Annotated in this window: 41 protein-coding genes; 18 read left to right on the top strand and 23 right to left on the bottom strand. The window is 74.9% G+C overall.

Going from position 1 to position 51,116, the window contains the following annotated elements; all coding sequences use genetic code 11:
* Nucleotides 1-115: 115 nt before the first annotated feature.
* A complete protein-coding gene (prpR, locus tag MLV88_RS05550; protein ID WP_242354975.1) occupies nt 116-2,050 on the bottom strand; it encodes a propionate catabolism operon regulatory protein PrpR in 1,935 nt (644 codons plus the stop codon).
* Between the two features lie 315 nt (nt 2,051-2,365).
* On the opposite strand from prpR, the gene MLV88_RS05545 reads away from it, so the two are divergent.
* Genes MLV88_RS05545 through MLV88_RS05525 form a run of 5 tightly spaced genes read left to right on the top strand, consistent with a single transcriptional unit; the run spans nt 2,366 to nt 9,597 of the window.
* Nucleotides 2,366-4,753, top strand: coding sequence for a 3-hydroxyacyl-CoA dehydrogenase/enoyl-CoA hydratase family protein (locus tag MLV88_RS05545; protein ID WP_242335108.1), 2,388 nt, complete (start codon nt 2,366-2,368; stop codon nt 4,751-4,753).
* A 22-nt stretch (nt 4,754-4,775) separates the two neighbouring features.
* Nucleotides 4,776-5,948, top strand: coding sequence for an acetyl-CoA C-acyltransferase (locus MLV88_RS05540; RefSeq protein ID WP_242335109.1), 1,173 nt, complete (start codon nt 4,776-4,778; stop codon nt 5,946-5,948).
* Nucleotides 5,949-5,985: 37 nt separating this feature from the next.
* Nucleotides 5,986-7,764: an acyl-CoA dehydrogenase family protein gene (locus tag MLV88_RS05535; RefSeq protein ID WP_242335110.1), complete on the top strand. Its 1,779-nt coding sequence runs from the start codon at nt 5,986-5,988 to the stop codon at nt 7,762-7,764.
* 53 nt (nt 7,765-7,817) lie between these two features.
* Nucleotides 7,818-8,621: an electron transfer flavoprotein subunit beta/FixA family protein gene (locus MLV88_RS05530; protein ID WP_242335111.1), complete on the top strand. Its 804-nt coding sequence runs from the start codon at nt 7,818-7,820 to the stop codon at nt 8,619-8,621.
* A gap of 16 nt (nt 8,622-8,637) precedes the next feature.
* Nucleotides 8,638-9,597, top strand: coding sequence for an electron transfer flavoprotein subunit alpha/FixB family protein (locus tag MLV88_RS05525; protein ID WP_242335113.1), 960 nt, complete (start codon nt 8,638-8,640; stop codon nt 9,595-9,597).
* Nucleotides 9,598-9,627: 30 nt separating this feature from the next.
* On the opposite strand, the gene MLV88_RS05520 is transcribed toward MLV88_RS05525, so the two are convergent.
* Entirely contained in the window at nt 9,628-9,933 is a 306-nt protein-coding gene (locus MLV88_RS05520) for a hypothetical protein (protein WP_243337004.1), read from the bottom strand.
* A gap of 519 nt (nt 9,934-10,452) precedes the next feature.
* Here MLV88_RS05520 and MLV88_RS05515 point away from each other — a divergent pair.
* From MLV88_RS05515 to MLV88_RS05505, 3 genes are all read left to right on the top strand, one after another.
* Entirely contained in the window at nt 10,453-12,150 is a 1,698-nt protein-coding gene (locus MLV88_RS05515) for a methyl-accepting chemotaxis protein (protein WP_242335117.1), read from the top strand.
* 179 nt (nt 12,151-12,329) lie between these two features.
* Nucleotides 12,330-13,544: a saccharopine dehydrogenase family protein gene (locus MLV88_RS05510; RefSeq protein ID WP_242335119.1), complete on the top strand. Its 1,215-nt coding sequence runs from the start codon at nt 12,330-12,332 to the stop codon at nt 13,542-13,544.
* An 86-nt stretch (nt 13,545-13,630) separates the two neighbouring features.
* Nucleotides 13,631-14,098, top strand: a complete 468-nt coding sequence (locus MLV88_RS05505) for a hypothetical protein (protein WP_242335120.1) — start codon at nt 13,631-13,633, stop codon at nt 14,096-14,098.
* An 80-nt stretch (nt 14,099-14,178) separates the two neighbouring features.
* Here MLV88_RS05505 and MLV88_RS05500 read toward each other — a convergent pair whose 3' ends face one another.
* The 3 genes from MLV88_RS05500 to MLV88_RS05490 all read right to left on the bottom strand — a co-directional run bounded on the left by MLV88_RS05500 (nt 14,179) and on the right by MLV88_RS05490 (nt 16,003).
* The gene (locus tag MLV88_RS05500; protein WP_242335122.1) at nt 14,179-14,745 is read right to left on the bottom strand and encodes a hypothetical protein; all 567 of its coding nucleotides are present in this window, start codon (nt 14,743-14,745) and stop codon (nt 14,179-14,181) included.
* A 331-nt stretch (nt 14,746-15,076) separates the two neighbouring features.
* On the bottom strand, nt 15,077-15,700 hold the full coding sequence (locus MLV88_RS05495) for a PH domain-containing protein (protein ID WP_242335124.1): 624 nt from the start codon (nt 15,698-15,700) through the stop codon (nt 15,077-15,079).
* A gap of 108 nt (nt 15,701-15,808) precedes the next feature.
* Complete coding sequence (locus MLV88_RS05490; protein ID WP_242335126.1) at nt 15,809-16,003, bottom strand: hypothetical protein; 195 nt, start codon at nt 16,001-16,003, stop codon at nt 15,809-15,811.
* 368 nt (nt 16,004-16,371) lie between these two features.
* On the opposite strand from MLV88_RS05490, the gene MLV88_RS05485 reads away from it, so the two are divergent.
* On the top strand, nt 16,372-19,002 hold the full coding sequence (locus MLV88_RS05485; protein ID WP_242335128.1) for a DUF748 domain-containing protein: 2,631 nt from the start codon (nt 16,372-16,374) through the stop codon (nt 19,000-19,002).
* A gap of 43 nt (nt 19,003-19,045) precedes the next feature.
* On the opposite strand, the gene MLV88_RS05480 is transcribed toward MLV88_RS05485, so the two are convergent.
* Nucleotides 19,046-19,597 carry a hypothetical protein gene (locus tag MLV88_RS05480; RefSeq protein ID WP_242335130.1) on the bottom strand — a complete coding sequence of 184 codons (552 nt, stop codon included), beginning with the start codon at nt 19,595-19,597 and terminating at the stop codon, nt 19,046-19,048.
* Nucleotides 19,598-19,647: 50 nt separating this feature from the next.
* Between MLV88_RS05480 and MLV88_RS05475 the strand changes: the two genes are divergently transcribed.
* The gene (locus MLV88_RS05475; RefSeq protein ID WP_242335132.1) at nt 19,648-20,832 is read left to right on the top strand and encodes a dipeptidase; all 1,185 of its coding nucleotides are present in this window, start codon (nt 19,648-19,650) and stop codon (nt 20,830-20,832) included.
* 54 nt (nt 20,833-20,886) lie between these two features.
* On the opposite strand, the gene MLV88_RS05470 is transcribed toward MLV88_RS05475, so the two are convergent.
* Complete coding sequence (locus MLV88_RS05470) at nt 20,887-21,378, bottom strand: hypothetical protein (RefSeq protein ID WP_242335134.1); 492 nt, start codon at nt 21,376-21,378, stop codon at nt 20,887-20,889.
* Nucleotides 21,379-21,501: 123 nt separating this feature from the next.
* Between MLV88_RS05470 and MLV88_RS05465 the strand changes: the two genes are divergently transcribed.
* Nucleotides 21,502-22,452 (top strand): LysR family transcriptional regulator, encoded by a 951-nt coding sequence (locus MLV88_RS05465; RefSeq protein WP_308197185.1) that lies wholly within the window; start codon nt 21,502-21,504, stop codon nt 22,450-22,452.
* A gap of 6 nt (nt 22,453-22,458) precedes the next feature.
* Here MLV88_RS05465 and MLV88_RS05460 read toward each other — a convergent pair whose 3' ends face one another.
* Nucleotides 22,459-23,559, bottom strand: a complete 1,101-nt coding sequence (locus MLV88_RS05460; RefSeq protein ID WP_242335137.1) for a TolB family protein — start codon at nt 23,557-23,559, stop codon at nt 22,459-22,461.
* Nucleotides 23,556-25,370, bottom strand: a complete 1,815-nt coding sequence (locus tag MLV88_RS05455) for a M20/M25/M40 family metallo-hydrolase (RefSeq protein WP_242370832.1) — start codon at nt 25,368-25,370, stop codon at nt 23,556-23,558. Before MLV88_RS05455 ends, MLV88_RS05460 begins: the two co-directional genes overlap by 4 nt.
* Before the next feature lie 133 nt (nt 25,371-25,503).
* Between MLV88_RS05455 and MLV88_RS05450 the strand changes: the two genes are divergently transcribed.
* On the top strand, nt 25,504-26,325 hold the full coding sequence (locus MLV88_RS05450) for an SAM-dependent methyltransferase (RefSeq protein WP_242335143.1): 822 nt from the start codon (nt 25,504-25,506) through the stop codon (nt 26,323-26,325).
* Nucleotides 26,326-26,333: 8 nt separating this feature from the next.
* On the opposite strand, the gene MLV88_RS05445 is transcribed toward MLV88_RS05450, so the two are convergent.
* Nucleotides 26,334-26,810 (bottom strand): phosphate-starvation-inducible PsiE family protein, encoded by a 477-nt coding sequence (locus MLV88_RS05445; protein ID WP_242354984.1) that lies wholly within the window; start codon nt 26,808-26,810, stop codon nt 26,334-26,336.
* A gap of 319 nt (nt 26,811-27,129) precedes the next feature.
* Between MLV88_RS05445 and MLV88_RS05440 the strand changes: the two genes are divergently transcribed.
* Nucleotides 27,130-28,464, top strand: coding sequence for a WS/DGAT domain-containing protein (locus tag MLV88_RS05440; RefSeq protein ID WP_242370831.1), 1,335 nt, complete (start codon nt 27,130-27,132; stop codon nt 28,462-28,464).
* 22 nt (nt 28,465-28,486) lie between these two features.
* Here the strand turns inward: MLV88_RS05440 and MLV88_RS05435 are convergent, their stop codons facing one another.
* A complete protein-coding gene (locus tag MLV88_RS05435) occupies nt 28,487-29,263 on the bottom strand; it encodes an OmpA/MotB family protein (protein ID WP_242335152.1) in 777 nt (258 codons plus the stop codon).
* 259 nt (nt 29,264-29,522) lie between these two features.
* Here MLV88_RS05435 and MLV88_RS05430 point away from each other — a divergent pair, with 259 nt between their 5' ends.
* Nucleotides 29,523-31,457 carry a PAS domain-containing hybrid sensor histidine kinase/response regulator gene (locus tag MLV88_RS05430; protein ID WP_242370829.1) on the top strand — a complete coding sequence of 645 codons (1,935 nt, stop codon included), beginning with the start codon at nt 29,523-29,525 and terminating at the stop codon, nt 31,455-31,457.
* A 39-nt stretch (nt 31,458-31,496) separates the two neighbouring features.
* Here the strand turns inward: MLV88_RS05430 and MLV88_RS05425 are convergent, their stop codons facing one another.
* Nucleotides 31,497-33,728, bottom strand: a complete 2,232-nt coding sequence (locus tag MLV88_RS05425) for a hypothetical protein (protein ID WP_242335158.1) — start codon at nt 33,726-33,728, stop codon at nt 31,497-31,499.
* Between the two features lie 223 nt (nt 33,729-33,951).
* Here MLV88_RS05425 and MLV88_RS05420 point away from each other — a divergent pair, with 223 nt between their 5' ends.
* Together MLV88_RS05420 and MLV88_RS05415 are read left to right on the top strand one after the other, a co-directional pair.
* On the top strand, nt 33,952-34,518 hold the full coding sequence (locus tag MLV88_RS05420) for a cupin domain-containing protein (RefSeq protein ID WP_242335161.1): 567 nt from the start codon (nt 33,952-33,954) through the stop codon (nt 34,516-34,518).
* 326 nt (nt 34,519-34,844) lie between these two features.
* The gene (locus MLV88_RS05415) at nt 34,845-36,026 is read left to right on the top strand and encodes a TIGR03118 family protein (RefSeq protein ID WP_242370827.1); all 1,182 of its coding nucleotides are present in this window, start codon (nt 34,845-34,847) and stop codon (nt 36,024-36,026) included.
* A gap of 42 nt (nt 36,027-36,068) precedes the next feature.
* On the opposite strand, the gene MLV88_RS05410 is transcribed toward MLV88_RS05415, so the two are convergent.
* From MLV88_RS05410 to MLV88_RS05400, 3 genes are read right to left on the bottom strand one after another with little or no spacing between them, the layout of a single operon-like run.
* Nucleotides 36,069-36,713, bottom strand: coding sequence for a TlpA family protein disulfide reductase (locus MLV88_RS05410; RefSeq protein ID WP_242370825.1), 645 nt, complete (start codon nt 36,711-36,713; stop codon nt 36,069-36,071).
* A complete protein-coding gene (locus MLV88_RS05405) occupies nt 36,703-37,392 on the bottom strand; it encodes an OmpA family protein (RefSeq protein WP_242335169.1) in 690 nt (229 codons plus the stop codon). The genes MLV88_RS05410 and MLV88_RS05405 overlap by 11 nt, the downstream gene beginning before the upstream one ends.
* Nucleotides 37,389-39,002, bottom strand: a complete 1,614-nt coding sequence (locus tag MLV88_RS05400) for a vitamin K epoxide reductase/DsbA family protein (RefSeq protein WP_243337001.1) — start codon at nt 39,000-39,002, stop codon at nt 37,389-37,391. Before MLV88_RS05400 ends, MLV88_RS05405 begins: the two co-directional genes overlap by 4 nt.
* Before the next feature lie 233 nt (nt 39,003-39,235).
* Here MLV88_RS05400 and MLV88_RS05395 point away from each other — a divergent pair, with 233 nt between their 5' ends.
* On the top strand, nt 39,236-41,110 hold the full coding sequence (locus MLV88_RS05395; protein WP_242335175.1) for a hypothetical protein: 1,875 nt from the start codon (nt 39,236-39,238) through the stop codon (nt 41,108-41,110).
* A 90-nt stretch (nt 41,111-41,200) separates the two neighbouring features.
* On the opposite strand, the gene MLV88_RS05390 is transcribed toward MLV88_RS05395, so the two are convergent.
* The 6 genes from MLV88_RS05390 to MLV88_RS05365 form a co-directional block, all read right to left on the bottom strand.
* Nucleotides 41,201-42,436, bottom strand: coding sequence for a DNA glycosylase AlkZ-like family protein (locus MLV88_RS05390; RefSeq protein WP_242354921.1), 1,236 nt, complete (start codon nt 42,434-42,436; stop codon nt 41,201-41,203).
* A gap of 10 nt (nt 42,437-42,446) precedes the next feature.
* Entirely contained in the window at nt 42,447-42,800 is a 354-nt protein-coding gene (locus tag MLV88_RS05385; protein WP_242354923.1) for a DUF2277 domain-containing protein, read from the bottom strand.
* Nucleotides 42,801-42,879: 79 nt separating this feature from the next.
* Complete coding sequence (locus MLV88_RS05380) at nt 42,880-43,539, bottom strand: hypothetical protein (protein WP_242335184.1); 660 nt, start codon at nt 43,537-43,539, stop codon at nt 42,880-42,882.
* A 126-nt stretch (nt 43,540-43,665) separates the two neighbouring features.
* A complete protein-coding gene (locus MLV88_RS05375) occupies nt 43,666-44,682 on the bottom strand; it encodes a hypothetical protein (RefSeq protein ID WP_242371002.1) in 1,017 nt (338 codons plus the stop codon).
* Entirely contained in the window at nt 44,679-45,350 is a 672-nt protein-coding gene (locus tag MLV88_RS05370) for a hypothetical protein (protein ID WP_242371000.1), read from the bottom strand. Before MLV88_RS05370 ends, MLV88_RS05375 begins: the two co-directional genes overlap by 4 nt.
* On the bottom strand, nt 45,347-46,210 hold the full coding sequence (locus MLV88_RS05365; protein ID WP_242370998.1) for a phosphate/phosphite/phosphonate ABC transporter substrate-binding protein: 864 nt from the start codon (nt 46,208-46,210) through the stop codon (nt 45,347-45,349). The genes MLV88_RS05370 and MLV88_RS05365 overlap by 4 nt, the downstream gene beginning before the upstream one ends.
* 139 nt (nt 46,211-46,349) lie before the next feature.
* Between MLV88_RS05365 and MLV88_RS05360 the strand changes: the two genes are divergently transcribed.
* On the top strand, nt 46,350-48,665 hold the full coding sequence (locus MLV88_RS05360) for an efflux RND transporter permease subunit (RefSeq protein ID WP_242370996.1): 2,316 nt from the start codon (nt 46,350-46,352) through the stop codon (nt 48,663-48,665).
* Here the strand turns inward: MLV88_RS05360 and MLV88_RS05355 are convergent.
* Both MLV88_RS05355 and MLV88_RS05350 read right to left on the bottom strand, forming a co-directional pair.
* Entirely contained in the window at nt 48,626-49,771 is a 1,146-nt protein-coding gene (locus tag MLV88_RS05355; RefSeq protein WP_242354933.1) for a glycosyltransferase, read from the bottom strand. The two genes, MLV88_RS05360 and MLV88_RS05355, sit on opposite strands and share 40 nt — an antisense overlap.
* A gap of 338 nt (nt 49,772-50,109) precedes the next feature.
* A complete protein-coding gene (locus MLV88_RS05350; protein WP_308197546.1) occupies nt 50,110-50,958 on the bottom strand; it encodes a transposase in 849 nt (282 codons plus the stop codon).
* Nucleotides 50,959-51,116: the final 158 nt, after the last annotated feature.

Here is a 51,116-nt window from a genome sequence, read left to right as displayed (position 1 = left end):
CCCCCCCCCCGCGGCGCGGGCCCGCGGGCGCCCCCCGTGGCGGCTTCGCCGCTTCCGCGGCGCCGCCCCGGCGGGCTCGCTACGCTCGCCTGTTCGCGAATCGTTTAGGTGATGGTCACGCCCGCCCGAGCTTCCGGTAGAGCGTCGTCCTGCCGATGCCGAGCCGGCGGGCGGCCTCGGTCTGGTTGCCGCCGCACTCGGCGAGCACGCGCTCGACGTGCGCCCGCTCCAGCGCGTCGCGCGCCGCGCGCAGATCCGCGCTGGAGGCCGCGGGGGCGGGGACGGGGTGCTCGAAGACCTCGGGCATCGCGGCGCGCAGCTCCTCCTCGGGGATCCGGGTCCGGGGGCCGCGATCGACGAACAGCGCGGCGACGCGCTCTAGCACGTTCTCGAGCTCGCGCACGTTGCCGGGCCAGCCGTAGCCCGCGAGGCGCGGCAGGACGAGCGCCAGCGCGCGGCGGTGCGCGTCGGGTTCCCCGTGCCGGAGCAGCGCGCGCTTGAGGAGGTCGGAGGCGATCTCCTGCACGTCGTCGCCGCGCTCGCGCAGCGGCGGGATGTGCAGGGGGAGGATGGCGAGGCGGTAGAAGAGGTCCTCGCGGAACTCCCCGCGCCCGACCGCGCCGCGCAGGTCCCGGTGCGTCGCCGCGATCACGCGGACGTCCACGGGCGTCGGGTCGTTCGAGCCGAGGCGCAGCACCTGCCGCTCCTGCAGGACGCGCAGGAGCCGGGTCTGGAGCGTGGTCGGCACGTCGCCGATCTCGTCGAGGAAGATCGTCCCGGTGTGCGCCGCCTCGAAGAGCCCCGGCCTCCCGCCGCGGCGGGCGCCCGTGAAGGCGCCCTCCTCGTGCCCGAACAGCTCGGCCTCGAGCAGCGTCTCCGGGAACGCCGCGCAGTTCACCGCCACGAACGGCCGGTCGCGCCGCCGGCTCGCGCGGTGGATGCCCTGCGCGACCATCTCCTTGCCGGTGCCGCTCTCGCCGGTGATGAGCACGGTCGCGTCGCTGCGCGCGTAGCGCTCGGCGAGCGCGCGCACGCGCGCGATGGCGGGCGAGGTCCCGAGGATGCCGGCGAGGTCGAAGCGGGCGACGAAGCGGGGCGGGCGGTGCTCGGAGCGCAGGCCGCGCTCGAGCCGCTGGATGGCGGCGGAGTCCTGACAGGTGAGGAGCGCGCCGCGCTGCACGCCCGCCTCGCGCAGGGGCAGCCGGCTCACCACCAGCGTGCGGCCGCCGAGCCGCTGGACGACGTCGAGCTCCGGGGTGCCGGTCTCGAGCACGCGCGCGAGCGACAGCTCCGGCGCGATCGCCGACAGGCGGCGGCCGGTGACCTCCGCGCTCGTCACCCCGAGGACCCGCTGCAGCGCCGGGTTGAGCGACTGGATCCGCTCGTCCCCGTCCACCGCGAGGACCCCCAGGTCGAGGTGGCGGAGGACGCGCTCGACCTCGAGCCGCTTGGCCTCCGCGGCCCGGGCGATGCGGGCGACCTCCGCGGCGTGGCGGATCGCCTCCGAGAGCGAGTCCTGCCCGTAGAGCAGCACCGCCGGCAGGCCCTGGCGCTCGGCGAAGTCGCACACCGGCCCGGGGCCGACGATCACCCCGAACCCCTGCGCGGCGAGGTCCGCCACGTGCGCCTTCACGTCCTCCGGCGTGACGTAGGGCCGCTGCTCGATGACGAGGTCGCTCATGAGGCCGGCGCTCTGCTCGATCCCCGCGACGACGCGCCGGAAGTTCACGACGCCGATGCGGTTCGAGAGCTTGCGGGCCTGCACGAGCGCCTGGAGCGCGTCCACCGTGGAGGCCATCACCACCACCACCGGCACGTCCGCGTGGTCCCGCAGGTACGCGCCGTTGGCGCCGGCCGCGACGAACGCGTCCACCTCCTCGCCCGCCTCGACGAGCGACCGCGCCACCTGCAGCGCCTCCTCGAAGCCCTTGTCGAAGACGCGGACCTCCGCCACGTTCGCGAGGAGCGGAGCGACGCTCTCGAAGACGTGGCGCAGGCGGCTCGTGCTGAACGCCCAGACGATGGGGCGGCGGTCCGCGTCGGCGGCCATCGGGCTCCTCCTCGGGTTCGCGACGCTCCCGGCCCAGCGCCGGCGGTGTACCGGGTTCGGAGCATACCTGTTCCGCGTGCGGTGCACCGAGGCGCCGCCCCGTCGGGGGCCTGATGGCCGCGCCCGCAAGGCGATCGTCCGCGAACCCGCAGGGTTGTACCCAGGTGCGCCCGATGGCCGCGTGCGGGTGCGCTGGATGCAATGGAGCCGATCGCGTCCGAGCCGCTCCCGCCCCGGGGGCGGCTCGGGATGAACCGAAGGTGTAGCGCGATGCGCGGACGCGCACGCGAAGACCCGCCACCAGGGAGAGCGACCATGGAACGGATCGAGAAGGTGGCGGTGCTCGGGTCGGGGGTGATGGGGGCGACGATCGCCGCCCAGCTCGCGAACGCCGGGCTCCGCGTGCTCCTGCTGGACATCGTCCCGAGGGAGCCGACCGCGGAGGAGCGCGCGGCGGGGCTCGGGCTCTCGGACCGGCCGGTGCGCGACCGGCTCGCCGCGGCCGCGCGGGCCGGGCTCGAGAAGCTCTCGCCCGCGCCGCTCTACCTGCCCGCGTACGCGGCGCGCATCGAGGTGGGCAACCTCGAGGACGACCTGCCGCGCCTCCGCGACTGCGACTGGGTGATCGAGGTCGTCCTCGAGAACCTGGAGGTGAAGCGGGCCCTCCTCGCGCGCCTCGCCCCGCACCTCAGGCCCGACGTGGTGCTCTCGACGAACACGAGCGGGCTCTCGGTGAACGCGCTCGCGGAGGCGCTCCCCGAGCCGCTCCGGCCGCGCCTGCTCGTCACCCACTTCTTCAACCCCCCGCGCTACATGCGGCTCGTCGAGCTCGTCTCCTCGCGCTACACCGACCCGGCGGTCGTCGCGCGGATGGCGGAGCTCATCCGCGTGCGGCTCGGGAAGGGCATCGTCACCGCCAAGGACACGCCGAACTTCGTCGCCAACCGGATCGGCGTGTTCTCGCTGTGCAACGCCATCCACCACATGGTGGAGCTCGGCCTCACCGTGGAGGAGGTCGACGCGGTCGCCGGGCCGGCCACCGCGCGCCCGAAGAGCGCGGCCTTCCGCACCGCCGACCTCGTCGGCCTCGACACCCTCGCCCACGTCGCGCGGAACTCGTACGAGCTGTTGCCGGGGGACGAGCGCCGCGCCTCCTTCCTCCTGCCCGAGTTCGTCGAGGGGATGATCCAGCGCGGGCTGCTCGGCAATAAGACGAAGGGCGGCTTCTTCAAGAAGACGAAGGGGCAGGAGGGGAGCCAGGTCCTCTTCTTCGACCACCGCTCGGGCGAGTACGTCCCGGCGAGGAAGCCGCGGTTCCCGTCGGTGGAGGCGGCGAAGGGGATCGACGACCCGGGGAAGCGCCTCCGCGCCGTGCTCGCCGGCAACGATCCGGCCGCGACGTTCGCGTGGCGGAGCCTGCGCGACACCCTCCTCTACGCCTTCGCCCGGATCCCGGAGATCGCGGACGACGTGGTGAACGTCGACGCCGCGATGCGCTGGGGCTTCGGCTGGGAGCTCGGGCCCTTCGAGATGATGGACGCGATCGGCGTCGCCGAGCTCGTGCGGCGCGCCGAGGCGGACGGCGTGAAGGTCCCGGCCGCCCTGTACGGCGTGCCGTCCTTCTACTCGGAGGAGGGCGGGAAGCGGCGGTTCGTCGACCTCGCCCACGGCGGCGGCTGGCTGGAGGTGCCGCGGCCGGCGGACCACCTCGACCTCACCGTGCTCGCGAAGGCGGGCGCGGTCGTGGAGCGGAACGCGGGCGCGTCGGTCCTGGATCTCGGTGACGGCGTCTTCTGCCTCGAGTTCCACACCAAGATGAACGCCATCGGCAACGACGTGCTCGCCATGGTCCACGAGGCGCTGCGGCGCGCCGAGACGGAGGGCCAGGGGCTCGTCATCGCGAACCAGGGCCAGGCGTTCTCGGCCGGCGCGAACCTGATGCTCGTGGCGATGGCCATCGCGGAGGGCGCCTACGACGAGATCGCGCTCACCGTGCGGGCGTTCCAGCGGGCCATGATGGCGGTGAAGTACGCGCGGGTGCCGGTGGTGGCCGCGCCGCACGGGCTCGCGCTCGGCGGCGGCTGCGAGGTCTGCCTGCACGCCACCGCGATGAACCCCCTCGCCGAGACGTACATGGGGCTCGTGGAGATCGGCGTCGGGCTCCTGCCCGCCGGCGGCGGCACGAAGGAGCTCGCGCTCCGCGCCATCCGGCTCGCGGAGCAGTACGAGACGGACGTCTCTCCCTTCCTGTTCAAGCACTTCACCACCATCGCCACCGCGAAGGTGAGCGCCTCCGCCGACGAGCTCCGCGGCATGGGGCTCCTCCGGCCGGGCGACGGCGTCACGCTCTCGCCGGACCGGCTGGTGCACGACGCGAAGGCGCGCGTCCTCGCGCTCGCCGCGAACCACCGCCCGGGCGAGCCGGCGACGGACCTGAGGGCGCCGGGCCGGAGCGTCGCCGCGAGCCTCGCCACCCAGCTCTGGAACATGCGGATGGGCGGCTTCATCACCGAGTACGAGGAGAAGCTCGGGAAGACGATCGCCGGCGTCATCACCGGGGGCGACGTCCCCGCCGGCACCGCCGTCACCGAGCAGTGGCTGCTCGACCTCGAGCGGGAGGCCTTCCTGCGCCTCTGCGGCGAGCGGAAGACCCTCGAGCGGATCCAGCACATGCTGAAGAAGGGCAAGCCGCTCCGCAACTGAACGACGGCAAGAGGTGATCGCCATGAGTGGAGCCTACGTCCTCGCCGCAGTCCGCACCCCCGGCTGCAAGGCCAAGAAGGGAAAGCTCCGGGACGTCCGCCCGGACGACCTCGCCGCGACGGCGATCCGCGCGCTCCTCGAGCGCGCGCGGGTCGAGCCGCACGCCGTCGAGGACGTCATCATGGGCTGCGCCTTCCCGGAGGGCGAGCAAGGCATGAACCTGGGCCGCGTCGCGGCGCTGCGCGCGGGCCTGCCGGTGGAGGTCCCCGGCCAGACGGTGAACCGCTTCTGCGCCTCGGGCCTCCAGGCGATCGCGACCGCCGCCGAGCGGATCCTGGCCGGCCACGCCGACGCCATCGTCGCGGGCGGCGCGGAGAGCATGAGCCTCGTCCCGATGGGCGGCGCGAAGTTCAGCGCGAACCCCGGGCTCGCCGCGGACTGGCCGGAGTCCTACGCCGCGATGGGTGTCACCGCCGAGCTCGTCGCCTCGCGCTACCGCGTCTCGCGCGAGGACCAGGACGCGCTCGCGGCGGAGAGCCACGCGCGCGCCGCGGCCGCCCAGGCGAAGGGGCTGTTCGCGGGCGAGCTCGCCCCGGTGGACGTCGAGCGGGTGGCGCTCGTGGGCGGCAAGCTGGAGCGCCGGCAGGAGCGGGTGGACGCGGACGACGGCGTCCGCGCCGACACGACGCGAGAGGGGCTCGCGCGGCTCAAGCCCGCGTTCAAGGTGGACGGGAGCGTCACGGCCGGGAACGCCTCGCAGATGACCGACGGCGCGGCCGCGGTCCTGGTGGTGTCGGAGGCGTTCCTCGCCCGCACGAAGCTCACGCCGCTCGGCCGGTTCGTCTCGTACGCGGTGAAGGGCGTGCCGCCGGAGATCATGGGCGTCGGCCCGATCGAGGCCATCCCGGCCGCGCTCGCGCGGGCGGGCGTCCGCCAGGCGGACGTCGGGCAGGTGGAGCTCAACGAGGCCTTCGCGGTGCAGGCCCTCACCTGCGTGCGCGCGCTCGGCCTCGACCCGGCGCGCGTGAACCCGACGGGCGGCGCCATCGCCCTCGGCCACCCGCTCGGCTGCACCGGCGCCAAGCTCACCGCGACGCTGCTGCACGGGCTCGCGCGGACGGGAGAGCGCTACGGGATCGTGTCGATGTGCATCGGCGGCGGGATGGGCGCGGCGGCGGTCTTCGAGCGCGCCTAGCGACGCGCGGCTTCGTACAGGGCATCCGGAGGTGACCATGGCGGCGAGACTCTTCAAGGGCGCGGAGTACCTCATCACCGAGGCGACGAAGGACGACGTCTTCACGCCGGAGGACTTCACGGAGGAGCAGCGGCAGATCGCGCACACCGCGGACCAGTTCGTCCGCGACGACGTGACGCCCGTGCTCGACCGGCTCGAGCACCAGGAGCCGGGGCTCTCCGCCGCGCTCATGCGCAAGGCGGGCGAGGCGGGCCTGCTCATGATCGACGCGCCGGAGGCGTACGGCGGGCTCGCGCTCGACAAGGCGACGAGCATGCTCGCCGCGGAGCGCATGGGCGCGGCCGGCGCGTTCTCCGTGTCCTACGCGGCGCACAGCGGCATCGGCACGCTGCCCCTCGTGTACTACGGGACCGAGGCGCAGAAGGACCGGTACCTCTCCAAGCTCGTGACGGGCGAGTGGAGCGCGGCGTACTGCCTGACGGAGCCGGAGGCGGGGAGCGACGCGCTCGGCGGGAAGACCACCGCGACGCTCACGCCCGACGGCAAGCACTACGTCCTCGACGGCACGAAGCAGTTCATCACGAACGGCAGCTTCGCCGATCTCTTCACGGTCTTCGCGCGCATCGACAAGAAGCACTTCACCGCCTTCCTCGTCGAGCGATCGACGCCGGGCCTCACGGTCGGCCCGGAGGAGAAGAAGCTCGGCATCAAGGGCTCCTCGACGACCTCGGTCATCTTCGAGGGCGCCCAGGTGCCGGTCGAGAACGTGCTCGGCGAGATCGGCAAGGGGCACAAGATCGCCTTCAACGTGCTCAACGTCGGCCGCTTCAAGCTCGGCGCGGCGGTGACCGGCGCGGCGAAGCTGGCGTTCAGGACCGGCGCCGCGTACGCGAACGCGCGCAAGCAGTTCGGCGTGCCCATCGCCCGCTTCGGCGCCATCCAGGAGAAGCTCGCGGACCTCACCGCGGGCATCTTCGCCGCGGAGTCGCTCGTGTACCGGCTCGCCGGGCTCATCGACGATCGGCTCGCCACCATCCCGAAGGACACCGCGGGCTACTACGAGGCCTACCAGCAGGGCATCGAGGAGTACGCGATCGAGTGCGCGATCGCGAAGGTGTTCTGCAGCGAGGTGCTCGCCGACGTGGTCGACGAGGTGGTCCAGATCCACGGCGGCTACGGGTTCATCCAGGAGTACCCGGCGGAGAAGTACTACCGGGACGAGCGCATCAACCGGATCTTCGAGGGCACCAACGAGATCAACCGGCTCCTCGTGCCGGGCACCATCCTGCGCCGCGCGATGAAGGGCGAGCTGCCCCTGCAGCGGGAGGCGATGAAGGCGCTGGAGGGGCTCATGACGCCCTCCCTCGACGAGCTCGATCCCTCGCTGCCCTTCGCGGCCGAGCGGGCCGTGCTCGGCGGCCTCAAGAAGACCTTCCTCGTGGTGTCAGGCGCCGCCGTCCAGCGGTACGCGGAGGGGCTCAAGGACGAGCAGGAGGTGCTGCTCGCGCTCGCGGACGTGGCCATCCAGATCTTCGCGATCGAGAGCGCGCTCCTCAGGGCGGAGAAGATCTCGCCGCGCCTGACGGAGTCGCTGCGCGCGGACGCGGCGGCCGCCGTGAAGGTGCACACCTTCGCGGCCGTCGAGAAGATCGCCGCCGCCGCCCGCCGGGCCGCGTTCTACGTCGCCGAGGGAGACACGCTCACGGTCCTCCTCGGCGGCATCCGCCGGTACACGAAGTACGACGCCACCGGCCTGCTCCCCGCGAAGCGGCGGCTCGCCGCCGCCGCGCTCGAGTCCGAGCGCTACCCGCTCTGAACGACGGTTCGCGATTCGGATCACGCCGTCCACCGCAGAGGAGAACTGCCGAGATGCCCCTCAAGCTGCTCGTCACCGTGAAGCGCGTCGAGGACCCGGAGTCGAGGATCAGGGCGAGGCCGGACGGGACCGGCATCGTCACCGACGGCGTGAACTACAAGATGAACCCCTTCGACGAGATCGCCGTCGAGGAGGCCCTGCGGCTCAAGGAGAAGCACGGCGGCGAGGTGGTCGTGGCGAGCATCGGCGGGGCGGCGGCGATGGTCGAGCTCCGCGCCGCGCTCGCGATGGGCGCCGATCGCGGCCTCCTCGTCCGTCACGACGGCGCGCTCGACCCGGGGGTGGGCTCGGCGCTGCTCCAGGCGCTCGTCGCGCAGGAGCGGCCCGACCTCGTCCTGCTCGGCAAGCAGGCCATCGACGACGATCAGAACCAGACCGGCCAGATGCTCGCCGCGCGCCTCGGCTGGCCGCAGGCGACGTTCGCCTCCAAGAAGGAGAGCCTCGAGAGCGAGGCCGAGCAGAAGAAGCAGCCCGGCGTGGTCCTCGCGGCGGACGGCGGGCGCGCCCTCGTCGTGCGGGAGGTGGACGGCGGCGTCGAGACGCTCGACGTCGCGCTGCCGGCGGTCGTGACGGTGGACCTCCGGCTCAACAAGCCGCGCTTCGCGTCGCTGCCCGGGATCATGAAGGCGAAGAAGAAGGAGGTGCGCGAGATCCCCGCGGCCTCGCTCGGCGTGGAGCTCGCGCCGGCGGTGGTGGTGCGGCGGCTCTTCGACCCGCCGCGGCGGCAGGCCGGCGTGAAGGTCGCCGACGTCGCCGAGCTGTGGACCCGCCTTCACGCCGAGGCGAAGGTCCTCTAGGGCCTTCGAGCGCGCCATGTCGAACGTCCTCGTCGTCGCCGAGCAGTCCCGCGGCACCCTCAGGAAGGCCACCCTGTCCGCGCTCACCGCCGCGCGAGAGGTGGCGCGCCGCACCGGCGGAACGGTGAGCGCGCTCGTCCTCGGCAGCGGCGCCGCCGCGGCCGCGGAGGAGCTCGCCGCGCACGGCGTCGCGGTCCGCCTCGCCGACGCGCCCGTGCTGGCGCACCCGCTCGCGGAGGCGCACGCGCCGGTGGTCGCGGACGCGGCGCGGGTGGCCGGCGCGAGCTGGATCGTCACGGCCGCGACCGCGTACGGAAAGGATCTCCTGCCCCGGGCTGCGGTCGCGCTCGGCGCGGCGGTCGCGACCGAGGTCCTCGCCGTCGCGGGCGAGGGGGCGGAGATCCTGCTCCGCCGGCCGATGTGGGCCGGGAACGTCATCGCGGAGGTGGAGCTCCGCGGGACGGTGAAGGCGTTCAGCGTGCGCCCGACGGAGTTCGCGCCGGCGGCGCGGGCGCCGGGCGGTTCGGTCACGCCGCTGCCGGTCTCGGTGGACGCGGCCTCGCTCCGGACGCGCTTCGTGGAGCTGCAGGAGGTGAAGAGCGAGCGGCCCGAGCTCACCGACGCGCGCGTGGTCGTCGCGGGCGGCCGGGGCACCCGGGGCGACTTCGGCCCGCTCTCCGGGCTCGCCGACGACCTCGGCGCGGCGGTGGGCGCCTCCCGCGCGGCGGTCGACGCCGGCTGGGTGCCGAACGACTGGCAGGTGGGGCAGACCGGCAAGGTGGTCGCGCCGGAGCTCTACGTCGCCGCGGGGATCTCGGGCGCGATCCAGCACGTCGCGGGCATGAAGGGGGCGAAGGTGATCGTGGCGATCAACAAGGACGCGGACGCGCCCATCTTCCAGATCGCCGACTACGGCCTCGTCGCGGACCTGTTCCAGGCGGTGCCAGCCCTGCGCGAGCGCCTCAAGGCCGGGTAGGGCGACCGCCGCGCCCCCGGACGGGACGGCTCACTCGCTCGGGAGCAGGTCGAGCTGCGAGGGGGGAACGCCGCGGGCGACGCCGTGCCCGGCGAGGATCGCCATCCGCCGCCGCTCGAAGCGCCGCTGCCGCTCGGCGCGCACGCGCTCCAGCATCGAGCGGGCGCTCTCGACGTCGGCGTACACGTCCGGGACCTCGCGGCCCAGGAGCCGGTCCCGCCGCCGGAGGTACGCCTCCTCCGCCGCGAGGTGATCGACCTCGAGATCCTCGATCTCGACGGCGAGCCGCTCCTCCGCGTCCATCGCGCGGAGCGCGTCGCGCTGCTCCGCGGTCATCATCCGGATCCTCTCCAGCACACCCATGACGCTCTCCGGTCACGCCCCACCACCGCGCTCCTGCCACTCGGGATCAAGCTAGGGGGGCCTCCCGGGCGCGCAAGGGCGCTCGTGTGGGGAAGTCAAAGAAATGACGCCGGGAGCCCCGAAGGAGTTCGCGGGCCGGCCGCTGTCAGGGAGGGCGGATAGCCTCGGGACATCAGCGGTCGCCCTCGGGCGCCGCGAGCGACATTCACTGACGGTCGATGCCATCGCATGCGGCCGGGTGGGCGTGCGCGCGCCGCGGTCGCGCGCCTGGCGCGTCGCCTGAGGCGACGTGCCCCGGGCGGATTGGACCCGGGGCCGGCCGCACTCCCGGTCGCTGCGCGTCGACGCAGACGCTGCGCGCGTCGGCCGACGCGCCGAACCCATTGGAAAGACGGGCTCGATTCCACGGTCAACGCGCGCCCGGCCTCGGAGCCGCTCATCGGTACGGGTCTTCCAAGCGCGCAGGTCCTGCACCCCACGACCGGAGCGCCCATGAAACGCCTGCTGGGAAGCCTCACCATCGTCACGAAGCTCCGCATCGTCGTGGGCGCGAGCGCCGTGGCGCTCGCCGCGCTCGTCTGGCAGGCCGTGCGCGTCGTCGAGTCGCGCATGCTGGAGGAGCGCGAGGCGAAGGTCCGGGCCGCCGTCGAGACGGTGCACGGGGTGCTCCGCGAGCAGGCCCGCCTCGCGGAGGAGGGACGCATCCCCGTGGCCGAAGCGCAGGCGGCCGCGATCCGGACGATCCGCGCGCTGCGCTACGAGGGGAACGAGTACTTCTGGGTGAACGACCTCGCCCCGCGCATGATCGTCCATCCGATGAGGCCGGAGCTCGACGGAAAGGACCTCGCGAGCGAGGTCGATCCCAGCGGCAAGCGGCTCTTCGTCGAGTTCGTGGACACCGCGAGGCGCCACGGCGCCGGAATGGTCGCCTACCTGTGGCCCAAGCCGGGCTCGCGCGACCCCGTCCGCAAGGTCTCGTACGTGAAGCTTTTCGAGCCGTGGGGCTGGATCGTCGGCTCGGGCGTCTACGTCGACGATCTCGAGGCGGCGGCGGCGCTCGAGGCACGGCGGATCGCCGGCGCGGCGCTCGCGATCGTCCTCGTCCTCTTCCTCGGTGCGGCGATCGTGGTGCGCAGCATCACCGGGCCGCTCGCCGGGGCCATCCGGGTGGTGGAGCGGGTCGCCCGCGGCGACCTGCGCGAGGCGGTGGCGGTCACCCGTCGCGACGAGCTCGGCAGGCTCCAGGCGGCGATGGCCGGGATGGCGGACAAGCTCGCGGTGGTCATCGCCGAGGTGCGCGCGGGCTCGGAGGCGCTCGGGGGCGCCTCGCAGCAGGTCTCCGAGACGTCGCAGCTCCTGTCGCAGGGCACGGGCGAGCAGGCCGCGAGCGTGGAGGAGACGACCGCCTCCCTCGAGGAGATGAACGCGTCGATCGCCCGGAACGCGGAGGGCGCGCGGGAGACCGCCGCCGCGGCCACCGCGGGCGCGGCGCGGGCGGAGGAGGGCGGGCGCGCGGTCGCCGAGACGGTGCAGGCGATGAAGGCGATCACCGAGCGGATCTCCGTCGTCGAGGAGATCGCCTACCAGACGAACCTGCTCGCGCTGAACGCGGCCATCGAGGCAGCCCGCGCGGGCGAGCACGGCCGGGGGTTCGCGGTGGTCGCCGCGGAGGTGCGCAAGCTCGCCGAGCGCGCGCAGAAGGCGGCGAAGGAGATCGGCTCGCTCGCGGGCTCGAGCGTGGCGGTGGCGGAGCGCTCGGCCTCGCTCATCCGCGAGCTCGTGCCGGGCATCCGGAGCACCGCGGAGCTGGTGCAGGAGGTGGCCGCGGCCTCCCAGCAGCAGGCGGCGGGGGTCGAGCAGGTCTCGAGAGCGATGGCGATCGTGGATCAGACGACCCAGCGAAACTCGGCCGCCGCGGAGGAGCTCTCCTCCACCGCCGAGGAGATGGCCGCGCAGGCGGCGTCCCTCCAGCAGCTCGTCGGCTTCTTCCGGGTGCGGGAGGGGCTCGAGCGCGCCGCGACGCCGAAGGCGAAGCCCGCGCCGAAGGTCCTGGCGCAGCCGGCGCCGCCGCCTCCGCCCGCCGCGAGCCGTCCGGCGCTCGAGGACGGCGCCGGCTGGGTCGCGTGGCGCTCCGGCGCCGCGACCGACGCAGAGCCGCGGTCCCTCCCCAGGGCGAGGACGGGCTCGTAGCGCTCGCCGGGGCGGAGCGCGCCCGTGTCGAGACGGCGGCGCGCCGGCGAGGGTGCCCGAGCGCGCGCTCACGGGCGGGCGCGCGGGCGCGCCCTCGCCGGGGTGAACCCGCCCAGGCGAGTGCACGCGGCCGGCGGGGGTGAGAGGAGTGCCTCGAGGACGCGGGCGGGGGCTTCGAGGTGGCCGGCAGGCCGTACGACGTGACGCTGTTCGGCGCGACCGGCTTCACCGGCCGGCTGGCGGCGCGCTACCTGTCGGAGCACGCGCCGCCCGGGCTACGCTGGGCGGTCGCCGGCCGCAGCGGCGCACGGCTCGAGCTCGTGAAGGCGGAGGCGCACGCGAGCGGGCTCGTCGTCGCGGACAGCGCGGATCCCGGGTCGATCGACGCGATGGCCGCCGGCACCCGCGTGCTCGCCACGACCGTCGGTCCCTTCGCGCACCACGGCGGGCCGGTGGTGGACGCGTGCGTCCGGCACCGCGTCGACTACGTGGACATCACGGGCGAGACCGCGTGGGTGCGCGGCCTGGTCGATCGCCACCACGAGGCCGCCGCGCTCGCGGGCACGCGCATCGTGCCGTTCTGCGGGTTCGACTCGGTCCCCTCCGATCTCGGCGCGCTCCTCGTCGCGTCGTTCATCCGGGATCGCTGGGGGCAGGACACGAGGCGCGTGAGCGCGAGCTTCGCGCTCCGGGGCGGCTACGGCGGCGGGACGCTCGCCACGGTGCTCCACTCGGCCGAGACGGGCGAGCTCGTCGTCGGCCGCGACGTGCTGCTCCTCAACCCGGCGGAGCACCGGACCGGCGCCGAGCGGGCGCGCAGCGCCGACCTCTTCGCCGTCCGGCGCGACCCGGTCCGGCAGGTCTGGCTCGCGCCGTTTCCGATGGCGCGGGTGAACACCCGCGTCGTGCGGCGCTCCAACGCGCTCCTCGAGGCGGTCGGGCGCGGCTACGGCCCGGAGTTCGCCTACGAGGAGGCCGCCGAGTACCGCTCTCGCCTCGGCGCAGAGGCGGCGCGGCTCGGGCTCCGCCTCTTCGAGCGCGCGCTCGCGGCGGAGCGGGTGCGGGCGCTCCTGCGCCGCTTCGGACCGGCGCCCGGAGAGGGCCCCTCGCCGGCGGCACGCGAGCTCGGGGCCATGCGGCTGCGGCTCGTCGGTGAGGCGGCCTCCGGGCGGAAGGTGCTCGCGACGCTGCGCGCCCGCGGGGATCCCGGCAGCCGGGTGACCGTCATGACGCTCTGCGAGGCGGCGCTCGCCCTCGCCACCCAGCGCGAAGCGCTCCCGCGCGCGCCGGCGGGCGGCGTGCTCACGCCCGCGACCGCGGTCGGGCTCCTGCTGCTCGATCGGCTGGAGGCGGCGGGGCTCCAGGTCGAGGTGGGGCCCGTGGTGCGCACGTGAGCCGTGAGGTCGAGCGAGCGGGGCGGCGGCCCGCAGGCACGGACGGGCCGTTGAAGGCGTACCGGTGGGTCCCTAGGGGTGAAGGGATGCCCCTCGCGTGGATGCCCCTCGTCGCCGTGCTCGCCAGCAGCGCCTCGAGCGCTGGCGGCGTCGTGCTCCGCCCGCTCGAGCGACAGCTCGTCGCCCCCTCCGCAGCGCTCCGGCTCGCCGCCTCCGGCGCCGCGACCCGCCCGGCCGCGGGGGACGCCGCCGCGCCGCCCGCGTGCGTCGGCGACGTGTGCCAGCCGCGCGTGTCCGTGCCGGGCTACGAGCCGCGGGTGTCGTCCCGCGGGAAGCGGACGGAGCTCGCGGCGCACCTCCTCTCCCGCGCGCACATCGAGCCGCTCGCGAGCGTGGCGAGCTTCCTCGTGGTCACCGGCCTCCGCCTCGACTTCACCCCGGGGGCGCTCGAGAGCGGGCTCTCGCGCGGTCCGGAGGGCTGGGGGCATGCGCAGCTCATGCTCCGCTGGCGCATCGACGCGCTCGGCAAGCCCGTCTGGGTGATCGTGAGGTAGCTGGCGCGAGACCGCGCCCTCGGGTGCGTTCGCCAGCCGTCGCGGGTCCAGGCGCCGGCGGGGTCCGTCGGGACGTCGCCTCAGCCCCAGGAGCTCACGAAGATCGCGCGGTCGGTGCCGGGCTCCCATACGAGATCCACCCGCGCCGCGCGCCCCGCCCAGGCGTAGAGCCCCTCGATCCCTCCGCACGACCGCAGGAGGTGCGCGCGGTCGCGCGAGACGGGCGGGAGGTCTTCGAGCACGACGTGGACGAGCCCCGGCCCGCGCCGCAGGTAGGTCGCGTGCCCCGCGTTGCGCGTCGCGACGTTCCAGCCCTTCGCCGCGATCCAGGCGAGCACCTCGGGCCGGCGGCCCAGCATCGCGAGCGTCGCCGTCACGAGCGGCCGGAGCACCGGCGTCTCGGTGGCGACGCGCCCGAGCGCGCGGCCGAGCTCGCGCACGCCGTCGTCGCCCCGGCGCCGCTGCACGGCCTGCACGATCTCGACCTCGAACGCGATGGGCAGCCAGCCCGCCGCGGGCGCCTCCTCCACGCGGCGGACGGTCTCGGTCCGCACGTCGCCGCGGATCGACGCCGCGTCCCCGTCGCCGAAGGTGCGGAGCTGCTCGAGGTAGAGCTTCAGCAACGCCGCCCGGATCTCGGGTTCCATTCGTCTCCAGTCGACCGACCCGCCGCGCGAGGAGAGCAGCATTCGGCGGGTGAGGGGAATCCCGGGACGGCGGGACTTGCGGGCGGGGTCGAATCGGGCGTTCGCCTGTCCGTTGGTGGACAAACGAAGGAGACCGGCGCACACGCGCGCGGCCCGAGCGGACGCGGGCGTCCGCGGAGTGCCTCGTCCGAGCCGACCCCCGGAAGGCAGCGCGGCGGAGGGCTACGTGTCGGTCCCGGCGGAGGCGAGCGCTGTGAGCGCTCGCGCCGCGCGCGGCGAAGGATCCTGCTCGAGCGCCTCGCGACGGGCTCGACCCGAGCGAGCAACGCTGTCAGGCCCGCTGGTCCGCCTCGGCGGTCCGGGCCCCCTCGGCCGCCGTGGCCGCGAGCTCCTCGAGCACCTCCCGCGCCACGGGGTCGGCGCGCAGCGCGCCCTCGGGGAGCCTGCGGAGCGCGATCTCGGCGAACTCCCCGGCGCCGCGCAGCGTCTCGGAGAGCCACAGGTGCGAGCCGTCGGAGAGCGTCAGGTAGAACCACCGCTGGAGCGGGTTGTAGGCGACGCTCGAGACGGAGGTCCAGCTCACGTTGCGGCGCGTGAGCACCCCGACGCGCTCGATGAACGTGTCGTGCACGACGATGCGCTGGCGGAACGCCGAGGCGAACTGGTGCGCGGTGACGGCGAGCATCGCGAGCGTGGCGGCGGCGCCGAGGAGGAGCCCGGGGACGCCCGTCTGCCCCCCGACCCAGACCCGCGTCACCAGCCCCGCGAGCACGATCGTGGGGAGGAGCGCGCCGATCCCGAGCATCACCCCGTTCCGGCGCAGCGGACGCAGCACGAGGGCGCCGCCCGCCGTCGAAGCGCGCTCGCGCGGCGCCGCCGAGCTCCGCCGGAACAGCGCGCGGCCGCCCAGCATCACGAGGAACAAGGCGACCAGTGCGATGGCGGTCTCGAGCATGTGCGCGAGTCTGCCTCATCGACGGCGGCCGGAGAAGCGGGTGCCCTCGCTTTCGACCGACCGCCGCGCCAGGTGCGGCGCGACCGCCGGGTGGAGCTCGGCGCGGCTTCAGCCTCCGCGGCGAACCGTCTTCCACGGCGCCGCGTTGCCGTTCTCGTCGACCCGGACTCGGATGTGGTCCGGCCCGCGCCACACGCTGCCCGCGATGACGCGCCCCGGGATCCAGGGGTAGCGCGCGCGCGTGTCGTCCGAGACGAACACGACCGGCGAGACGGGCGGAGAGTCGGGCGTCGCGGCGGGCACTCCCTCCTCGGTCAGCTGGATACGCTCCGGGCGGCGGCCCCCCGGCCCGCGGACGGGGCGCTGGCGACGGCGCTTGTTACCTCGCCCGCCGGCGCGGTTCTCGTGATGCTGCGGTCTCTCCAACATGGGCTCCTGGCCTTGGGGGCAGCGCCGGCGACGCTCCTCGCGTCTGCTCGGCGGCGATACGGCTCGCGATGTGGTGGATGCGCCGCGTCCCGGGATCTGACGTCCGGTCGGCGCTCTGGGTCGTATGTATCCCGGACGACGGAGGATTTCAACGATGTCGCGCCCTGCGTCCCCCGCGCGAGCCCCGCGCGCACCGCACCGGAGTCGCTGACAGAGGTCCGCTCCTGCCGTAGCCTCCGCGCATGTCCGAGCCCCGCACGCGCAGGCGCTGGCCGAAGATCCTCGGTGCCGTCCTCCTCGTCCTCGTCGTCGCCGTGGTCGGGCTGCTGTTCGCCCTCGACCGGATCCTGCTCTCGCAGGCGCGCAAGCAGGCAGCGGCCCTCTCCCAGCAGCTCGGCCGGCCCGTCGAGATCGGCGGCGTCGCGACGCGGCTCTGGGGCGGGCTCGGCGTGCGCGTCACCGACGTCGCGGTGGGGGCAGGAGAGGGGGAGCCCCTGCCCCTCGCCGAGGTCCGGCGGGTGGAGGTGAAGGCGGACCTCCTCCGCGCGATCCTGACGGGCGGCAAGGAGGTCCACGTCCGCGAGGCCGTCGTGGAGGGCCTGCACGTCAACGTCGTGAAGCTGCCGGACGGCACGACCAACGCGCAGCGCGTCGCGGACCGGCTGGCGAAGGGCGCCAAGCCGGCCGAGCCGGAGGCCCCCGCCCCCTCGAAGGAGCCGACCCTCCGCCTGCTGCGCGTCGACCGCGCGGCCGTCGAGAACGCGCGCATCGCCTTCCTCGACCGGACCGTGCCGAACGCGAAGGAGCTCGCCGTCGACGACCTCGACGTCGAGGTGAAGGACCTCGAGACCGGCAAGCCGCTCGAGCTCGTCGTGCGCGCCGCGGTGCTCGCCGCGAAGCAGAACCTGGAGCTGCGCGTGAAGGCGGCCCCGCTGCCCGCGTCGCTCGAGCCCGTGCCGGAGGAGATCGTGCTGAAGGTGGAGCCGATCGTCCTCGACCCCCTCGCGCCTTTCCTGCCCCCCTCGGCGGGCTTCCGGGGCGGACGCTTCCAGGCCGATCTCTCCGCGAAGCTCGGCGCGGCCGTCCCCGGTGGCGCGGGGCCGCTCCGGGTGAAGGGCGGGTTCCGCGCGACGCAGCTCGCCTTCGCGGGGCAGGAGGGTGGGAAGGCCCTCGACGTCGGCCTCGACGCGGACCTCGAGGCGGACGCGCAGGCGGGCGACCTCCGCATCGGGAAGCTCGTCTTCACGGCGGGCCCCGCCTCCCTCGTGGGCAAGGGCCGCGCGACCGGACTCAAGGGAGACGCGCCGAAGTTCGAGGGCCTCGAGATCGTCGGGCACGGCCTCGATCCCGAGGCGCTCGCGGCCTACTACCCCCCGCTGCGCAAGCAGATGGGCGGCGTGGTGATCGCGGGCCCGGTGGGGCTCGTCGTGCGGGGCTCGGGCGGGGAGACCGCGCAGACGGCGGAGATGCGCGTCGACCTCACGCCGGTGCGGCTCGTCGTGCCCGCGCAGCTCGCGAAGGCGGCGGGCGCGCCGATGACGCTCGTGGTGCGGGCGGACGCCGCGCAGTCGGGCGGGCGCGTCCGCTTCGACGCGGCGCTCGATCTCGCCGGGGCGGATCTCCGCCCGGGCGGCACGCTCGCGAAGAAGCCGGGCGACCCGCTCTCGGCCCGCGCGGCCGGCGCGTATCGCCAGGCGGGCGAAGGCCAGGAGGTGCGGCTCGACACCCTCCAGCTCACGCTCCTGCGCTCGCGGCTCGACGGGAAGGCGAAGGTGGACCTCGCGGGCAAGGGCCCGAAGGCCACGACGCGCTTCGAGGCGGAGCTCCGCGGCGATCGCCTCGACCTCGACGAGCTGCTCCTCCCCACGCCGCCGTCCGAGAAGGGCAAGAAGCCGCCCGAGACGAAGCCCCTCGACCCCGCCGCGTTCGCGGGGCTCTCCGGCGTCGCGGACCTGCGCCTCGGCCAGCTGCGCATGAGCAAGGTCGAGGCCCGGAACGTCACGCTGCGGGTGCGGGTCCAGGGCGACGAGGTGACCCTCGAGCAGGCGCGGCTCGAGGCGTTCGGTGGCACCGTCTCGGCCGCCGGGACGCACCTCGCGGTGGCGCGCCCCGACGCGCCGTTCGAGGTCGCCCTCGATCTGAAGGGCGTCGCGGGGGAGGAGGTCCTGAAGCTCCTCGGCGACCACAAGGTGCTCGGCGGGACGCTCGACGCGGGCCTGAAGCTGGGCGGGAAGGGCTGGAAGCTCGGGCTCCTGTCGGAGTCGGTCACGGGGGGCGTGGACGGCGTCCTGAAGGGCGGCGCGTTCTACGGGAAGGACCTCGTCGCGTCCATCGCGGCGCCGCTCGCGTCGAAGCTCCCGTTCGCCGCCTCGAAGCTGCCGGAGCGGGGCGCGACCTCTCTCGGCAAGGAGCTGCCGTTCGGGCTCAAGATCGCGAACGGCCTCGCCTCGCTCTCGAAGCCGCTCCGCGCGGAGACCGGCGAGGGCGCGCTCTCGCTCGAGGGCGGCGTGAAGCTCGACGGGACGCTGGAGATGCCGGCGACGTTCTCGCTTTCGCCGGAGCTGATCTCGAAGCTGACGGGCGGGCGCGCGAAGCCGACGGCGCCGATCCCCGTGGCGTTCCGGCTGGCGGGTCCGGCCTGGAAGCCGCGGCTCGACGGGCTCTCGCTCGACGGGGCGGTGAAGGCCATCGTCCAGCAGGCCGCGGCGGGCGCCCTCGGGCGCGCGGTCGGCGCGGAGGGCGCGAACGTCGGGGACGTCGCCGCGAAGAAGAAGGCCGAGGCGGAGGGGAAGGCGCGCGACGAGGCGGAGCGCCAGAAGAAGCGGCTCGAGGACGAGGCGAAGAAGAAGCTGAAGGGCCTCTTCGGGCGCTGAGGGCGCCTGCGCGGGAGAAGCGGCGCCGGCCTGCGAGAGATCGTCAGGACGGGCGGCCGGCCGGCGCCTCGCCGGCGGGCCGCAGCCCGATGGCCGCCACGATCGCGGCGTGCTGCTCGGGCGAGAGGTAGACCTCGAGGGCGCCGTCGGTGAGCTCGAAGCGGGCGGGCTTGCGGAACCCGCTGCGCGGGGGCTCCGGGGCCGTGGTCCGGACCACCGCGCTCGCCGGCACCCGGATCGCGATCCGGCCGGCGCTCCGCGCCGCGGCGAGGCCGCGCGCGTCGAGCGGCTCGGGGTCGAGCGCACGGCGGCGCGCGGGCAGGGTGAGCCAGTACACCGCCTGCGCGGCGACCGCGCCCCACAGCACCGCCGCGCTCCGCCAGGTGAAGACGTTCACGAGGACCGCGGCGATGGACCCGAGGAGCAGCGCGGTGGTCACCCGCTGCAGGAGCTCGGCCCGGGGCGCGGGTCGCACGACGACGAGCTCGTCCCGGCCGGCGTAGAGCTGTCCCCGCGCCGCGCCGCCGCTGACGGGCTTGCCGGCCGGGTTCACGAGCGTCGCGAGCACCACCCCGATCGCCTTGGGATCTTCCATGGCGGCGACTCTACCGTACTCCGCCGCCTCGAACGCTGCCCTGGCGTACGATGCCGTCCGTGCTCCGCCGCGCCGCCTGGATCGCCGCCGTCCTCCTGCTCGCCGCCGCGGGGAGCTTCTTCTTCGCGCTCGCGCCGGCGGTCGCGGCGCGGATGAACCGGGTGGACGCCCGCCGGCCGCTGCCAGCCGTCTCCGCTCGAGCCCGCGGCCTGCACGCGACGCTCCGGATCGTCGACCTGCACGACGACCTCCTGCTCTGGGACCGCGACCCGCTGAAGCGCTCGACGCACGGTCACAGCGACGTGCCGCGGCTCGCCGAGGGCAACGTCGCGGTGCAGCTCTTCTCCACGGTCACGGAGGTGCCGCGGGGCTTCAACTACGCCACGACGCCCGGGGCGGGCGACCTCGTCACCGCCCTCGCCGTCGCCTCGCGCTGGCCGCCGTCGACCTGGGGGAGCCGCCTCGCGCGGGCGCTCCACCAGGGCGAGAAGCTCCGGCGCGCCGCGGCGGCCTCGGGCGGCGGGCTCGTCGTCGCGACCTCGCGGGCGGAGCTCGCCGCGGCGCTCGAGGCGCGCGCGGCCGAGCGGCAGGGCCGGCGCGCGGTGGTGGCGGTGCTCGCCACCGAGGGGCTCCAGGCGCTCGATGGGAGGCTCGAGGCGCTGGACGCGCTCTTCCAGGCCGGCTTTCGCTCGGCGGGGCTCGCCCACTTCGCGGACAACGCCGCGGCCGGCTCGGCGCACGGGGCCGCGAAAGGCGGGCTCAGCGCGCTGGGGCGCGCGGCGCTGCGGCGGATGGAGGAGCGCCGCATGATCGCGGACCTCGCGCACGCCTCCCCGCGGGCCTTCGACGACGCGCTCTCCCTGGCGCGCCGGCCGGTGATCGTGTCGCACACGGGCGTGAGCGCCACCTGCCCGGGGCCGCGCAACCTCACCGACGACCAGCTGAGGCGCCTCGGGCGGAACGGCGCGCTCGTGGGCATCGGCTACTGGGAAGGCGCGGTGTGCGACCGCACCCCGCAGGCCGTCGCCCGGGCGATCCACCACGCGATCGCCGTCGCGGGCGTGTCGCACGTGGCGCTCGGGTCGGACTTCGACGGGGCGACCACGGCGCCGTTCGACGCCGCGCGGCTCGAGGTGCTCACGCAGGCGCTGCTCGACGAGGGGCTACAGGACGCGGCCATCCGCGCCGTCATGGGCGAGAACGCGATCCGCTTCCTGCTCGAAAACCTGCCCTGACGCCCGCCGTCCGCTGCCGCGCGGGCGGCGATCGCGGCGGGCGCCAGGAGCCGGCTAGACCGGGTAGACGAGCTCCTCGACGGAGCGCGAGGTCCGCACCGCGTCCGCACCCAGGAAGAGCGGCGTGAGATCCACGCACGGTTCCGGGGCGCGAGGCGCGAGCGACTCGAAGGTGCGCGCGAGCGTGCTGCCGCCCTGCGCGAGCACGGTGCCGACCAGGCTGAGCCCCCAGGCGCGTTCGTCGGGGGGGAGCCTGGACAGCGCCTTCCGCCAGATCGCGTCCTCGAGTGCCGAGAACGCGGCCTGCACCTCGGTGACGTCGAAGCCGCCCGCGAACCGCTCGTGCGCCATACGCGTGACGTGCGCGCGCAGGGCGTTGAGGTCGCGCGTGAGCACCGCGTCGACCAGGTGGCGGTGGAGCAGCTCGAGCCGTCCGCGCGTCGCCTGCGCGCCGTCGCGGCGGTAGTGCTCGAGCTCTGCGACGGCGTGGGTGGCCTCGTCCAGGATGGCCGCCTCCTCGCCCAGCAGAAGGTCTTCGATCGTCATCTTTCGTCGTCTCCCGTGTGGCTCCGGAGGTCCGTCCCGTGAACCCGCGCGCAACCTAGCCGACTGGGCATGTATGAGGGAAATGCATTCTTGCTATGCTGGCCATAACCCAGGGACATGGAGGTGGACGTGGACGTACAGGCGCTGCGGTACTTCGTCGAGGTGGCGCGCCAGGGCGGCTTCACGCGGGCGAGCCAGTCGCTGCACGTGACCCAGCCCGCGATCAGCAAGATGGTGAAAGCGCTCGAGGAGGAGCTCGGCACGCCGCTGCTCGTCCGCGAGCGCCGGCGCGTGACGCTCACCGACGCGGGCCAGATCGTGCTGGAGCGGGCGGAGGGCGTGCTCGACTCGCTGCGGGTCATCGAGGAGGAGGTCTCCGAGCTCTCGGCGCTGCGGCGCGGACGGCTGCGCATCGGCATGCCCCCCATCACCGGGGTCACCTTCTTCGCGCCGCTGCTCGCGGAGTACCACCAGGCATACCCCGGCATCGTGCTCGAGCTGCGCGAGGAGGGCTCGCACCACCTCGAGGCGCTCGTGATGAACCGCGAGCTCGACGTCGGCGCGGTGGTGCTCCCCACGGACGAGGAGGCCTTCGGCATCATGCCGTTCGTGAAGGACGAGCTCCGGGCCGTCCTCCATCCGAGCCACCCGCTGGCGCGTCGCCGCTCGGTCGAGCTCCGCGAGCTGGCGGGCACGCCGTTCGTGCTCTACCGGCCGGAGTTCGCGCTCCACGGGCACATCCTCGAGGCGTGCCGCCGGGCCGGGTTCAAGCCGGCCGTCGTGAGCGAGAGCTCGCACTGGGACTTCATCGTCGCGACCGTGGCCGCGAACATCGGCGCCGCGCTGCTCCCGAACACCATCTGCCACCAGCTCGACCCCCGCCAGGTCCTCTCGGTGCGGCTCTCGGAGCCGAGGATCCCCTGGGACGTGGCGCTCATCTGGCGCAAGGACCGGCACCTGCCGCCGGCCACGCGCGCCTGGCTCGAGCTCGCGCGGCGCCGCTGGGGCAACGGGGTCGTGGCGAGCCGCGCGCGGCCCTCCGCGCCGCCGGACCCGAAGCCGCAGGGGCGCTGACGGCCCTCACTCGACCCAGTCCGCCACGAACACGTTCGTCTCGCCGGGCCGCCGCGCGTTCCGGTTGGAGGCGAAGACGAGCGTCTTCCCGTCCGGCGAGAACATGGGGAACCCGTCGAAGGTGTCGTTCGTGGTGATGCGCTCGAGGCCGCCGCCGTCGTCGTTCACGAGGTAGAGGTCGAAGTTGCGGCCCTTCGGGTCCCCGACGTTCGAGGCGAAGACGATGCGCCGACCGTCCGGGTGGAAGAAGGGCGCGAAGCTCGCCGCGCCGAGCCGGGTCACCTGCCGCACGCCGGAGCCGTCCGCGTTCATGACGTAGATCTCGAGCCTCCCCGGGCGGACGAGCTTCTGCGAGAGGAGGCGCCGGTAGTCGGCGAGCTCCGCCGCGTCGGCGGGCCGGCTGGCGCGGAACACGATGCGCGCGCCGTCGGCGGAGAAGAACGCCCCGCCGTCGTAGCCAGGAGTGTGCGTGAGCCGCACGAGCCCGGAGCCGTCGAGCCGCATCTTGTAGAGCTCGAGATCGCCGTCGCGCGTCGAGGTGAAGACGATCCAGCCGTCCCGCGAGATCGTCGCCTCCGCGCTGTACGCGCCGGGCGCCGGCGCGAGCGGGGTGAGATCGGAGCCGTCCGGCCGCGCGGTGTAGAGCTGGTAGTCGAAGAGGGGCCAGACGTAGCCCTGGGAGAGGTCTGGCTTCGGCGGGCACTCCGCGCCCGACGCGTGGGTCGAGGAGTAGAGCAGCCGCTCTCCTCCGGGGAAGAAGTAGCCGCAGGTGACGCGGCCCAGGCCGGACGAGACCTGGCGCCGCTGCGTGCCGTCGGCGCGCATCACGTAGAGCCGATCGCAGCCGGCACCCTCGGGCGTCGACTGGAACACGAGCTCCCGCCCGTCGAAGCTGAAGTACGCCTCGGCGTTCTCGCCCCCGAACGTGAGCTGACGGACGTTGCGGAGGTGCCGCTCGCCCGGGAGAGCCAGGTCTCGAGCGGCGTTCGCCGGCGGGGCGCCGACGGGCGCCGCGGCGGGAGGGACCGGGCCGGTCGGCGCCTTCGGCGCGGCGCAGGCGGCGGCGAGGACGGCGGCGGCGAGCGTCGGGGTGAGGGTCCGGGTCATCTGCGCTCCTCCAGCTTCACCTTCGCGGTCCGCCGCTCCGCCCCGTGCGCCCACTCGACCTCGACCTCGTCGCCGGGCCGGTGCGAGCGGAGCGCGAACGCGAGATCCTGCAGGTTCATCACCTTCGCCGCTCCGAGGCGGAGGAGGACGTCGCCTTCGGCGAGGCCGGCCCGCTCGGCGGGGCTGCCCGGGCGGACGCCGGTGAGGAGCACCCCCGGCTCGGCGCGCTCCGCGAAGTCCGGGATCGCGCCGAGGTAGGTGCCGTAGCTCCGCTCGCCGCGCTCGCGCGGCGGTGGCGCCGCCGTGCGGACCACCTCGAGGCGGCCATCGCGCTCGGCGGCGTCGCGGGCGGCGCGGTAGGCGAGCCGCGCCACGGCCGCGAGGCCCGGGCCGTCGATCTTGTCGGCGGTATCCGTCGGCCGGTGGTAGTCGGCGTGGGGTCCGGTGAAGAGGAAGAGGACCGGGACCCCGCGCGCGTAGAAGCTCGTGTGATCCGAGGGGCCGTACCCGTCGCCTCCGCCGAACGCGATCCGGAGCGGCAGGCGCGGCGAGCGCTCCGCGAGCGCCACCACGCGGTCCCGCAGCCCCTTCGCGGTGTCCGCGCCGTCCACGTACACCTTCCCCCCGCGGGGACGGCCCACCATGTCGAGGTTCACCATGAGCTGCATCTTCCCGATGGGGCAGCGCGGCGGCGGATCCTTCGCGAGCTCGGACGAGCCGAGGATGCCGAGCTCCTCCGCGGCGAACGCAGCGAAGAGGACCGTGCGCCTCGGCGCGCCCTCGGCGACGAAGGCGCGCGCGACCGCGAGGAGGGCCGCGACGCCGCTCGCGTTGTCGTCCGCGCCCGGGTGGACCGTCCCGAGCCGCTCGGGGGCGAGCGAGGCGTCGCCGCCGAGGCCGAGGTGATCGTGGTGCGCGCCCACCACCACGCACTCGTCCGCCACCGCCGGGTCGCGGCCGGGCAGGATGGCGACGACGTTGGCGGTCGCGGCCCGCTCGTGGAGCACCTCGACCGAGAGCCGCGCCCGGAGCCCGAGCGGCCGCGAGTGGGGCCTCCCGTCCGCCTCGCCCGGCGCCGCCAGCGCGGCCACGTCGATCCCCGCGCGGCCGAGCGCCGCGGCCGTGACCCGCGCCGCGACGAGGCCGGCCCGCGAGGCGACCTGCCCGCGCCAGCGCGGGAGCTCGTCGGGGGCCTCGTGGGCCCATACGTCGCGGACGCCGAGGATCGCCGCCGCGCCGTGGTCGCGCGCGTTCATGGCCTTGTAGCGCCACTCGGAGAAGCGGTACCGGCGGGGGTCGCGGAACGGGGAGGCGGGGTCCGCCTCGCGCGGGAAGTCCTGTGCGACGAGGACGATCTTCCCCTTCACGTCGAGCCCGGCGTAGTCGTCGTGCCCGAGCTCGGGCGCCGTGATGCCATGACCCGCGAACACGAGCTCCGCCTCGATCGTGCCGTCGTCGCTGAAGCCGAAGGGGAGGAAGTCCCGCTGGAGCGCGAGCGGCGCGCGGCCGATCGCGAGCGCGTTCCGCGCCTCGAGGGTGGCGCGGAAGGGCGCCTCGAACTCCTCGAGGTAGCCGCCGTCGCGCGCGGGCGCGAGGCCCGCCTCGCGGAACCGGTCGGCGATCCAGCGCGCGGCCTGGGCGCCGCCGGCCGTCCCGACGCCGCGCCCCTCGCGCGCGGGATCTGCGAGCCAGGCCACCTCCGCGAGCGCGCGGGCAGGATCGATCACCGGCTCCCGCGCGGCGTGGCCTGCGCCGCGGGCGGTGCAGGCCGTCAGGGCGAGCGCGAGGGCGAGCCTGCCGAGCTTTCGCATGCGTCGCACATAGAGGGCCGGCGCGTCCCGGGCAGCGTGGACGCCGGGGCGCACCCGGCCGAGACGCGTCCGCCCCGCCGCGGCCGCGAGCGAATTGCCGGGCAGCGGAGGGAAGGGTATGGAGGGCGCCCGAATGCGCCCCGCGAACCGCGCCCCCCGAAGCGCCGCCCCTCCGAAGCCCGGCCCCCGCGACCGCCACCGCCTCTACGAGCGCGCGGTCCAGGACCCGCAGGCGGACATCGCCATCATCGAGCGGGTCCTCCGCGGGCGACGCCCGGCGCGGCGGCTCCGGGAGGACTTCAGCGGCACGGCGGCGCTCGCCGCGAGCTGGGTGGCGAAGGGGCCGCTGCGGACGGCCGTGGCGGTCGATCTCGATCCCGCGGTGCACGCCTGGGCCCGGACGTACCGCCTCCCCGCGCTCGGCGCGGCGGCCTCGCGGCTCGAGCTCGTGACCGCCGACGTCCGCGCGCCCCGCGGCGAGGGGTTCGACGCGATCGTCGCCCTCAACTTCAGCTACGGGGTGTTCCGCACGCGCGAGGCGCTCGGCGAGTATCTGCGCGCCGCGCTCGGCGCGCTGGCGCCGGGCGGCGCGCTCGTGCTCGACGCCTTCGGCGGGTGGGACGCGCAGCGGGCGCTCGTCGAGCGCCGGCGGATCGGCCGCGGCGTGACCTACGTCTGGGAGCAGGAGGGGTTCGATCCCATCACCCACCGGATCCGCTGCACCATCCACTTCGAGCTCGAGGGGGGCCGGCCGATGCGCCGGGCGTTCCACTACGACTGGCGGCTCTGGAGCCTCCCCGAGCTGACGGAGCTCCTCGGCGAGGCGGGCTTCGAGGCCGTCGAGGTGCTGTGGGACGCGGGGCCCGGCGCCGCGGCCCGCTACCTGCCGCGCGGCAGCGCGCAGAACCAGGCCGGCTGGATCGCCTACGTGGTGGGACGCCGGCCGCGCGGCTGAGCGCGGCGCTACTCCGCCGCCACCGGCCGCTTGCGAAGGATCGCGAGCGCCGCGACGAGCACGACGATGAGGACGGTCAGGAGCCCGAGCTCCGACATCACCTGCCGGAACAGCTTGTCGTCGGGCCGGGTCTGCGCGCCGAACTCGGCGGTGATGACGAGGATCCGGCGGACCGCGGCGATGAGGGCGACGAGCAGGAACGGCTCGGGCACGAGGGTGTGCTCGCGGAACGACACCTGCACCGTGTAGAGCAGCTCCACGACCATGAGCGCGAGCAGGATCCGGTCGAGCAGCGTCACGAACGCGCGGACGTCGAGGCCGCCGAACATCGCGTGGACGAGATCGATCCCGCCGTGGACGACGATCGCGGCGGCGCTCAGCGCGAGGAGCACACCGAGCGCGACGTACACGACGTCCTGGGCCCGCGTGAAAGCGGTCGAGATGATGCCGCGCGTCCGGCTCCGGGGGTCGCGCTCGCGCTCCAAGGGTCACCTCCCGCGGCGCCGCGCGGTCGCCGGGTTCATAGCAGCGCGGAGCTTCGCGCGGGCGGCCCCAGGCGTGGCCGGGCCCGCAGGGACCTCGAGGCGAGGTCCCTGCGGGGCGCTCCCGCGTGGGCCCGGCTGAATCGTGACGAACCGTGAACGACGGCCGACCGGGCGAGCGCGCGTGTGTGCGCCGGCCGTGCGGCGCGTGCGTCGCGTGCGAGGCGCGGCGGGGGAACCTTCGGGGCGCGTCGCGTGGGCGAGCACGCAGCGGTACGGTGGGTTCGTCGGGCGCGGCACGCTTTCGGCGCCTGGAGGCCGGATGCAGCGGATGACGGCGGGCGACGCGTCCTGGTACCGCATGGATCGGCCGAGGAACGAGGCCGACGTCGTGGCGCTCCTCACGTTCCGCGGGCCGGTCGCGCTCGCGCGCGTCCGGCGCCTCGTCGAGGAGCGGCTGCTCGCGGTCGAGCGCTTCCGGCAGCGGCCGGTGCCCCGTCTCCTGGGAGCGCCGGGCTGGGAGCCGGATCCCGGGTTCTCGCTCCGGCGACACCTGGTCCCGGTCGAGCTCGCGCGCGGCACGCTCCCCGAGTTCGTCGGCGAGGTGACCTCCTCCCGGCTCGACCCGGCGCACCCGCTCTGGCGCGTCCACGTCGTGCGGGAGCGCGGGCGCGGCGGGGCGATCGTGGCGAAGCTCCACCACGCGCTCGGCGACGGGTTCGCGCTCGTGGCGCTGCTCCTCGCCCTCTCGGACGAGCACGCCGCCGAGGACGCCCCGCGCGCCCACATCGAGGCGGTGCATCGCGGGCGCCCGTGGCTCGGGAGCGCGCGGCTCGCCGCCGCGCGGGACGCCGCCGCGTTCGCCGCGACGCTCGCGCGGCTCGCCGCGATGTCGAGCGATCCGAAGGTCCTCTCCGCGGCGGAGCTCTCCGGCGTGCGCAGGGTGGCGTGGTCAGGAGGCGTGCCGCTCGGCGCCGTCCGCGAGGCGGGGCATCGCCGCGGGGCCACGGTGAACGACGTGCTGGTGGCGGCGATCGCCGGCGCGCTCCGGTCGCTGCTCGCGAGCCGCCGGGCGCCGCTCGTCCCCGTGCGCGCGCTCGTCCCCGTGAACTTCCGTCCTGCCCGCCCGGACCTCGGGGCCGACGCCTCGCTCGGGAACCGCTTCGGGGTCGTGTTCCTCGACCTGCCGATCGATCTCGGGACGCCCGTCGCGCGGCTCGAGGCGGTCCACGCCCGCGTCGCCGCGCTCCGCGCCGGGGCGGGCGCCGTCGTGGCCCACGACGTGCTCGCGCTCGCGGGCTACGCGCCCGACGCGGTCCAGCACGCGCTCACGCGCTTCTTCGCGCGCAAGGCCTCGCTCGTGCTCACGAACCTCCCCGGGCCGAGGACCCGCGTCCACCTGGCGGGCCTGCCGCTCGCGAGCGCGATGTTCTGGGTCCCGCACCCCGCGAGCCTCGGCCTCGGCGTGAGCGTCCTGAGCTACGCGGGCGAGGTGCGCGTCGGCGTGCGCTCCGACGCGGCGGTCCTCGCCGAGCCCGCGGACCTCGTCGGCAGGATCGAGGCGGAGGCGGCGGCGCTCGGCGTGCGCGGGCCGCGCCCGCCGCGTCCTCCCCGCCCGACGGCGTCGGGGGCCCGTGCCCGGGCCCGGGCGCCGTAGGGCGCGGGCGGGGGACCTCGGCTCACAGCGCCGCGGGAGCGGGCGCGGGAGCGGGGACGGGTGCCTCGCCGGGCGCGAGGACGATCTCGATGCGCCGGTTCTGGCTGCGGCCCTCCGGCGTGTCGTTCGGGGCGATGGGCTGGTACTCGCCGTAGCCCGCGGCGGCGAGGCGCGTCGGCTCGACCCCCGCCTCCTGCAGGAACCTCACGACCGCGAGGGCGCGCGCGACCGACAGGTCCCAGTTCGACACGAACCCGCCGCGGCCGAGCGGCACGTTGTCGGTGTGCCCCTCGACGCGGATGACCTTGCCCTCCACGCCGCGCAGGACCTCCGCGACCGCCGCGAGCGCGCCCTTGCCGGGCTTGCCGAGCGTCGCCGAGCCCGAGGAGAAGAGGATCTTGTCCTTCATCTTGACGGTCATCTTGCCGCGGAGCTCGGTGAGCTCGACGCGGCCCGCGTCGATCTCTCCGCGCAGCGCGTTCGCCATCTTCTCGTACTCCGAGCTCTTCTTCTCGAGCTCCGCCTTGACGGTCTCGAGCTTGCTCTTGGACGTCGAGAGCTCGTTCACGCGCGCCTCGAGCGTGCCCCGCGACGAGGAGAGCTCGGCGACCTGCGCCTGGAGGGCGCGGGCCTCCTCGGTGCGCTTCTCGAGCTCGCCGTTGGTCCGCGCGAGGGTGGCCTCGAGCTCGGCCCCGTGCGCCCGCAGCTCGTCGGCCTCGGCGGACTTGTTGCGGAACTTTCCCGAGGAGACGCAGGCAGACGTGAGCCCGACGAGGGCGACGACGACGACGGTGCGCATCACGGACCTCCGGTGAAGGGAAGAGCGACATTGTACCGACGTCGCGGGACGCGCAAAGGAGGGCGTCCGGCGCCGATGTGCGCCGAGTGGCTCCTGGCCAGGCCGCGCGAGTCGTTCCGCGAGCGCGCGACGCGCCGGGACGGACGTGCTGGCGAGGGATGGTCTCGCCGTCGCCCCTCGCGCGGCGCGGGTGCGCTACTCTGTCGCAGGCGGAGCGCGGCCGCAGGTGCCCTGGGACGCGCGCGCCGCGGGGGCTTCCATGGCCATCCAGGAGCGGGCGGCGCTCTCGACCGAGGTGCTGGGGCTGCTGTTCGCCCGCGCGGGGATCGGCCTCTGCTTCGTCGCGCCGAACCTGACGGTGCTGCGCGCGAACGCGGAGTGGCTGCGCTGCACCGGCTACACCGCGGAGCGCGTCGAGGGCGAGGACATCCTCGCCGTGTTCCCCGACACGCGCGAGGTGGCCCTCTCGCTCTACGAGCGCGTCCAGCGCGGCGAGACGGTGAAGGTCCCTCGCCACGGAGAGCGGGTGCTCGGCCGCGAGGTGTGGTGGGAGGGGCAGCTCTCGCCGGTGCCGACGGAGACGGGCACCGGCATCCTGTTCACGGTGCGTGACGCATCGGAGCATTCCGAGGGCGCGGCCGGCGCGGCTCCGCCCGCCCTCGACGCCGAGGCGAGGCGCGCCGAGGAGGCGCTGGCGGAGCAGCGCGCGCTCAAGGATCAGCTCGCCAAGGTCGCGGCGAGCGTTCCGGGGGTCATCTGCTCCTACCGGCTCCGGCCCGACGGCACGGCGTGCATGCCGTTCACCACCCCGGCGGCCGAGGACCTCTACGGCATCCCGCGGGAGGTGCTCGCGGCGGACTTCGGCCCCCTCGTCGCCAACGTCCACCCGGACGACCTGCAGCGCGTGCTCGAGGTCCTCGAGGAGGCGGCCCGCACGAGGTCCCGCTGGCACGACGTGTTCCGCTACCGGCACCCGAGGAAGGGGGTGCGCTGGCTCGAGGGCTGGTCGGTCCCCACGGACGAGCCGGACGGGAGCCTCATCTGGCACGGCTACGTCATGGACGTCACCGAGCGCAAGCGCGCGGAGGAGCGGCTGCGCGAGGCCGATCGGCTCAAGACCGAGTTCCTCGGCGTCCTCTCGCACGAGCTGCGCAACCTCCTCGCGCCCATCCGCAGCAGCATCTACCTCCTCGATCGCGCGCCGGCGGGCAGCGACCAGGCGGCGCGGGCGAGGGACGTGATCCGCCGCCAGACCGAGCACCTCACGCGCCTCGTCGACGACCTCCTCGACGTGACGCGCATCTCGCGCGGAAAGATCGAGCTGCAGCGCTCGCGCGTCGACCTGCGCGAGGTGGTCGCGCGGACCTGCGACGACCACCGGACGATCTTCGCCGGACGGCACCTCGAGCTGCGCGTCGAGAACGCCGGCCCGGTGTGGGTCGAGGCGGACGCGACGCGGATCGCGCAGGTCGTCGGGAACCTGCTCCTGAACGCCGCGAAGTTCAGCCGCGAGGGCGGGGCGGTGACGGTCGCCGTCACGACGGACGCCGGGCGGGCCGAGATCCGCGTGCGCGACGACGGCCTCGGCATCGTCCCCGAGCTCCTGCCGCGCGTCTTCGAGCCGTTCGTCCAGGCGGACGAGGGGCTCGCGCGGACGCGCGGCGGCCTCGGCCTCGGGCTCGCCCTCGTGAAGGGGCTCGTCGAGCTCCACGGCGGCGGCGTGCGCGCGGACAGCGAGGGCGCCGGCCGCGGCTCGGAGTTCGTCGTGACGCTGCCGGCGGCGCCCGGCCCGCCGGCGGCTCAGCCCCCGCCCCGGGCCCCGGCGAGCGCGCGGCGCGTGGACATCCTCGTCATCGAGGACAACGTGGACGCGGCGCAGACCATCGCCGAGGTGCTGGAGATGGAGGGGCACCGGGTGCACGTCGCGACCGACGGCCTGTCGGGGATCGCGAAGGCGCGCGAGCTCAGGCCCGAGCTGGTCCTCTGCGACATCGGCCTGCCCGACGTGGACGGGTACCAGGTCGCCCGCGAGCTGCGCGCGGACGCGTCGCTCCGCGGGATGCGCCTCATCGCCCTCAGCGGCTACGCTCAGCCGGAGGACAAGGAACGGGCGAAGGCGGCCGGCTTCGAGGCGCACCTCGGGAAGCCGGCCCTCCTCGACGAGCTGACCGCGCTCGTCGCGCGGCGCGGCTGAGGCACGGCGCCCCGGCGCGCGTCCGCGCGACGCGCTTCGCTACCCCCGCCAGAACGGCGGGCCGAACGGCCAGTGGCCGAGGTACCTCGCGGCGCCGAGGGCGAGGGCCGCGGCGGCCGCGGCGAGCCAGAGCAGGCGGCGCCGGCGCTTCGCCGTGTCGTCCGCGTACGGATCGTCGAGCGTCCGGCGCGCGCCCGCGGGCAGGACGGCGCGGTCGGTGAGCGCGGTCCCGAGCGGCAGGTTGATCCGCACGCGCCCGTTCACGGCCCAGCCGTTCGCGTCGAGGATGGGCCCGAGCGTCCGGTGCCGGAGCTTGAGCCAGGAGATGAGCACCGACGGCCCCGACACGACGAGGACCATCGCCGCCACCGCGATGACCTTCGCCCACCAGGGCTTCAGGTCCATGAACCCCGTGACGAACCCGCCGAGCAGCGTGCCGAGGGCGCCGATGCCGACGCCCAGGGCGGCGATGATACCGACCATCTTGCCGACGTCGACGGGCGGGGGGGGCGGGGGGGCCTTCTCGCCGATGGCGGCGTCGGTCACGTGCGTCGCGGTGGACTGGACGTGGTCGTCCGCGGCCTTCTGCTTCGCGTGCGCGAAGCGCGCGACCTGCTCCTCGACGAACCGCAGGGCCTTCTTGTACGGAGCCCAGAACGCCTGGCGGATGCTGATGGGGTTCTCGACGATCTTCACGATCGTCGCGTCCCAGTCCCGTCCCTGCCGGTCGTAGAACACGCCGTTGCGGCCCACCATCAGGTAGTCCGAGTCGCCCTGCGTGAAGCAGGCCACGATCTTCATCGCCTCGCCGCCGGGCCGGCGGCACTCGCAGTAGGCGAGGTACATCCGGGACAGCGAGGCGATCGAGGCGTGCGCGCCGGGGTCGTCCACGCGGATGCACAGCTCGCAGCTGCGCGCGTCGAGGAAGAGCGTCCCGGCCTGGAACACCGCGGGGCGGAGCGGGTCGTAGAAGTCCGCGAACGACACGAAGTTCTTGAGCAGCGTCCCGAGGTCCCGGCAGTAGTGGACGAGCCGGACGACGTCGGCGATCGCCGAGGCCTCGGCGGCGTGGGCCTCGTCCTCGGCGAGGAGCGCCTGGACGGGAGCCCGGCCCGCCGCGAGGAGCTCGCGCACGCGCGCGATCCCGAGCGCCTCGACCCGGGCGCCGGTCTTCGTCGCGAGCCACGCCTCGTAGGGCGAGAAGCGCGCGACGAGGTCCGTCCACTCCTCGAGCGTGAGCGCGTCCTTGCCGGGCCCGTGCACCGGGACGACGGCGTCGCGCTGGAGCGCGGCGATCGCCGCCGCCCAGGCCGGGTTCACGCCACCCGAGAGCGGGAGCGCGCGCCCGGGCTCGACGCGCGCGAGGGGGAAGGCGGCCACCTCGGCGCCGGCCGCGGCGAGCTCCCTCGCCGCGAGCGCGGCGTACTCGGGCTCGGTCCGGTTCAGGGCGAGGGCGGAGCGCGGCTCCATGGCGGCGAGGCCGCAGCGGACGAAGAAGTCGTCCACCTTCGCGCGCACGGCCCGGACGGCCGCGTGCGCGGCCGCGGTGCGGTCGCCGAGCGCCATCACCTCCGCGCTCGCCTCGCCGCGCCGCCAGAACTCGGCGAAGGCCTCCGCCTCCGCGAAGAACGCGTCCGCGCGCGCCCGGTCCACCCCGAGCTTGCCGCTCCGGTCCGCGAGGCCGCCCATCGTGGTCACGATGTCGAGGAGGGTCTGGCGGGTCCCGGGATCCGGCGCGGACTCCGGCGGCACGACGCCGTCGCCGTTGAAGAGCGTGTGCTCGAACACCTTCGTGGTGTCCGCCACGTCCGCCGCGCGGATCGCGGTCGCCTCCGGGCGGCCGACGTGCGCGAGCAGGCGCCGGGCGGCCCCGAGCGCCGCCTTGCCCTCGGGCGTGTCGTCGCGGAGGGCGTCGAGCGCCAGCGCGTCGGCTCCGAAGAGGACGAGCCCCACGTCGCGCAGCCGCGCCGCGCAGAACCGGATGGCGGCGAGGATCTCGGGCGCCCGGACGCGCCCGTCGCGATCGAGGTCGAGGAGGTCGAGGGTCCGCGGGTCCAGCTCGAGGCCGCGGGTGGGGCAGGAGAGGGCGATCCAGAGCTTCTGGTCGAGCTCCTCGAGCGCGAGGAGGTCGGCGCCGCTCTCCAGCGCGAGCTGATCGAGGCCTCCGGCGCGGTGGAACTTGAGGCGATGCCGGCGCTCGACGCGGGAGGCGGCGTCGGGGCGATCGGCCGGGGCCTGGGGGAGCTCGGGGACGGAGGTCGCGAGGCGCATGGCCCGCGACCTTACCGCGCCCGCGGGCGGGGGGCCATGGGGCGGCCGAGGGAGCGGGGGCCGGCCGGTGGCCGCTCAGCGAACTTTTACGTGCGCCGCGTTGGCGCAGGCAGATTATGCGCCCCGGTGTCGAAGGGTCGGGAGGAACGACCCGCACACCTGACGGTCCGCAGCGCGCGCGAAGGCGGGCACCTCCTCCGACTCATCGGGCAGGAGGAGAAACATGTGGACACGTAAGCTGCACGCCGCGAGCCTCGCGGCGGTGATCGTGGTCGCGTATGGCCCCGGGTCCGCGCTGGCTGGACAGCACGAGGGCGCCGCCAAGGCGGGGACGGGCTCGGAGAAGCAAGCCATCCTGAAGACGGGGGACTCCATCCAGTGGTCCGCCGGACCGGCGGCGCTCCCGCCCGGTGCGCAGGCGGCGGTGCTGGAGGGCGATCCGGGCAAGGAGGGGATGTTCACGATGCGTCTCAAGGTGCCGGCCGGCTACAAGATCGCGCCGCACACGCACCCCAAGGTCGAGCGCGTGACGGTGATGAGCGGCGAGTTCTCGCTCGGCATGGGCGCCGACTTCGACGAGAGCAAGCTCGAGAAGCTGCCGGAGGGGAGCTTCTTCGTGCTCGAGCCCGGGATGCAGCACTTCGCGAAGGCCTCGAAGGACACGGTGCTCCAGCTCAACGCCCAGGGCCCCTGGGGCATCAAGTACGTCCGCGCGTCCGACGACCCGCGCAACGCGCCGCAGGCGAGGAAGGGTCCGCCGGCAGAGGCCGGCGCGCGCGGGAAGAAGTGACCCGGGCGCTCGGCCACCGTTCGGCCGTCCGGCTCGTGCGAGCGCGGGCCGCCACGACCTCGGCCGAGCTCCCCATCGAGGAGCCGGGCGCGGCCTCGCCGCGCGCGCGGGTCGTCGCCCGGCCCCGCTCCTCCGCGCCGAGGAGCGAGTGGATCGCTCGCGCGGTCGCGCGATGCCCACGTCGGGTCGCCCCGCAGGGCCGCCCCCGGGAGCGAAACCGATTCTCCGCCGGCGCGTCAGTCCTCTGCGAGCCGAGGCGGGTCCCGCGCCCGAGCACGCGCGTCGCGGCGCGAAGGCGCGGCACCTCGGCGCCGGAGGGCTCGCCGATGAAGCCGCAGCTCGTCTCGAAACACCCTGTCTTCCCGATCGCGCTCCTCGCGTGCGCGGCGTCGCTGACCGCCGGCGTGACCGGCCGCGCCGCGGACGAAGGGGTCACGCCGGCCGCGCGCGAGGCGCTCGGCGGCCTCTACGTTCAGCGGAACCTCGTCTCGGACGGCGCCGTCTCCGCCGAGCACCTCGACGCGAACCTGGTGAACGCCTGGGGCATCACGCACCGGGGCGCGAGCCCGTGGTGGGTGTCCGACAACGGCGCCGGGGTCTCGACGCTCTACGACGGCGAAGGGATCGCACAGTTCGGCGCTCCGCCGCTCGTGGTGAGCATCGCTGGCGCGGGCGGCCACGCCGGCAGTCCCACCGGCGTGGTCGGCAACACGGGCGGGAGCTTCGAGGTCTCGAGCGGCGGCGCCCACGAACCGGCTTTCTTCATCTTCGCGAGCGAGGACGGGACCCTCAGCGCCTGGAACCCGAAGGTGCCTCCGCCCGTCGCGCCGGCCATCCGCTCCACGACGACCGTGGTCGTGGTGGACGACTCGCTCGCGGGCGCCGTGTACAAGGGCCTGACCCTCGCCGCGACGTCGAGCGGAGACGAGCGGCTCTACGCCACCGACTTCCACGGCGGGGCGGTGCGGGTGTTCGACGGCGCGTTCAAGCCCGTCGCCACGACGGGCGGCTTCCGGGACCCGACCATCCCGGCGGGGTACGTGCCGTTCGGCATCCGGGCGATCGGCGGCACGATCTACGTCACGTACGCGCTGCAGGACGCGGACCGGCACGACGACGTGCCCGGCCAGCACCACGGGTACGTGAACGCCTTCACGCCCGACGGGGAGCTCATCGGTCGCGTCGCGTCGCGAGGCAAGCTCGACTCGCCGTGGGGCATCGCCCTCGCCCCCGCCTCCGGGTTCGGCCGGTTCGGCGGGAAGCTGCTCGTCGGGAACTTCGGCGACGGCCACATCATCGGCTACTCGCTCGCGGGCGACGCCTCCGAAGGCGGCGGCGCGTACCTCACCGGCAAGGGGGGCCGGATCACCATCGAAGGGCTGTGGGGCCTGGACTTCGGCAACGACGGCGCGGCCGGGCCGGCGAGCACGCTCTTCTTCGCCGCCGGGCCCGACGACGAGTCCGCGGGCCTGTTCGGCCGCATCGACTTCGTCCGGGGCGGCCGGTAGCGGGCCGGGCTCCTCGCGCACTCCTCCCCGAGGCGACCGGGGTCAGCGCCCGAGGAGCCCCTTCACCGCGGCGTAGTCCTGCTCGTGCACCGCGCCGACGCGGACGCAGCGGATCCAGCCGGCGCCGTCGACGAGCGCGTGGATCGGGATCATCGCGTCCCGCTCCACCCCGAGCGAGTCGAGCAGCGGCCCGAGATCTCCCTCGGAGCGGAGCCAGGAAAGTCGTCCGGGCAGCCCCTTCGCGCGCCACGCGACGAGCTCCTGCCCACGGTCGGCGGCGTCGATGCTGACGAGCTCGAGGCGGACGTCCACGCCGTCACGCGCGAAGCCGTCCCGCCAGCGGCGGAGCAGCTCCAGCTCGTCGACGCACGGGGTGCACCAGGTGGCCCAGAGGTTCACCCAGGTCCAGGCCTTCCCCGGCGCGCCGGCAGCGCCGCCGGGATCGCTCGCGCCGGGCAGCGGTCGCTGCGGGGGCGCAGCGTAGCGGCGGGCGCCCTCGCCGCCGGCGGGATAGCTCCGCTCGCAGAACGCGCTCTGCGCCGCCGCGGCCGTGGCGGCCTGCTTCCGCACGCCGGCGAAGCGCTCCGGGAGGGCCGCCTCCCCGGCGCCGGGCCCCTCCCGGCAGGCGAGCGCGAGCGCGACGGAGAGGAGCGCGGCCCCCGTCCACGCGAACCGCTCAGATCGCACAGTCGATCCAGGCGACGAAGGCGCTGCGGTTGATGTCGGCGTGGCTGCACGCCCCGGCGCGCGAGCGGTCCCAGCCGCAGAACTCGGTCGGGAGCTGCGCGAACTCCTCGCCCAGCCACAGGAGGCCCACCTGCTTCCTGAGGTCCTCGTCGTGGAACCTCGCGTCGAGGTGATCCAGCACCGCCTTCGCGCGGTCGCGGCTCAGCGCCTCGTTGTACTGCTCGTCGCCGTCGGGGCTGGCGCGCGAGACCACGAAGAAGAAGCTGGCGCCGCGCTGATCGCTCCAGGCCTTCTCCACGAGGGCGCGCGCCGCCGGATCCAGCTCCGCCTTCGTGGGATCGAACTGGACGATGTGCGCCCGGTGCGCCAGCGGCCGGAAGAGCGCGTTGAAGTCGCTGCCGGACAGCGCGGCGACCTTCCTGGCCTGGAGGGGCTGGCAGCCGCGGCCGCCACCGCCGCCGTCGAGCAGCCCGCACGCGCCCGCGACGCGGCGGACGATCGCCTTCAGCTCCGGCGTGCAGTAGGCGTCGTTCGACACGCTCGCCGTCGCGACCTCGCGCGCGGCGCCCTGCGTGGCGTCGAGCCGGGCCTGGGCGGCGCGGGCCCAGGTGACGACGAGCGCCGCCGGGATCGCGAGCGCCGCGGCGAGCAGGATCCAGCGCCTCGAGGTGTCGTTCATCGCTCGGTCTCCACGTGCGAGGGCTTCGGGGTCTCTGCCGGCGACTCTGCGTCAGACGGGGACGGGGTCGGCTCCGGAGCCGGTCCGGGGCGCGCCTCGTCCTGCACGGCCTCCGCCGGGCTCGGCGGGGGCGGGGGAGCCTCCGCACCGGGCGCCGCCGGGGGCGCCTCCACCGCGCGAGGAGCGGCGGGGGTCCGGAGCTGGGGCTCCACCTCCGGCGGCGCCGCGGCCGCGCTCGCCTGCAGGTCCGCGCGCGGCGGTGGGGGCGGAGGCCGCGGCGGCTCGGCGGCGCGCCTGCGCGCGCGCTCCTGCGCGGCCTCGGGCGAGAGCATGCGGGAGAGCGTGTACTCGAGGCCGAGGTCGGTGTCCTCGTCGCACATCCGCGCGTCGCCCACGAACAGCTGAGGCGTGAGCACCGGGATCGCGTTGGCGACCGCCCAGCGCAGGCTCTTCGTGAGCTTGCTCCTCACGAGCGCGCCGCCGAGGCAGCCGGCGACCGCGGGGAACTCGCGCTCGATCTCGGCCCGCAGCCCGGCCTCGTCGCGGGCGCCGAGCGCGCGGAGCTCCGTCTGGCGGGCGAAGGCCCACCGGAGCACGGCCCCCGCGGCGGCGGCGTTCTTCGGCCCCTGGCCGACGCCGGCCGCGCAGAGGACCGCCTCGCTGACCGCGCAGGCGCCGGGGTGGATCGCCTCCGTCACCATCCAGTTGCACCGGGAGTCGAGCGGGAACAGCACGCCCTTCAGGTCGAGGCGCTCGCCGAGCGAGCTCGCCGCGAGCCTCGCGTCGAACGCCTTGCAGGACGCGCACAGCGGATCGAGCACCTCGACCGAGGGGGTCCCGCCCGCGCTGGCGGTGAGCGGGATCATCACGCCCGCGCCGTCCTCGGCGTGGACGAGCGCGCCGCACCCCTGCGTCGAGGTGCGGGGATCCGGCCTCGGCACGGACGCGACGTAGGCCAGCGTCACCGCGGCGACGAGCGCCGTCCCTTCCAGCAGGGCCGCCGCGAACCGCGCCTCGCCCGGCGCGGCGCGCACGGCCCGGTACGCCAGGAGCGCGCCGGCGAAGCACAGCGCGCTCGCGGCGTAGATGCCGATGCAGACCTTGCAGACGGCCTCCAGCAAGAAGATCGAGACCGCGCCGAACAGTACGGACATCGCCACCGGCAGGGCGGCCGCCGCGAGCAGCACCTTCGCGTCGCCCGCGGAGGCCTGGCGCCGCCACAGCAGGAGCGCGGCCCGATAGGCGAGGAACGCGAAGACCGCCAGCGCCCAGAGGCTCACCGGGATCCCGCCCCACAGGCTCTCGCGGAAGAGCGAGCTGTAGGGGCTCATCATCACGGTCCTGCAGCCGCTCGCCGCGACGTCCTTCGCGGCTCCGGGCAGGAAGGAGCAGTGGATGGCGTGCACCTGCCGATCGAGGTGCTGCATGAAGTCGCTCGTGCTGAGCGCGGCGAACACCGCGCCGAGGAGCGCCCCCGCGAGCGCGACGGCGACGGCCGCGCGCGGGAAGGCGGCGCGCCGCCCCGGAGGTGGGCGACCGGCGCGCGGCTCCTCGCGCCCGGGTGGCTCGCCGTGCAGGTGCTCCGTGAACGCCGGGTCGTGCGTGGTCATCACGGTGACAAAGCAAGCGATCGTTGGAACGTCAAGGACCCGGGCTGCGGCGCTCTGCTCCGATGGCGCACAGCGGGAGCGGCACCGAGCGTGCACGGCCCGCCCCTCCGCGATGTGTGCCGAGGAACACATCGAGTCCGGGCGCGCCGAGGCCCTAGAGTTCCGGAGTGCTTCGGCGAGGTGGAGTGGCCGGCTCGACGCCGGGATCGTGGAGGTCCCTGCTCGGTTCACCCGTGGTCCTCGTGCTGCTCTGCGGCTGCCTCGCCGAGCCGCCGCCTCCTCCGGGCGCGCCCCCGCCGCAGCCGCAGCCGGTGGAGCCCAGCCCACCGCTCGCGGCTGCCGACACGCCGCCCGCGTGCGATTCCCCGCTCCCGGTCCTCGAGGCGGGTCGCGAGGTGGGGCGCGTCTGCGCGGAGGACGCGCGGCGCGAGGGCCTCACGGTGGTGGATCTGTCCGACGGCTGGGTGCCGCTCGTGTTCCGGGATCCCGAGAACCTGGTGCAGCTGCCCCAGCCGTACCGCGCGACCTACGCCGCCCTGGCGAACGAGGAGTTCCCGTCCGGACCCGACGGGGAGCGCGCGCGCCGCGACGCGTTCCTCGAGCTCTACGGGATCTTCCCGAGCTTCCAGGTGCTCTCGGCGCGGCTCCTCGACGAGGAGCGTCACCTGTGTCACGCGGCGGTGGACGCGACGCCGCTCCACGCGCTCGCGACGTCTCCGCGGCCGTCCTCGCAGGACGGCGCTCCCTCCGCCGCGGTGAGGAGCGCGCTCGCCGCGCTCGAGGAGCGGCTCCAGTGCGAGCGGCTCCTGCCCGGCGCGCAGCGGACGCCGCGCTGGCGGCTGCAGGAGGCGCTCGAGGCCTACCAGCGCAAGCACGCCATCGTCTCGCGCGGCACGCTCGATCCCGAGACCCGCCGGGCGCTCGCGGAGGACAGCCGGGAGCTGGACTTCCGCGCGCTCCTGCGGTCCCTGCGCGCGCGCGTGGTCGACGCCTCCGGCCTCATCGAGGACGGCAGCGCGGCGGCGGCGCGCGGCACCGTCCTGGGCCGGCGCATCGACGGGGACGCGTTCCACGCCACCGATCGGTACGAGGCGCTGGAGGATGGGGCGCCGGACCTCGTGTCTCCCGCGACGGAGGCGGCTGCGCAGGCGCTGGGGTGGACCGATCCCGGCGCGGCCGCCGCGTTCTTCCGCGTGCGAGGCGTCGGCGCCACCCGCCAGCTCGCGGTGGCCCTGCGGCTCCCGCCGGTCCCCGCGTACCACGCCGAGCACATGGAGCTCCGGGCGGAGATCGACCGCGGGGACGTCTGGTACGAGCTCCCGACGTGGCGCGGGCGGATCTCGCACCGGCCCACGCTCACGCTCTACGCGCGCACCAGCGACGGAGAGGAGCTCGCGCTCGTGCGCTGGCCGACCACCATCGGCGGATGGAAGAAGGAGGTGGGGCCGCGTGGACGGGTGGGCCTCCGGTACAAGAACTCCGACGTCGGCAAGCGGCTGTGGCGGTTCGTCGTCGCGTCGCCGGCGTGGCTGCCGCCGCCGCAGACGCCGGCCCGCGCGCTCGTGCACCGGGCGTACGGCACGAAGCGCTGGCTGCCCGAGACGGACCTCCTCGGGCCCGGCTACGCGTCGGCCTACGGGCTCGTGATGCTCCCGCACCTCCGGCCGGTGGAGTCCGAGGGCGCCACGCTCTGGTACGACAACGGCATCCGCACCCACGGCTCGGTGAGCTACCAGTCGATCCTGGGCAGCGAGAGCCACGGCTGTCACCGGCTGTTCAACCACTCCGCGGTGCAGCTCGCGTCCTTCCTGCTGCAGCACCGCGACCACGTCCGCCACGGCCTCGTCGCCCAGCCCTTCGTGCACGAGTTCACCTGGCGCGGCATGAAGCTCAGGCAGCCCATCCCGCACCGCGGCTACCGCTACGAGCTGACGCCTCCCGTCGAGGTGGAGGTGCTCGAGGGGACGGTGCGCGGCAAGATCCGGCGGGTGCCGCAGCGCCTCGTCAGCCTGACGCGGCCGAGGCCGAAGGCGCAGGTGCCGCCGGGGCCCGCCGCGCCCGTGGACCCCGTGGACCCCGTCGAGCCGCCGGCGTCCACGTTCCATTGAGGCCGAGGGCCGCTCGGGGACCGCGAGCCGACCATGCGCGCGGGGGGCGGAGCGGCTCGCGCTGCGCCCCCGCCCCGTCGCCGCCGCTCGTCAGGGTCGGTTCACGCGGATGCGCCGCGGCAGGAGCACGCGCTCCACGCCGCACGCCGCCGCGTGCCGCTCGAGGCAGGCGAGGAGCGCGGGCCGATCGAGGTCGCCGCCTGCCTCCGCCCAGACCGCGCGGATCCGGAGCGCGCCCTTCTCGACGGCGCCGTCGAGGCGCCCGACGAGCGCGTCGCCGCGGAGGAGCGGGCACACGTACCAGCCGAAGCGGCGCAGGTGGGCCGGCCGGTAGACCTCCCAGCTGTAGTCGAAGCCGAACGCGGCGCGGACGAGCGCGCGATCCCAGATGAGCGGGTCGAGCGGACCGAGCAGCCTGAGCCTGCCGTCGGGGCTCGGGTGCCTTCGCCCCGCGAAGCCGCGCGGCGCGAGGTAGGTGCGCGTCGAGCCGACCACCTGGACCTCCTCGACGGCGCCCTCGGCGAGGAGCGCCTCGTGGATCCCTGCCCGGCGGGCAGGATCCAGCATCGACCACGTCGCGCCCCCGGCGCGCGAGAGGAGCCCGGCGGCCTCGACGCGCTCGAGGAGCGCCCAGCGGCGGAAGGCCTCGACCCGCTCCTCGGTGGGTCGCCCCGGCGGGTGGACGCGGGTGCGGGCCGCAGCCGGCAGCGCGCGGTCGGGCACGTCGTAGAGCTTGCCGCGCGGACCACGCCCGCTGACGACGACCTCGCAGCGCGTCTGCAGCACCTCGAGCGCCATCTTCGCGGCGCGCGGCGTGCCCCGCCAGCCGCTCCAGTCGAGCGGCTCGACGCGGCCGTGGTCGGCGAGGTCGTCCGCGGCGATCGGCCCGCGCTCCCGGACCTCGTCGAGCACCTTCTGGACCACGCCCGCGGGCAGGCGGCGCAGCCGCTCGGCGTGCGACCACCACGGCGCCTCGATGGCGAGCTCCGCCCGATACCAGGAGAACGACGCCGCCGGCAGCAGGCAGCGCTCCTTCGCGAAGTGCTCGAAGGCGTGGCCGGGGAGGAGGTGCCGGTAGACGTCGCCCCTGGCGATCCCGTCCACGCGGGCGAGGGCCACGAGGTCGGCGTTCGTGCCCAGCGGATCGAGCGGATCGAGCTGGATGCAGCGGAGCCGGGCGAGGAGCGCGCGAACCCCCGCCGGACCCGGCGGCAGCTCGGGCGCGGCGAGGGCGTGGTGGCCGACGAGGAACGCACGCGCCTCGGCCGGCGTGAGCGCCGTCGCCTTGGATCGCGGGCGAGCGCGCCGGAGCGCGGGGGCGGGCATGCCGCTCGTCTTATCGCCTGGGCTTGCGGGCGGCCAGCCCGGCGACGGCCCCGCGCGTCGCAGCCTCCTGTCCTCCCTGGGCGGGCGCCGCGCGAAGCCGGTCCTCGCGCCGCGCGCCACGGGCGATCGCCCGCTCCCGCTCGCGCTCGCGGGTCCTCACGGCCGTCCGAGCCTGGAGCGAGCCGAGGAGTCGCTCCGTGCTCGCGGCGATCTCGCTCACCGCCCGCTCGAACGCCGGGGCATCTGCCGCCGAGGGCTCGCGGAGTCCGCTCACCTTGCGCACGTACTGCAGCGCCGCGGCGCGAATCTCCTCAGCCGTCGTGGGCGGCTCGAAGTGGTAGAGGACGCGGATGTTGCGGCACATGGGTCCCTCCCAGGCTCGCCCTTTCGTAATCCCGGGCCGGGGAGGGTTCACGTCTTCCGTGAGCGGCGACTGGACCGCGCTAAGGCATGCAGATCGGGGGCGCCGTGCAGAGCGCCTGGGCGGTCGCGAGCATGCAGATGTCCGGACCTTGCCCGGGACAGACGGGCGCCGAGAAGTCGCCCTGGAGCGAGCTCCCGTCCTCGAAGGTGAGGGAGACGTGTCCGGTGACGGCCGAGCCGGTGATCTGGTCGAGCCGGAGCGTGCCGCCCTGCACCGACGGGCTGGGGGTGCCCGCGCAGGTCGGGGCCGCGCCCGTCGCGAGGGACTCGGCGAAGGTGACCGTGAGCCGTCCGGTGCCGTCCGGGACGGCCGTCGTGGCGCTCCCGTAGACCGTGTACGTCCCCGCCGCGAGCGTGGGCTCCGCGCCCGACGGATCGAGCTTCGCGAAGAGGAGGGTGACGTTCTGTGCGCCCGCGTGGAGCCTGCACTGGCTCGTCGCGTAGTCGCCGCAGGCGTCGGCGTAGGACGCGAAGTCGAGGGCGAGCGCCCGGACGCCGACCTGGCCGAGCACCGGCACCGTGCACGGTGTGGTGCCGGTCCCGGCCGGGATCGCCCTCACCTCGCGGGGCGTGAAGGAGCGCCCGCCGACGGTGCCCGAGAGGCCGCCGCCGCCACCACCGTCGCTGGAGCTGCCGCCGCACGCCAGCAAGAACGCCGAGACGAGGAAGAGCCTCCGCATGGATTCACCTCTCGTGCACGAGCACGTCACGCCGGGATCCGGCGCACCGCTGCAATGTACGGGCTGCCGCGGCAGCCGGCAGGGCTCACGGGAGGTGTACGGGCAGCCGGCGGTGCCGGCGGGCACTCACGGGAGGCCGAGGCATTCGGCCACGGAGGGCGACGGAGGCGTCTCCGGGCTGACCCGCGCGGAGCCGCCCCCCTCGATCGAGACGACGTACACCCCTCCGCTGGCGCTCCCGTTCGAGATCTGGACGGCATCGGCGGGGTTCCCTGCGCCGCCGTAGTCGATGGAGCCAGTGACGGGCGTGGCGGCGGAGCCGTCCGGCGAGCGTGGCTGGAGGACGAACGTGAGCACGCCCGACATGTGCCCGTCTCCGCCCGAGTTGGCGTCGGTGACCTGCGGGCCGTCCACCCGGGCACCGCCGAGGTCCTCGAACGCCGAATAGAGGATCGTGGTCGTGTTGTGCGTGAAGCCGCTCTGGGACACGCGGAGGTTGCCGGCGACCGTCCCGACGTAGGTCTCGGCCCGCTGGTACTGCGTCATCCCCGGACCGCCGAAGCCGATGATGCGGATCTCGGAGCTGCGGATGCCGAGGTTCGCGATCTGGAACGCGCAGGCGGCGTCCCGCGCCGTCGCCGTGCCGAGGCGCGCCAGCGCGGCGCCGAAGGCGGCGTAGGTCCCGGCGAGCGCGGCGTCGCCGGCGAGCACGAGCCGGCCGCCGTCCCGGATGACGGTGAGCTGGAGGGTGCGCCGCTCGTCGGTGCGCCAGGAGCCGCGCCGGCTGAGGAGCGAGGTGGTGCGCTCGTCCGGGAGCGTGTACTCCCGCTCGACCCGCAGCGTCGCGCGCCCCTCGCTCCCGGTCTCCGCCCACGTCCCCTGGAGCGTGCTCGCCGAGGTGCCGGCCGAGATCGGCATCTGCATCGAGGTGAACGCGAACGGGGTGGAGCCGTCGCTCGAGGAGGTGCCCACGAGGAGGACGCGGACCTCCGCCCCGTCGGCGGCGATCCAGGTGTCCCCGGCGACGCGCGCGGTGACGTCGAGCTTCTGCGCGACCTCCGCGTAGGGGCCGCAGGCGCCGAGGGCGAGAGCGACCAGGGCCGCCGCAGGGGCGGGACCGCGACGGCGCGCGCGCGCGCTCACCGCGCGACTCCCAGGCCGAGGAGGAAGCCCGTGCTGAAAGTGAATCCGTGCGCCAGGTCGTCCGCCCGCAACGGATCGTACAGGTCGTACGCGAGCGCGCAGTAGGCGCCCACCGTGATGGGCTGCGAGAAGCCGTGGTCGCCCCGTCTCCACCGCAGGATCGCCCCTCCGCCCACGCCGAGCGGCAGGGCCGAGAAGTCGCGATAGCCCGGCTTGCCCGGGAGGTACACCAGCGTCCCGTGCAGCCCGGGGCCCGCCTCCGCCTCCAGATCGGAACGCACCGACCAGCGCCACTGCCAGCCGACGAGGAAATCCCCTCCCGACCGGCGGCGGTAATAGTCACCGGTCGCGTACACGCGCCCGTCCTGGCGCGCCTGGAGCGGGAGGAGCGCGAACAGGTGGACGAAGGGACCGTTGACGCCGAGCGACCCGAGGTAGCCGACGCTCCCCGAGAGGAAGGTGTACTGGCTGCCTTCCTCGCTGAAGAAGGTCGTCGCGTGGGGGCCGGCGGCGAGCGCGTGGCGGGATCCGTCGTGAGCGCCGAGGGGATCGTCGGCCTCGCGGCCGGCGCCCGGCGCTGCCTCCGCGGCGGGAGCGGCGACAGGGGCGGCGGCGCCGAGCGCTCCGGCCAGCGCGAGGGCGAGCGTGCCGCGCGCGCCGCCCCTCACCGCGGCGCCTCCGCATACGCCCGTCGGGCCGCGGAGAGCGCGGTCGCATCCACCGCCTCGAAGCGCGACATCCGGATGCCGGCGAGCGCCTCGGCGCCCGCGGCGTCCGACGGGAGCGCCTGGAGCGCGGCGCGGAGCTTCGCCCACTGCGCCGGCGGCATGCGCCGGTCCACCGTCGCGACGATCCCCACCGGGAGCGACGGCGAGCGCGCGACCACCTCCAGCTCCGACGCGAGCGGGAGGTTCGGGAGCGCCGCCGCCTGGGCGCCGTCGAGGAGGACGGCGACCGGCTCACCCGCCGCCGCGCGCCGCAGCGCCGACAGCACCGCGGTCGACTGGACGATCCGCACGCTCGCCGGCAGCCGGCCCCACGCGCCGAGCGCAGGCCCGCGGACGAACCCGGGCGAGAACCCGGCGGAGGACAGGATCGTGTAGCCCTCGAGCGCCGCGGCCGTCGCGCCGCGTCCCTTCTTGAGGACGAGGCTCCAGCGCTCGAGCCCCGCGCTTCCCTGCGGCACCGGCTGGAGCTCTGCCCGAAGCGCGAGCGCCTTCTCGTGCTTCAGGAAGAACGGCAGGGAGACGACGGCGGTGGCGGCGTCCGGTGCGCGAAGGCGGGCGAGGCCGGCGTCCTCCAGCGGCTCGTAGGTCGCGCCGAGCGCGCCGGCCGGGAGCCCCGCCTTCGCCGCCGCGGCCGCGGCGAAGGCGTCCATCGCGCCCTGCGCCTCCAGCGTCGTGCCAGGCGACCCCGGCGCGCAGAAGACGATCTTCGACGGCGCCGCCGCCGCCGCGACCGCGGTCGCGCATGCGATCGAGGCCGCGAGCGCCGCCGCCCGTACGTACCGGTGACGTCCGAGGCTCACCCCGTGAACCTAGCGCACCTGCCCGGGGCGAGCCGGGGCCCAAGAGTATCCTCGGTCGTTCCGTCCGGGTCCGCTATGGATGCGAGATGCGCCGCGCCCTCCGGCTGACCAGGCGTTCACTGTACGTGGCGGCGAGCCGATGAGCCCACGGCTGCTCCGCGTGTTCACCCGGATCGTGGCGCTGCGCGCGCCGATCCTCGCCGCGTACGCGCTCCTCGCCGCGGTGGCCGTGGCGCTCGCGGTCGGCATCCGCTCCGACGCGGGCATCTCCGGGCTCATCGTCCCCTCGGATCCCGACTACGTCGCGACCCGCCAGTTCGAGGCGATCTTCCCCGAGCGCCCGATCGTGCTCCTCCTCCTCGAGGCGGACGATCCCTGGCGCCCCGAGGTGCTCGCGGAGACCCTGGCGCTCGAGGACGCGCTCCGCGCGATCCCCGGGGTGACGCCGGTCTCCGCGCTCGACGTCTACCGCCGCGCCCACCCGGGCTTCGCTCCGACCCCGGCCGGGACCGCGGCGTTCCGCGCGTTCGCGACGGGGACCTCGTTCTTCCGCCGTCAGGGGCTCGTCGGCGACGGGTTCCAGGGCCTGGCGGTGGCGCTCGACGCGGCCGACCCGGCGCGGCGCGACGCGCTCCTCGCCGCGGTGGACGCCGCCGTCGATCGCGCGCCGCGCGACGCGGCCGTGCGGGGCGTCCGCCGGGTCGGCGCGCCGTGGGTGGAGGCGTGGATCGAGCAGGCCTCGCGCGAGGCGTCGCTCCGGTGGTTCCCGGTGTTCGGCCTGTTCGTCGTCGCCCTCGTGCTGTTCCTCTACCGCTCGTGGCGGACGCTCGTCGCCGTCGTCGTGGCCCTCGGGACCGCCGTGGCCCTCGCGGTCGCGGCGGGGAGGCTCCTCGGCTTCACGTTCACGGTGGTCTCGGCGCTCGTCCCGCTCACGGTGATGGTGACCACCCTCGCGAACCTGGTCTACGTCCAGTCGCGGTTCGTCGATCAGCCCGAGGACGTGGACGTCGACGCGCACCAGCTCTTCGCCCTCGCGAACAAGTTCCTGCCCGTCACCGCCTCCACCCTCGCGGCGGTGCTGGGCTTCGCCGCGCTCGCCGTCTCGAGGATCCGTCCCATCCGCGAGATGGGCCTGTGGACCGCCACCGGCCTGGCCCTCTCGTGGGTGACGGTGTTCACGCTCTTCCCCGCGCTGCAGAAGGCGCTCCGGACGCCCACCGGCCGCGCCGCCCCGGTCCGCAGCCGCCTCTACGATCGGCTCGCGGGGGCCCTCCCGTTCTTCACCTGGCGGCTGCGCTGGGTGCTCGTGCCGGGAGCGCTCGCGCTCGCGGCGATCGGGCTCGTGGCGATCACCGGCGTCCCGGGGCGGCTCGCGCCGATGCGGGTGGGCGTGGACTCCCTCGACTACGTGGACGCCTCGCTCCCCATCCACCGGGACATCGTCTACTACCGCGACCACGTCGGCGGGCTGAACGTCGCGCGGGTCTGGGTGCGCACCCGCGGCGCGGTGACCGATCCCGAGGTGCTGCACGCCCTCGACCGCTTCGCCTCGGCGGCCGAGCGCGAGCGGGACGTCACGTCCGTCGTCGGCCCCACCACCTTCCTGCGGATGCGCCGCTACCTCGCGTCCGGGGACGATACGCTCCCCGCGGACCCCCAGGCGTTCGCGGCGCTCGCCGGGGACGTCGAGCAGCTCCTGCTCGCGGAGCCGGAGCTCCGCGCGTTCATCGACGCCGGCTCGCTCTCGAACGCCCAGCTCACGGTGGTGTTCCGCGGCACGGAGGAGCGCGACTTCCGCGCGCTCGAGGCCGCGCTCGCCGCCGACTGGACGCGGGCGGCCGGCGGGACGCCGGCCCTCGAGGGCGCGTCGATGCGCGTCGTGGGCGAGTCCTTGCTGCAGGCGAAGGTGGGGGCGAGCCTCGTGCCCACGCTCGCGGAGAGCTTCGCGATCACGGCCGCGCTCATCTTCGTGGTGTTCCTGTTCGTGTTCCGCAGCGCCGCGGCGCGGCTCATGGCGATGATCCCCTCGGTCTTCGCGATCCTCGTCACGTTCCTGGGGATGCGCCTCACGGGCACGCCGCTCAACGTGGCGACCATCCTCATCGCGACCACGGTGCTCGGGACGACGGAGAACGACCAGATCCACTTCTTCCACCACCTGCACGAGGGCGAAGGGGAGGGTGGGCTCGACGGCGCGCTCCGCCACGCGCTGCGGGTGTCGGGGCGGCCCATCGCGTTCGCGACGCTCATCAACGCGGCCGGCTTCCTGGGCCTCTCGTTCTCGAGCTTCCCGCCCATCCGGCAGTTCGGGGTGGTGACCGCGGCGGCGTTCCTGCTCGCGATGCTCGCGGACTTCAGCGCGCTCCCCGCCGCGCTCTGGCTCGCGCGGCGCGAGCGCCCTCGGACCGGGTCCGCTCAGCCCGCCACGGCGCTCCCGCGCGCCACGCGCAGGTAGAGCGCCTCCAGCCGGCGCACCGAGTCCTCGAACCGGAAGCCTGCGGCGAGCGCGAGGCACCGCGCGCGCGCCTCGCGCAGGCGCTCCGGCGCGTCGAGGAGCAGGTCGAGCCGGCGCGCGAGGTCGGACGGGTCGCCCGGCTCGAACAGGAACTCCTCCGAGACGGCGAACTGGCGGGCGGCGCTGTGCGGGGCTCGCGCGACGAGGGCAGGCGTCCCGCACGCGAGCGCCTCGAGGACCGCCATCCCCTCGAGCTCCACCTCCGACGCGTGGACGAGCAGGTCGGCGGTGACGAGGAGCCGGCGGAGCTCGTCCTCGCTCACGAACCCGACCTCGGCTGGGACGGGCAGCGTCGCCGCCCGGCGCCGGAGCGCCTCCTCCTCCGGGCCCCGGCCGGTGACGACGAGCTGGATGCGGTCCGCGTGACGAGAGCGCCGCACGCCCTCGACGGTGACGTCGAGCCGCTTCTCCCGCGCGAGCCGGCCCGAGGCGACGACGAGGAGCTTCCCGCGGTGGCGCTCGTGGCGCTCCATGGGCGTGGGCCCGAAGCCGGGCGGGATGCCGTTCGAGATCACCTCGGCGGGCGCGCGGAGCCCGTGGACGCGCAGCTCCTCGAGCGCGAAGGGGCTCGGGCACACCACCGCCGCCGAGCGGTCGAAGAGCCGGGAGAGGAAGAGCCGGTACGTCCAGTCGACGAGCCGCGCGGAGCGCAGGCCGACGTTGTAGAGGAGGTTCTCGGGCTGCACGTGGAAGGCGGAGACGAGCGGAGCGCCGACTGCGTTCGCGATCCCCGCGGCGCGGAGCCCGAGCCAGAAGGGGAACTGCACGTGGACCACGTCCACGCGCCGGAACAGCGCCTCGAGCGTCCGGCGGCGGGGGACCGCGAAGACGAAGCCGTTCTCCCGCATCAACCGGCCGACGAGCGGCAGGTAGAAGGCGGGGAGCGCCAGCGTGCCGTCGCCCTGGGCGCCCGCCGCGACGACGGTCACGTCGTGCCGCTCGCGGAGCGCCTCCACGAACCGCAACGCCGAGCGGACGCCGCCCGCGATGGCGGAATCGAAGGTGTCCGCCACGAAGGCGATGCGAAGGCGGCGGTAGGGCTGCATCCGACCGAGAGTAATCGCGAGTCCCGACCGCTGCGAGGCGCCCCGACCGGGGCCGAACGAGAGTCGAGAGTCGAGAATTGGTGACCGGGCCGACCGAGAGTAAGGGGGAAAGGGGAAAGGAGCGGCCGACCGAGAGTAGTCGAGCTTCGATCGCGCAGACTCGCGGGAGAACGCCACCTGAAGAGGTGTCCGCCGGGTCGCGCGTATCGTACGTACAGTGAATGGACGTGCGTCACGCGGAGCCGCCGGTCGACCTCAGCGCGAGCGAGGTCGTGCTCGAGCAGCGCCGGCGGGCCGGCGCACGAGAACAATCTGCCTGGAGCGGGTGCCTGGCCGGGTCAGGCAGGCGCTGCGCACCGGACTGCGTGCTCGATCCGAAGCTGATACGTCCCCGCAGGGAAGATGATGGTCGCGTCGCCCGCTCGTCGCGCTCGCCACGCGCTGCGATAGGCGCGCAGGAAATCGCCGAGGCGCGCGAGCGCCTCGATGCGCTTCCACCTGTCGCGTGCAGCTACCCGCGGATTGAGCTCGCGCCTGGGCTCGCCGGGAGCAGGGCGCGCGAACGGCGACTGCGCACGGACGCGCTTGCGCCCGAGAAAGCCGCGCGCACCTTCGCACTGTCGCGCGTCCTCGAGCTCTCGCAGCGCCACCGCGACGAGGGCCTGGAACTCCTCGGCCGACGCGAAGCCTGGGGGAGTGGTGAGGCGCAGCTCGGCCGATGCTGGCATGCCGCCGCTGGGGCTGAAGAAGACCTTCGGGCGGGGAGCGATGAGCTTCGCCGATCCGAGCTGCTCGGGAGCGGTCCAGAGCCCCGGCCACTCGCGACCGGTGGGAACGAGCCCCGCGGTGACGGGATTCGCGAGGACGTAGGCGGCCTTGCGCACGACGTCGCTCGGCGCGACGGGGGTGACGGCGCTGTACGAGTTCTCGGAGGACCAGAAGCCCTCCCATCTCCCGAGCGACGCGTTGACGGCGCGGGCGACGAGTGAGTCGAGATACTGCATGAAGGCGGGGAGCCGCGCTTCGGGGTCGGTGACGAGGAGGTGGTAGTGGTTCGAAAGCACGCAGAAGGCGTGGACCTCGACGCGGTGGATGCGCGCGGCGGCTGCGAGGACGTAGAGGAAGATCGCGTTCGTGACGTCGGATGGCCGCAGGAAGAAGCGCCGTTCCGAGCAACGACGAGTCACGAGGTAGGTGACTCCTGGCAAGATCTGGCGTGGAACCAGTCAAGACATCGCTGACACTTTGCTCGGGATCTTGGCTTGTCTCCCGCGCTGACGAATCCGCTGCTCGGTGTTTACCCAGGTGACAGGTGGCATCACCGTGTTCTGGGCGAGGGCGTGGT

It is taken from the genome of Anaeromyxobacter soli, assembly GCF_022808855.1.
Lineage (GTDB): Bacteria > Myxococcota > Myxococcia > Myxococcales > Anaeromyxobacteraceae > Anaeromyxobacter > Anaeromyxobacter soli.
Note: the sequence above shows the minus strand (reverse complement) of the source record. Positions and strands in the feature narration are given on the sequence as shown.

What these genes read in the sequence shown, in the direction of transcription:
- prpR (WP_242354975.1), bottom strand. Translation starts at nt 2,050, where the DNA reads ATGGCCGCCGACGCGGACCGCCGCCCCATCGTCTGGGCGTTCAGCACG.
- MLV88_RS05545 (WP_242335108.1), top strand. Translation starts at nt 2,366, where the DNA reads ATGGAACGGATCGAGAAGGTGGCGGTGCTCGGGTCGGGGGTGATGGGG.
- MLV88_RS05540 (WP_242335109.1), top strand. Translation starts at nt 4,776, where the DNA reads ATGAGTGGAGCCTACGTCCTCGCCGCAGTCCGCACCCCCGGCTGCAAG.
- MLV88_RS05535 (WP_242335110.1), top strand. Translation starts at nt 5,986, where the DNA reads ATGGCGGCGAGACTCTTCAAGGGCGCGGAGTACCTCATCACCGAGGCG.
- MLV88_RS05530 (WP_242335111.1), top strand. Translation starts at nt 7,818, where the DNA reads ATGCCCCTCAAGCTGCTCGTCACCGTGAAGCGCGTCGAGGACCCGGAG.
- MLV88_RS05525 (WP_242335113.1), top strand. Translation starts at nt 8,638, where the DNA reads ATGTCGAACGTCCTCGTCGTCGCCGAGCAGTCCCGCGGCACCCTCAGG.
- MLV88_RS05520 (WP_243337004.1), bottom strand. Translation starts at nt 9,933, where the DNA reads ATGACCGCGGAGCAGCGCGACGCGCTCCGCGCGATGGACGCGGAGGAG.
- MLV88_RS05515 (WP_242335117.1), top strand. Translation starts at nt 10,453, where the DNA reads ATGAAACGCCTGCTGGGAAGCCTCACCATCGTCACGAAGCTCCGCATC.
- MLV88_RS05505 (WP_242335120.1), top strand. Translation starts at nt 13,631, where the DNA reads ATGCCCCTCGCGTGGATGCCCCTCGTCGCCGTGCTCGCCAGCAGCGCC.
- MLV88_RS05500 (WP_242335122.1), bottom strand. Translation starts at nt 14,745, where the DNA reads ATGGAACCCGAGATCCGGGCGGCGTTGCTGAAGCTCTACCTCGAGCAG.
- MLV88_RS05495 (WP_242335124.1), bottom strand. Translation starts at nt 15,700, where the DNA reads ATGCTCGAGACCGCCATCGCACTGGTCGCCTTGTTCCTCGTGATGCTG.
- MLV88_RS05485 (WP_242335128.1), top strand. Translation starts at nt 16,372, where the DNA reads ATGTCCGAGCCCCGCACGCGCAGGCGCTGGCCGAAGATCCTCGGTGCC.
- MLV88_RS05480 (WP_242335130.1), bottom strand. Translation starts at nt 19,597, where the DNA reads ATGGAAGATCCCAAGGCGATCGGGGTGGTGCTCGCGACGCTCGTGAAC.
- MLV88_RS05475 (WP_242335132.1), top strand. Translation starts at nt 19,648, where the DNA reads ATGCCGTCCGTGCTCCGCCGCGCCGCCTGGATCGCCGCCGTCCTCCTG.
- MLV88_RS05470 (WP_242335134.1), bottom strand. Translation starts at nt 21,378, where the DNA reads ATGACGATCGAAGACCTTCTGCTGGGCGAGGAGGCGGCCATCCTGGAC.
- MLV88_RS05460 (WP_242335137.1), bottom strand. Translation starts at nt 23,559, where the DNA reads ATGACCCGGACCCTCACCCCGACGCTCGCCGCCGCCGTCCTCGCCGCC.
- MLV88_RS05455 (WP_242370832.1), bottom strand. Translation starts at nt 25,370, where the DNA reads ATGCGAAAGCTCGGCAGGCTCGCCCTCGCGCTCGCCCTGACGGCCTGC.
- MLV88_RS05450 (WP_242335143.1), top strand. Translation starts at nt 25,504, where the DNA reads ATGCGCCCCGCGAACCGCGCCCCCCGAAGCGCCGCCCCTCCGAAGCCC.
- MLV88_RS05440 (WP_242370831.1), top strand. Translation starts at nt 27,130, where the DNA reads ATGCAGCGGATGACGGCGGGCGACGCGTCCTGGTACCGCATGGATCGG.
- MLV88_RS05435 (WP_242335152.1), bottom strand. Translation starts at nt 29,263, where the DNA reads ATGCGCACCGTCGTCGTCGTCGCCCTCGTCGGGCTCACGTCTGCCTGC.
- MLV88_RS05430 (WP_242370829.1), top strand. Translation starts at nt 29,523, where the DNA reads ATGGCCATCCAGGAGCGGGCGGCGCTCTCGACCGAGGTGCTGGGGCTG.
- MLV88_RS05425 (WP_242335158.1), bottom strand. Translation starts at nt 33,728, where the DNA reads ATGCGCCTCGCGACCTCCGTCCCCGAGCTCCCCCAGGCCCCGGCCGAT.
- MLV88_RS05420 (WP_242335161.1), top strand. Translation starts at nt 33,952, where the DNA reads ATGTGGACACGTAAGCTGCACGCCGCGAGCCTCGCGGCGGTGATCGTG.
- MLV88_RS05415 (WP_242370827.1), top strand. Translation starts at nt 34,845, where the DNA reads ATGAAGCCGCAGCTCGTCTCGAAACACCCTGTCTTCCCGATCGCGCTC.
- MLV88_RS05405 (WP_242335169.1), bottom strand. Translation starts at nt 37,392, where the DNA reads ATGAACGACACCTCGAGGCGCTGGATCCTGCTCGCCGCGGCGCTCGCG.
- MLV88_RS05400 (WP_243337001.1), bottom strand. Translation starts at nt 39,002, where the DNA reads ATGACCACGCACGACCCGGCGTTCACGGAGCACCTGCACGGCGAGCCA.
- MLV88_RS05390 (WP_242354921.1), bottom strand. Translation starts at nt 42,436, where the DNA reads ATGCCCGCCCCCGCGCTCCGGCGCGCTCGCCCGCGATCCAAGGCGACG.
- MLV88_RS05385 (WP_242354923.1), bottom strand. Translation starts at nt 42,800, where the DNA reads ATGTGCCGCAACATCCGCGTCCTCTACCACTTCGAGCCGCCCACGACG.
- MLV88_RS05380 (WP_242335184.1), bottom strand. Translation starts at nt 43,539, where the DNA reads ATGCGGAGGCTCTTCCTCGTCTCGGCGTTCTTGCTGGCGTGCGGCGGC.
- MLV88_RS05360 (WP_242370996.1), top strand. Translation starts at nt 46,350, where the DNA reads ATGAGCCCACGGCTGCTCCGCGTGTTCACCCGGATCGTGGCGCTGCGC.
- MLV88_RS05355 (WP_242354933.1), bottom strand. Translation starts at nt 49,771, where the DNA reads ATGCAGCCCTACCGCCGCCTTCGCATCGCCTTCGTGGCGGACACCTTC.